The organism is Ancylobacter dichloromethanicus, assembly GCF_018390645.1.
GTDB lineage: Bacteria > Pseudomonadota > Alphaproteobacteria > Rhizobiales > Xanthobacteraceae > Ancylobacter > Ancylobacter dichloromethanicus.
In genome coordinates this window covers 1-40,381 of record NZ_JAHBGC010000006.1, presented here as the reverse complement: position 1 = coordinate 40,381, position 40,381 = coordinate 1, and the positions used below count along the sequence as shown (strand labels likewise).

42 protein-coding genes, 2 rRNA genes and 4 pseudogenes are annotated in these 40,381 nt (G+C 68.9%); 17 read left to right on the top strand and 31 right to left on the bottom strand.

Annotated elements, in window-relative coordinates:
- Positions 1-189 precede the first annotated feature (189 nt).
- From KHC23_RS04210 to KHC23_RS04190, 5 genes are all read right to left on the bottom strand, one after another.
- Positions 190-834, bottom strand: a complete 645-nt coding sequence (locus KHC23_RS04210) for an amino acid ABC transporter permease (RefSeq protein ID WP_091444734.1) — start codon at positions 832-834, stop codon at positions 190-192.
- On the bottom strand, positions 831-1,511 hold the full coding sequence (locus tag KHC23_RS04205; protein ID WP_213369851.1) for an amino acid ABC transporter permease: 681 nt from the start codon (positions 1,509-1,511) through the stop codon (positions 831-833). The genes KHC23_RS04210 and KHC23_RS04205 overlap by 4 nt, the downstream gene beginning before the upstream one ends.
- On the bottom strand, positions 1,508-2,911 hold the full coding sequence (locus KHC23_RS04200) for an MmgE/PrpD family protein (RefSeq protein WP_213369863.1): 1,404 nt from the start codon (positions 2,909-2,911) through the stop codon (positions 1,508-1,510). The genes KHC23_RS04205 and KHC23_RS04200 overlap by 4 nt, the downstream gene beginning before the upstream one ends.
- Positions 2,912-2,949: 38 nt before the next feature.
- Positions 2,950-3,732 carry a transporter substrate-binding domain-containing protein gene (locus KHC23_RS04195; protein ID WP_213369849.1) on the bottom strand — a complete coding sequence of 261 codons (783 nt, stop codon included), beginning with the start codon at positions 3,730-3,732 and terminating at the stop codon, positions 2,950-2,952.
- A gap of 95 nt (positions 3,733-3,827) precedes the next feature.
- On the bottom strand, positions 3,828-4,241 hold the full coding sequence (locus KHC23_RS04190; protein WP_213369847.1) for a RidA family protein: 414 nt from the start codon (positions 4,239-4,241) through the stop codon (positions 3,828-3,830).
- Positions 4,242-4,413: 172 nt separating this feature from the next.
- Here KHC23_RS04190 and KHC23_RS04185 point away from each other — a divergent pair, with 172 nt between their 5' ends.
- The 3 genes and pseudogenes from KHC23_RS04185 to KHC23_RS04175 all read left to right on the top strand — a co-directional run.
- Complete coding sequence (locus tag KHC23_RS04185; RefSeq protein ID WP_213369845.1) at positions 4,414-5,307, top strand: LysR family transcriptional regulator; 894 nt, start codon at positions 4,414-4,416, stop codon at positions 5,305-5,307.
- 82 nt (positions 5,308-5,389) lie between these two features.
- Positions 5,390-5,506, top strand: a pseudogene (locus KHC23_RS04180) (IS5/IS1182 family transposase); the annotation flags it as partial.
- Positions 5,507-5,508: 2 nt separating this feature from the next.
- A pseudogene (locus tag KHC23_RS04175) lies at positions 5,509-5,918 on the top strand (Rossmann-fold NAD(P)-binding domain-containing protein); the annotation flags it as partial.
- Here KHC23_RS04175 and KHC23_RS04170 read toward each other — a convergent pair.
- Positions 5,915-6,445, bottom strand: a complete 531-nt coding sequence (locus KHC23_RS04170; RefSeq protein WP_213369843.1) for a hypothetical protein — start codon at positions 6,443-6,445, stop codon at positions 5,915-5,917. The pseudogene KHC23_RS04175 and the gene KHC23_RS04170 overlap by 4 nt on opposite strands.
- 229 nt (positions 6,446-6,674) lie before the next feature.
- On the opposite strand from KHC23_RS04170, the gene KHC23_RS04165 reads away from it, so the two are divergent.
- Positions 6,675-8,366: a type I secretion system permease/ATPase gene (locus tag KHC23_RS04165; protein WP_271188686.1), complete on the top strand. Its 1,692-nt coding sequence runs from the start codon at positions 6,675-6,677 to the stop codon at positions 8,364-8,366.
- A gap of 3 nt (positions 8,367-8,369) precedes the next feature.
- Entirely contained in the window at positions 8,370-9,710 is a 1,341-nt protein-coding gene (locus KHC23_RS04160) for an HlyD family type I secretion periplasmic adaptor subunit (protein WP_246544186.1), read from the top strand.
- Positions 9,711-10,062: 352 nt separating this feature from the next.
- Here KHC23_RS04160 and KHC23_RS04155 read toward each other — a convergent pair whose 3' ends face one another.
- From KHC23_RS04155 to KHC23_RS04150, 3 genes and pseudogenes are all read right to left on the bottom strand, one after another.
- Positions 10,063-10,638 carry a sulfatase family protein gene (locus KHC23_RS04155; RefSeq protein ID WP_271188685.1) on the bottom strand — a complete coding sequence of 192 codons (576 nt, stop codon included), beginning with the start codon at positions 10,636-10,638 and terminating at the stop codon, positions 10,063-10,065.
- Positions 10,635-10,772, bottom strand: coding sequence for a sulfatase-like hydrolase/transferase (locus KHC23_RS24635; protein ID WP_271188684.1), 138 nt, complete (start codon positions 10,770-10,772; stop codon positions 10,635-10,637). The genes KHC23_RS04155 and KHC23_RS24635 overlap by 4 nt, the downstream gene beginning before the upstream one ends.
- Positions 10,773-10,929: 157 nt before the next feature.
- Positions 10,930-11,546, bottom strand: a pseudogene (locus KHC23_RS04150) (SUMF1/EgtB/PvdO family nonheme iron enzyme); the annotation flags it as partial.
- Positions 11,547-11,611: 65 nt separating this feature from the next.
- Between KHC23_RS04150 and KHC23_RS04145 the strand changes: the two are divergent.
- Positions 11,612-11,722: pseudogene (locus KHC23_RS04145) on the top strand (transposase); the annotation flags it as partial.
- A gap of 84 nt (positions 11,723-11,806) precedes the next feature.
- On the opposite strand, the gene KHC23_RS04140 reads toward KHC23_RS04145, so the two are convergent.
- Entirely contained in the window at positions 11,807-12,475 is a 669-nt protein-coding gene (locus KHC23_RS04140) for a pyridoxamine 5'-phosphate oxidase family protein (protein ID WP_213369841.1), read from the bottom strand.
- A 48-nt stretch (positions 12,476-12,523) separates the two neighbouring features.
- Complete coding sequence (locus KHC23_RS04135) at positions 12,524-13,528, bottom strand: MBL fold metallo-hydrolase (protein ID WP_213369839.1); 1,005 nt, start codon at positions 13,526-13,528, stop codon at positions 12,524-12,526.
- A gap of 136 nt (positions 13,529-13,664) precedes the next feature.
- Here KHC23_RS04135 and KHC23_RS04130 point away from each other — a divergent pair, with 136 nt between their 5' ends.
- Positions 13,665-14,561, top strand: a complete 897-nt coding sequence (locus tag KHC23_RS04130) for a LysR family transcriptional regulator (RefSeq protein ID WP_213369857.1) — start codon at positions 13,665-13,667, stop codon at positions 14,559-14,561.
- 129 nt (positions 14,562-14,690) lie between these two features.
- On the opposite strand, the gene KHC23_RS04125 is transcribed toward KHC23_RS04130, so the two are convergent.
- The 7 genes from KHC23_RS04125 to soxY all read right to left on the bottom strand — a co-directional run bounded on the left by KHC23_RS04125 (position 14,691) and on the right by soxY (position 21,234).
- On the bottom strand, positions 14,691-15,977 hold the full coding sequence (locus KHC23_RS04125) for an FCSD flavin-binding domain-containing protein (RefSeq protein WP_213369837.1): 1,287 nt from the start codon (positions 15,975-15,977) through the stop codon (positions 14,691-14,693).
- A gap of 3 nt (positions 15,978-15,980) precedes the next feature.
- Entirely contained in the window at positions 15,981-16,502 is a 522-nt protein-coding gene (locus KHC23_RS04120) for a DsrE family protein (RefSeq protein ID WP_213369835.1), read from the bottom strand.
- Between the two features lie 51 nt (positions 16,503-16,553).
- Positions 16,554-17,225, bottom strand: coding sequence for a c-type cytochrome (locus tag KHC23_RS04115; RefSeq protein WP_213369833.1), 672 nt, complete (start codon positions 17,223-17,225; stop codon positions 16,554-16,556).
- Positions 17,209-18,486: a sulfite dehydrogenase gene (soxC, locus tag KHC23_RS04110; protein ID WP_213369831.1), complete on the bottom strand. Its 1,278-nt coding sequence runs from the start codon at positions 18,484-18,486 to the stop codon at positions 17,209-17,211. The genes KHC23_RS04115 and soxC overlap by 17 nt, the downstream gene beginning before the upstream one ends.
- Before the next feature lie 73 nt (positions 18,487-18,559).
- On the bottom strand, positions 18,560-20,254 hold the full coding sequence (gene soxB, locus KHC23_RS04105) for a thiosulfohydrolase SoxB (RefSeq protein ID WP_213369829.1): 1,695 nt from the start codon (positions 20,252-20,254) through the stop codon (positions 18,560-18,562).
- 120 nt (positions 20,255-20,374) lie between these two features.
- Positions 20,375-20,704: a thiosulfate oxidation carrier complex protein SoxZ gene (gene soxZ / locus KHC23_RS04100; RefSeq protein ID WP_213369828.1), complete on the bottom strand. Its 330-nt coding sequence runs from the start codon at positions 20,702-20,704 to the stop codon at positions 20,375-20,377.
- Between the two features lie 65 nt (positions 20,705-20,769).
- On the bottom strand, positions 20,770-21,234 hold the full coding sequence (gene soxY, locus KHC23_RS04095) for a thiosulfate oxidation carrier protein SoxY (protein ID WP_213369825.1): 465 nt from the start codon (positions 21,232-21,234) through the stop codon (positions 20,770-20,772).
- A 226-nt stretch (positions 21,235-21,460) separates the two neighbouring features.
- Between soxY and soxA the strand changes: the two genes are divergently transcribed.
- Both soxA and soxX read left to right on the top strand, forming a co-directional pair.
- Positions 21,461-22,330 (top strand): sulfur oxidation c-type cytochrome SoxA, encoded by an 870-nt coding sequence (soxA, locus tag KHC23_RS04090; protein ID WP_213369823.1) that lies wholly within the window; start codon positions 21,461-21,463, stop codon positions 22,328-22,330.
- 11 nt (positions 22,331-22,341) lie between these two features.
- Positions 22,342-22,977, top strand: a complete 636-nt coding sequence (gene soxX, locus KHC23_RS04085) for a sulfur oxidation c-type cytochrome SoxX (protein WP_213369821.1) — start codon at positions 22,342-22,344, stop codon at positions 22,975-22,977.
- Between the two features lie 7 nt (positions 22,978-22,984).
- On the opposite strand, the gene KHC23_RS04080 is transcribed toward soxX, so the two are convergent.
- A complete protein-coding gene (locus tag KHC23_RS04080; RefSeq protein WP_213369819.1) occupies positions 22,985-23,542 on the bottom strand; it encodes a SoxW family protein in 558 nt (185 codons plus the stop codon).
- Positions 23,543-23,565: 23 nt separating this feature from the next.
- Entirely contained in the window at positions 23,566-24,291 is a 726-nt protein-coding gene (locus KHC23_RS04075; protein WP_213369817.1) for a cytochrome c biogenesis CcdA family protein, read from the bottom strand.
- A 147-nt stretch (positions 24,292-24,438) separates the two neighbouring features.
- Here KHC23_RS04075 and KHC23_RS04070 point away from each other — a divergent pair, with 147 nt between their 5' ends.
- From KHC23_RS04070 to KHC23_RS04060, 3 genes are all read left to right on the top strand, one after another.
- On the top strand, positions 24,439-24,798 hold the full coding sequence (locus tag KHC23_RS04070; protein WP_246544184.1) for a thioredoxin family protein: 360 nt from the start codon (positions 24,439-24,441) through the stop codon (positions 24,796-24,798).
- A gap of 53 nt (positions 24,799-24,851) precedes the next feature.
- A complete protein-coding gene (locus tag KHC23_RS04065; protein ID WP_213369855.1) occupies positions 24,852-25,217 on the top strand; it encodes an ArsR/SmtB family transcription factor in 366 nt (121 codons plus the stop codon).
- A 68-nt stretch (positions 25,218-25,285) separates the two neighbouring features.
- Entirely contained in the window at positions 25,286-26,410 is a 1,125-nt protein-coding gene (locus KHC23_RS04060) for a YeeE/YedE family protein (protein ID WP_213369814.1), read from the top strand.
- A 32-nt stretch (positions 26,411-26,442) separates the two neighbouring features.
- Here KHC23_RS04060 and KHC23_RS04055 read toward each other — a convergent pair whose 3' ends face one another.
- Together KHC23_RS04055 and KHC23_RS04050 are read right to left on the bottom strand one after the other, a co-directional pair.
- Positions 26,443-26,871, bottom strand: a complete 429-nt coding sequence (locus KHC23_RS04055; RefSeq protein WP_213369812.1) for an ArsR/SmtB family transcription factor — start codon at positions 26,869-26,871, stop codon at positions 26,443-26,445.
- Between the two features lie 18 nt (positions 26,872-26,889).
- Positions 26,890-27,543, bottom strand: a complete 654-nt coding sequence (locus KHC23_RS04050) for a peroxiredoxin (protein ID WP_213369810.1) — start codon at positions 27,541-27,543, stop codon at positions 26,890-26,892.
- Positions 27,544-27,642: 99 nt separating this feature from the next.
- On the opposite strand from KHC23_RS04050, the gene KHC23_RS04045 reads away from it, so the two are divergent.
- The 3 genes from KHC23_RS04045 to KHC23_RS04035 all read left to right on the top strand — a co-directional run bounded on the left by KHC23_RS04045 (position 27,643) and on the right by KHC23_RS04035 (position 31,140).
- Positions 27,643-28,578, top strand: a complete 936-nt coding sequence (locus KHC23_RS04045; RefSeq protein WP_213369808.1) for an MBL fold metallo-hydrolase — start codon at positions 27,643-27,645, stop codon at positions 28,576-28,578.
- Between the two features lie 82 nt (positions 28,579-28,660).
- On the top strand, positions 28,661-30,355 hold the full coding sequence (locus tag KHC23_RS04040) for a bifunctional protein tyrosine phosphatase family protein/NAD(P)/FAD-dependent oxidoreductase (RefSeq protein WP_213369807.1): 1,695 nt from the start codon (positions 28,661-28,663) through the stop codon (positions 30,353-30,355).
- Positions 30,352-31,140: a sulfite exporter TauE/SafE family protein gene (locus tag KHC23_RS04035; protein ID WP_213369805.1), complete on the top strand. Its 789-nt coding sequence runs from the start codon at positions 30,352-30,354 to the stop codon at positions 31,138-31,140. The genes KHC23_RS04040 and KHC23_RS04035 overlap by 4 nt, the downstream gene beginning before the upstream one ends.
- Before the next feature lie 5 nt (positions 31,141-31,145).
- Here the strand turns inward: KHC23_RS04035 and KHC23_RS04030 are convergent, their stop codons facing one another.
- Genes KHC23_RS04030 through dsbD form a run of 3 tightly spaced genes read right to left on the bottom strand, consistent with a single transcriptional unit; the run spans position 31,146 to position 34,342 of the window.
- On the bottom strand, positions 31,146-31,823 hold the full coding sequence (locus KHC23_RS04030; protein ID WP_213369803.1) for a L,D-transpeptidase: 678 nt from the start codon (positions 31,821-31,823) through the stop codon (positions 31,146-31,148).
- 5 nt (positions 31,824-31,828) lie between these two features.
- On the bottom strand, positions 31,829-32,449 hold the full coding sequence (locus KHC23_RS04025) for a DsbA family protein (RefSeq protein ID WP_213369801.1): 621 nt from the start codon (positions 32,447-32,449) through the stop codon (positions 31,829-31,831).
- Between the two features lie 42 nt (positions 32,450-32,491).
- Positions 32,492-34,342 (bottom strand): protein-disulfide reductase DsbD, encoded by a 1,851-nt coding sequence (gene dsbD / locus KHC23_RS04020; RefSeq protein WP_213369799.1) that lies wholly within the window; start codon positions 34,340-34,342, stop codon positions 32,492-32,494.
- Between the two features lie 116 nt (positions 34,343-34,458).
- Here dsbD and KHC23_RS04015 point away from each other — a divergent pair, with 116 nt between their 5' ends.
- A complete protein-coding gene (locus tag KHC23_RS04015; protein ID WP_213369853.1) occupies positions 34,459-35,121 on the top strand; it encodes a response regulator in 663 nt (220 codons plus the stop codon).
- Complete coding sequence (locus tag KHC23_RS04010; RefSeq protein WP_213369797.1) at positions 35,118-36,446, top strand: ATP-binding protein; 1,329 nt, start codon at positions 35,118-35,120, stop codon at positions 36,444-36,446. Before KHC23_RS04015 ends, KHC23_RS04010 begins: the two co-directional genes overlap by 4 nt.
- A 174-nt stretch (positions 36,447-36,620) precedes the next feature.
- Here the strand turns inward: KHC23_RS04010 and bioD are convergent, their stop codons facing one another.
- The 6 genes from bioD to KHC23_RS03980 all read right to left on the bottom strand — a co-directional run.
- The gene (gene bioD, locus KHC23_RS04005; RefSeq protein ID WP_213369795.1) at positions 36,621-37,280 is read right to left on the bottom strand and encodes a dethiobiotin synthase; all 660 of its coding nucleotides are present in this window, start codon (positions 37,278-37,280) and stop codon (positions 36,621-36,623) included.
- Entirely contained in the window at positions 37,277-38,377 is a 1,101-nt protein-coding gene (gene bioB / locus KHC23_RS04000; RefSeq protein ID WP_213369793.1) for a biotin synthase BioB, read from the bottom strand. The genes bioD and bioB overlap by 4 nt, the downstream gene beginning before the upstream one ends.
- Positions 38,374-38,940, bottom strand: coding sequence for a biotin transporter BioY (locus tag KHC23_RS03995; RefSeq protein ID WP_213369791.1), 567 nt, complete (start codon positions 38,938-38,940; stop codon positions 38,374-38,376). Before KHC23_RS03995 ends, bioB begins: the two co-directional genes overlap by 4 nt.
- A gap of 89 nt (positions 38,941-39,029) precedes the next feature.
- Positions 39,030-39,698: a GntR family transcriptional regulator gene (locus KHC23_RS03990; RefSeq protein WP_213369789.1), complete on the bottom strand. Its 669-nt coding sequence runs from the start codon at positions 39,696-39,698 to the stop codon at positions 39,030-39,032.
- A 207-nt stretch (positions 39,699-39,905) separates the two neighbouring features.
- Positions 39,906-40,020, bottom strand: a 5S ribosomal RNA gene (rrf, locus tag KHC23_RS03985).
- Between the two features lie 109 nt (positions 40,021-40,129).
- Positions 40,130-40,381 (bottom strand): 23S ribosomal RNA (locus KHC23_RS03980); the annotation flags it as partial.

Below are 40,381 nucleotides of genomic sequence, written 5' to 3'. Positions count from 1 at the left end.
CCTTCAGGACATGGAATTCGCCATACCATTTATGCACGCCGACGAGATCGACGGCAGGACCCGATGGCGCGGCGGCGGGGCTGGCGGGCGCGAGGGCGGCAGACGAGGCGAGGTTCGACATGTTGGAGCGTGAGCCTTTGTGGTTCGATCGGGGTTCTGTCGGCAGGCGCCCGGGCACGCCCGGCGCGGTCAGATCCGGATCCGTTTTTCCAGATGCCTGCCGCACAGCGAGATCGAGAAGCAGATCACGAAGTAGATGAACGCCACCGCGCCATAGGCCAGGAACGGCTCGAAGGTCGCGTTGGCGATGATCTGGCTCGCGCGGGTCAGCTCGACGAAGCCGACAATCGAGGCGAGCGAGGTGTTCTTGACGATCTGCACCATGAGACCGACCGTCGGCGGAACCGACAGGCGCAGCGCCTGCGGCAGGACGATCAGGAGCATCTGCTGCCAGTGCTTGAGGCCGAGGCTGGAGGAAGCCTCCCACTGCCCCTTCGGCACGGCCAGCACGCAGCCATACCAGGTCTCGGTGAGATAGGCGCTGCTATAGACCGAGAGGCAGAGGCTGGCGGCGAACAGTGGCGTGGTCTGCACGCCCATCAGCGCCAGCCCGAAATAGACCAGGAAGAGCTGCATAAGCAGCGGCGTTCCCTGAAACAGCTGAACGTAGAGGCGCACCGGGGTACCGGCCACACGTGGGAAGGCGAAACGCAGGCTCAGCAGGAGAAGGCTGACGGCAGCGCCCCCGGCAAACGCGATCAGCGACAGATAGATCGTCCACGGCACGGCGGCGAGCAGGTTGCGGAAGACGTCCCAGGTCGTGAAGTCGTTCATCGCTGCCCCACCGTGGCAAATTCCCCGTAGACGAAGCGACGCCCGACCCAGGTCAGCAGGTCCCGGAACAGGACGGCGAGCCCGAGATAGAGGAGGGTGACGACGATGTAGGCCTCGAAGTTCCGGAAGGTCCGGCTGGCGATCATGTTGGCTTCATAGGAAAGCTCGGCGACGGAGATCTGGCTGCACAGCGCCGAGGCCAGCAGGATGATCACCAGTTGGCTGGTCATGGCCGGCCAGACCCGCTGGAAGGCCGGAGGAATGATGACGAGGAAGAACGCCTGCATCGGCTTCAGCCCCAGGCTGCTGGCCGCCTCGAACTGGCCAGCCGGCGTCGCCTCGATGCCGGCGCGGATGATCTCGCAGGCATAGGCGGTGAGGTTGATCGTCAGGGCGACCAGCGCCGCCGTGACCGGATCCAGCCTCAGGCCGAGGGCCGGCAGGCCGAAGAAGATGAAGAAGATCTGGCCGAGAAACGGCGTGTTGCGGAAGAACTCGACATAGCTACGGATGAACCAGCGCAGCGCCTTCGATCCCCGCAGGCTGCCCCAGGCGCACAAGGTGCCGAGGACCACGCCGAGGAAGGAGGAGACGAGCGTCAGCATCACGGTCATGACCAGACCGTTCAGCAGGCTCGGCCAGCTGTGGAAGACATCGATGAACGATGAGAGGGTCATTCGGAAGGCATCCGCGTCAGCGACTCTGTCTGCGCCGCGTTCAGGAGATCACGGACCGGAACGTCCGCATCGAGCTCGTCAAGGGCCTGCAGCAGGCGTCGCGCCGCGGGCGTTCCGAGCGCGGGTTCCGCACAGCGCAGGAACTTCGCCCGCAGCTCCGTCGGGGCCACGGGATTGACGGCGGTGCCGAGGGCATGGGTGCGGTAGCCGGAAAAGGTCCGACCATCCCTCAGGGCGATCACGACCGACGCCCCCTCCGGCGCCGCCCTGCGACGCTCCGCGTCCCACATCGGGCCGCTCACCATGCGCACACGCGCCATCAGTGCACGCAGGGCAGGATCGGCCAGCACATCGTCGCGCAGCTGCTCCACGCCCGGCGCGCCGAAGCGCAAGCTCGCGGCGATCGCGAACTCCATGCTGAACTGCGCCTCGCGCGGCGTGGCCGGCGCGGCATGGACCAGATTGGCGACGACGACCGGGGGGACATCGCACAGGACGCTCTCCACCTCGTCGGCCGAGAGGCCCTCGCGCGCCATGATGTCGGCCACCACGTCGACCGCCGCATGCGAGGACAGGCAGATCGGAAACTTCTTGATGTCGATGCCGGGCGTCTCGAGCCGCCATGACCGGCCCAGACCGGCGAGCGCGGTGCTGTCGAAGGCGCCCTCGGTGTGGAGCGCGGCGAAACCGTTGCGCTGGGTGAAGGGTTCGTCCGGTCCGCTGGCGCCGCCGGCCGCGAGGGCGGCCGCTGTCAGCCCCGCCGCGCTGGCCGCGCCGGCCAGAAGCGCCTTGGCATCGGTGGCGAAGCAGCTTTTGCTCCCTCCCGCGCCGGCCACGGCGAGCCCAATACAGGCACGCATCTGCCGCGCGTCGATCCTCAGGAGGTGGCCGGCCGCCACGCCCGCGCCGATCGGGCCCAGCAGGCCGGTGGTCCACCATCCCTTGTCGTAAAGGTCCTGGCCGGCGGCGGCACCGACCGCGTATTCGCATTCCGCGCCGACGGTGATCGCGTCCAGCAGGTCGGCCCCGGTCGCCCCGGTTTCCTGGGCGATGGCGAAGGCGGCGGGGACGATGACGGCCGAGCCGTGAACGAAGCCGGCATAGCAATTATCGTCGAAATCGAGCGCATGGGCGGCGGTCGCGTTGCAGAAGGCGGCGCCCACGGCCGACAACCGGGCCTGCGTGCCCCAGATGTCCGACCGGCCCGCCGCGTAGTTCCGCGCCGCGAACGGGCGGGCGATGCCCGCCACCGGCGTGCCGGCGCCGGCAAGGGCGACGCCGACCGTATCGATCACGCACGTCTTCGCGACGTGGCGGATGCGACCGGGAATGTCGGCGGCGCGCGTGGCTGAGGCCCACTCCGCCAGAAGGAGCGAGGGATTCCGGGGAATGGGCCTCATCGCCAACCGCCTGCACCAGGTGCCGTTCGCAACGGTTGTTACTCGGGCAGCTCGCCGGCGGGCGCGCCGAGCCACTTCACCGACAGCCGGTCGATCTCGCCATTGGTCTTGGCCTCGCGGATGATGGCGTTGACCTTGTCCAGCAGCCTCTGCTCGCCCTTCACCACGCCGACATAGCAGGGGGCGTTCGCCAGAACGATCTTCAGTTCCAGATCGAGATCGGGGTTGCGACGCTTGATAGCGGCGGCGACGGGGGTGCCCGAGGCGAACATTTCCACCTGGCCGGACATGAACGCCGCGATGGTGCTGTTATTGTCCTCGAAGCGCTTCACCACCGCCTTCGGCGCGAGGTCCTCGAGTTCCTGGTCCTGCATCGAGCCGCGCGTGACCGAGATGGTCTTGCCGGACAGATCGGCATAGTCCTTGACCGGCGGCTCCTTCTTGCCGAAGACGGCGTCGAAGAACGGCGAATAGGCGATGCTGAAGTCGATCACCTTGGCCCGTTCCTCGGTCTTGCCGAGCGAGGAGATGGTGAGATCGGTCTTGCCCGACTGGAGATAGGCGACGCGGTTGGGCGCCGTCACCGGCACAAGCTCGACCTTCACGCCGAGCTTCTCACCGATCAGGTTGGCGACGTCGATATCCATGCCGCGCGGCTGCATGTCGGCGCCGACCGAGCCGAACGGAGGGTAGTCGGTCGGGACGGCGACGCGGATGGTCTTGCGGGCGATGATGTCGTCCAGCGCGTCGGCGACGGCCGGAACGGTGCCAAGAGTCGCCATGAGCCCGATGGCGGCGGCGAACAGAATACGTGCGGTCATTGCCTACACCCTTGTTTCTGGAAGGTTGATGTTGTCCTGGGCGTTCCGCGGGCGCACCCGCGGATGCCTCGTGGCAGGCCGGTCAGGCCGGGCGCTCAATCCGGAATGACGGCCGTCGCGTCGACTTCGACGAGATATTCGGTGCGGGCGAAGGCGGTGACGACGATGCCGGTCGACACCGGGAAGACCCCTTTCAGCCAGCGGCCGACCACGCGATACACGTCCTCGCGGTAGCGGGGATCGGAGATGTAGATCGTCAGCTTGCAGATGTGATCGAGCTGGCTGCCGCATTCCTTCAGCAGCATGTCGATGTTCTTCATGGCCTGCTCGGTCTGGCCCGCGACATCGCCGATGCACACGCATTCGGAGGTATCGAGATTCTGTCCGATCTGGCCGCGCAGGTAGACGGTCGTTCCGCGAGCAATGACCGCCTGGCAGAGATCGTTGTCGATGTTCTGTTCGGGGTAGGTCACTTTCGTATTGAACTTGCGGATTCGAGTGTGGGCCATCGTCGCCTTCCTGATTGTGCTTGTACGCGAGCTTCCTGAACAGCCTCGGAACCGAGTTCGCCAGGGAAGTTGGCGCGGGTATTCTATGAGCCCCCTGACCTTACGAACGGCGTCACATGACGAAAAGCGATTTTTTTGCGACCTATGTTTCGTTTTTTGATATGTATCGCGCATGATGAAACTGGACTTCGACGAGAGGGATCTGCGGTCGCTGCGGGTGTTCTGCGCGGTCGCGGAGGCGGGCGGGTTTGCGGCGGCCGAGAAGAAGCTCGCCATGTCAAAACCCTCGATCAGTCGCCATGTCCGGGAGGTGGAGGCGCGCCTTGGCGTCAGGCTGTGCGAACGAGGCCGGAGCGGCTTTCGCCTGACGCCGGAAGGAGAGGTCGCGCTCGACCTTGCCTCGGCCGCCTTCCAGGCGCTGGGGCGCATACGCCCCGAGATCGACGCCGTTCATGGTATCTTGTCGGGGCGGCTCGCGATCGGAATCGGCGAGCACACCCTCACTCATCCCGACTGCAAACTACCTGAAGCCCTCACTGAGATGCGGCGTCAGGCGCCGGGGGTGGAGCCGCAGATTCTGGTGATGACGTTCAATGAACTGGCGCAGTCGCTAAACGAGGGCCGCGTCGACCTCGTCATCCGCGGCAAGTACACGGACGATCGCGACTTCTTTCATGTCCCGATCTATCGCGAGATACACAGGGTCTATGTCGCCGATTTCGTCGACAAGTCGAAGATACCCAACTTGCCGCTGATCTATCGCCAGCACCCCTATGTGGAACACGCGATCCGGACCGGGCGATACCACCGTGGCCCGAATGCCGCCGGCCTCGATTCCGTCGCCGCCATGGTCGCGACCGGCTTTTACCAAGGCATGCTTCCGACCCATTACGGGGATCTCATAAAGAAAAGATTCAACCTCAATATAGAAGAGAGCAGCCCCGTCTATCAGCATGAGGGATGTGCGATCTTTTCAATCGCACGTCCCATCAGTCAGAGGATAAAGGTGTTCCTGGCTATATTGAGACGCGTACATTCCTTTCGTTCTGAGCGTTCAACCGCGTAAAGCGGCTGGCAAATTAGAGCCTGTTCGGAAAATGGAGGCGAAGGGGATTCGCCGTGCGGTCGGATCGTGATTCACACATTGGCTGTGGGCACGGGAGCAGCGCAGCCGGATGGCCAGGATCGCCCGCAAGACGAAGCGTTATCCCTCTGATCTGACTGATCTGACGGACGAGGAATGGGAGCGGATGGCGCCACTGATGATGGCATCTACCCGATGCCGATCGACTCTGGGGGCGTCGCCATGGTGGCCACCCGCGACATTGCAGAGGTTGCTGCGCTTGAACTCATCCGTCTCGACGCAGCGCCGGGCAGGCTGCCGATCGAGACCATTGACCTCTTGGGTCCGACACGCTGACCGGCACGGGTGTCGCCGCCATCTGGACCGACGTTCTCGGCCGTCCGGTCGTCTACGGCGGTGACGACCGGAGCGGCTTCGAGGCGAATATGACCAACTTCATGCCGAAGTGGCAGGCGTACGAGATGCGCCTGATGGCCGAGCGCCACGTCAGCGACGGCATGATACCGGGCGAGGGCGACCGTGAGCGCCTGACCAACATGCTCGGCCGACCGCTGCACGCCTACCGCGACCTCGCGGCGACATTCGCCGTCTAGGCGATGAAATCGTCGGCCACCGGCCGCGGTGCGGCCACGACGTCCTCGATGCGGTCGCCGGTCGGGTCCGCATGCGCGGCCTCGAACGCCGAGAGGGTGGCGCTGTCGCCTTCCGGCGGCGCGCCGGCGGGGGCGTCGAAGGTGAGGAAATCCTCGCCCTCGCCGCGCGCGTCGTCGCCGATACCGGAGAAATCCAGCAGGCCGGACGATTCTTCCCCGCCGGCGGCGCCGGGGTGGAGCACGAAGTCATCCGCGCCGCCGCTCTCCGGCGACGAGGCCATGGCCGGCTTTGGCTCAGGCGGCTTGGTGAAGCTGAAGCCGATCTCTTCGGTCGGCCGGTCGCCGCCGTCGGTGCCATTGCCGGTGTCCTGCACACCGCTCGACTTGTCGTCGATCCTGCTGAAGTCGATGCTGATATTCTCGGAGGGCCGGTCGTCGCCGCCGCTTCCCATGCTGGCGCCGTCGGAGGGAGCGGCCCCGGAGGTGGCGTCCTGGCCGGCACGATCGAGGCTGGATGTAGGGCTCATCGGAGAACTCCCTTGATGAGAACGGGTCAGAGGTAGCATATAGTGGGGTGGTTGCGGGAGAGGGCGGCGGTGCGGCGGAAGTGTCATCACGCCAAGGTGTTTCGTCCGCGCACTGCGTTCTGTTCACTCTCCGCGAGCCGCCGCCCCATGAATGCGCGTCCAAGCCATGCACCGGCCATCGCCCCGACGCGGTGGACCCGGACGCGAGAGCCGCGCCAGGGAATCGATCGTGAGTGACGTGTCCGCCCGCGGCGGGACCCCGGTGGCGCAGGCGCTGCGCGAGGTGCGCGGCGCCTTCCTGGGCGTCGGGGTGCTGAGCGGGGTGAGCAATTTGCTCATGCTCACCGGCCCGCTGTTCATGATCCTCATCTATGACCGGGTGCTGACCAGCGGCAGCGTGCCGACGCTGGTGGCGCTGGGCGTGCTGGTGATGGGGCTTTATGCCTGTCTCGGCCTCATGGAGATCCTGCGCAGCCGGGTGCTCGCCAGGATCGGCGAGCGGATCGACGAGAGGCTCGGGTCCGCCAGCTTCCGGCTGGCGCTGGACCTGCCTCTGGCTGCGCCGCCGGGCGCGGCGGCCCGGCCGGTGGGCGATCTCGACCAGATCCGCGGCTTTCTCGCCGGGCCGGGACCGGTGGCGCTGTGCGACCTGCCCTGGCTGCCGGTCTATCTCGCCCTGGTCTTCGCCTTTCACCCCTGGCTGGGCTGGCTGGCGGTGGCCGGCTCGCTGCTGCTGATGGCCAGCACGCTTGCCAGCGAGTGGGCGATGCGCGCGCCGGTGCGCGAGAGCGCCGGCCTCGCCATCCGCCGCCAGGACCGGCTGGAGGCGGGGCGGCGCAATGCAGAGGTGCTGCGCGTCATGGGCATGACCCCGGCCTATGCCGCAGGCTGGAACCGGATCAATGACGAGCATGCGCGGCTACGCCTGCGCCTGGCCGACATTGCCGGGCTGCATGGCGGCCTCACCCGGGCGCTGCGGCTGGCGCTGCAATCGGCGGTGCTCGGTCTCGGCGCCTATCTGGTGATCCGCCAGCAGCTTTCGCCGGGCGTGATGATCGCGGCCTCCATCGTCACCGCCCGGGCGCTGGCCCCGGTCGAGCAGGCGATCGCCAATTGGCGCGGCTTCATTGCCGCGCGGCAGGCCCGCGCCCGGCTGGAGACCCAGCTCGCGCGGCCCCCCGATGCCGAGAAGCTGGCCCTGCCGGCGCCTGTGGCGAGCCTCGCGGTGGAGCACATCGCCGTCGCCCCGCCCGGGGCGGGGCAGCCGGTGGTGCGGGAGGCGAGCTTCCGGCTGGAGGCGGGGCAGGGCCTTGGCATCGCCGGGCCCAGCGGCTCGGGAAAGTCGAGCCTCGCCCGGGCGCTGGTGGGAAGCTGGCCCTGCCTGCGCGGCACCATCCGGCTCGACGGCGCCGAGCTGAAGCAGTGGCGGCCGGAGGCCCTCGGCCGCCATATCGGCTATCTCCCGCAGGATGTGGAGCTGTTCGACGGCACGGTGGCGGAGAACATCGCCCGCTTAGAGCCCGGGGCGCCGGCGGAGGAGGTGCTGGCGGCGGCCCGCAATGCCCATTGCCACGAGATGATCCTGCATTTTCCCGAGGGCTACGACACGCGGATCGGGCTTGACGGCATGGCGCTCTCGGCCGGGCAGCGCCAGCGTATCGGGCTGGCCCGCGCGCTCTACCGCAAGCCCTTCCTGATCGTGCTCGACGAGCCCAATGCCAATCTCGACAGGGACGGCGAGGCGGCGCTCGCCGCCGCGATCGTGTCGGCGCGCGAGGCCGGGGCCATCGTCATCGCCATCGCCCACCGCACGCAACTGCTCGGCACGCTCGACCAGTTGCTTATCCTCAGGGATGGCCGGGTCGCCGATCTCGGGCCGCGGGCCGAGGTCCTCGCGCGGCTGAAGATGCCGGTGGAGTAGCCTATGTCCGCCTTCACGTCCCCCGAAACACCGGCGCTGGCCGCCGTCTCGCCCGCCGCCCGCGCGATCCGGCGCGACCTGGCGCTGGGCTTCGGCCTCATCGCCCTGCTCATCGGCGGCCTCGGCGGCTGGGCGGCGACGACGGAACTCGCCGGTGCGGTGATCGGCAACGGCACGCTGGAAGTGGATGGCCAGGTGAAGCGGGTGCAGACGCGCGACGGCGGCGTGGTCGGCGCCATCACCGTGCGCGACGGCGACCGGGTGGCCGCAGGGGAGGTGCTGGTCCGTCTCGATGACACGCTGACGCGAGCCAACCTCGCCATCGTCGAAGACCAGATCCGGCATCTGGTCGCCCGGCGCATGCGGCTCATCGGCGAGCGCGATGGCGCGGCGAGCCTCGCCGTTCCCGAGGAATTGCAGCCCGCCGATGATCTCTCCGGCCGTGCCGCTGCCCTCGTCGCCGCCGAGCAGTCGCTGTTCAATGCCCGCCGGGACCTCGGCGCCGGGCAGAAGCGCCAGCTCGACGCGCGCATCGCCCAGATCCGCCGCGAGGTCGAGGGGCTGGCCGAGCGCCGCAATGCCAAGACCGAGGAACTCGCCTGGAACGCGCGCGAGCTGGAGAGCGTCACCACGCTGCACGGCAAGGAGCTTGCCACCCTCGGCCAGGTGGCGGAACTGAGCCGGCTACGTGCCCAGCTCGCCGGCGAACATGGCCAGTTCGTCGCCGAGATCGCCCGCGCCGAGGCCCGCATCGCCGAGACTGAACTTGCGATCATCGAGATCGACCAGCAGCGGCAGGCCGAGGCGATGGCCAGCCTGCGCGAGATCGACTTCCGGCTGGCCCAGCTTGCCGAGCAGCGGATCGCCGCCTTCGAGCGGTTGCAGGGAATGGAGGTGCAGGCCCCGCAGGCCGGCGTCGTCCACGACCTCGCCGTGCACACGCTCGGCGGTGTCGTCGCGCCAGGCGAAACGCTGATGCAGATCGTGCCGAGTTCCGAGGCGCTGGTGGCCGAGATGCGGCTGCGCCCGCGCGACATCGACCAGGTCCACACTGGCGAGCCGGCGGTGCTGCGGCTCACCGCCTTCAACCAGCGCACCACGCCCGAACTGGCCGGCACGGTGGCGCAGGTCTCCGCCGACGTGCTGGCCGACGCGACCAGCGGCGAAAGCTGGTACACGGCACGGATCGCCCTCGACCCGGCCTCGGTGGCGAAGCTCGGCGGGCTCCAACTGGTGCCCGGCATGCCGGTGGAAGTGTTCATCCACACCGAGCCGCGGCTGGCGATTTCCTATTTCCTCAAACCGCTGCAGGACCAGCTGATGCGCGCCTTCCGCGAGGAATGAGGTCGCAAGGCCGGACGGGCGACATGCCGGCGGTGAGCCGACCACGGCATGCAGGCCGACGGCGCCGGAGCGGGTCTTGCCGATCTGCAGGAGGTGGCGGACCGGCTGCCGCCGGAGCGGGCGACGCTTCGTTGCATGCGCGGGTCGGTGATCTTCCGCATCTCCAAGCGGCTGGGGCATGCGCCCTTGCGTGATGGCGGAGGGCCACATCGCCGCCGGCCGTCTGGTCGCTCTGGCGCCGGCGCAGCGGGCCGTGCCGCTCTACGCGGCCGCGACCCGCCTCTTTGGGAATCCCAGATGATTCAATCAGCTCGAAGTCCACTCTAAAGGGCGATTTACCGCGCAGGTGGGTTCAATCTGACCGGCTCGCGTACCAGGGGGCCGCACCCGTTCCCCGCGCCGTCGGGCCGGGGGTGGTGGGCGGCGCCGACAGGGTCAGCCGATGGGCGGTGGCCGGTTGCAGCGGTTCCGCCATCGCGCGGGCGAGGTCGAGCACACGCGCGGTGAGCGCGGCCACCTTGTCCGGGTAAGCCTCGGCGATATCGGTGGTCTCGGTCGGGTCGCTGGAGAGGTCGAACAGTTCGACCTTCGGCGGCAGGTCCACCTTCCACACGAGCTTCCAGTCGCCTTCGCGCACCGCGCCCTGGCTCGGCTCGACATTGTAGACCACTTCGTCGCGGCCCGCCTGACCGGCCGCGAGGGTCGGCCACATGTCGATGCCGTCCAGTCGCTTGGTAAGGCCGAGGCCGGCGCCGGCGAGACCGGCCAGCGTCGGGAGCATGTCCACCACATGCATCACCCCGGGCGTCGCGCCGGGCGCGATACGGCCCGGCCAGTTGGCCAATGCCACGACACGGGTGCCGCCCTCATAGAGCGTGCCCTTGCCGTCGCGCAGCGGCACGTTGCTCGCCGGCAGCTCCCCGCTCACGTCCCCTTCGCCGACGAACTTCTGTTGCGCGTGCCGCCATTGTCGCTGTGGAACACGATCAGCGTGTTCTCGCGCAGGCCCCGCGCTTCCAGCGCCGCAACCACCTTGCCGATCTGCTCGTCCGCCGCCGGCACCCTGCGCCCACACGCCTGTGGCGAACAGCGGCGGGCCGGAGACGGCGGCGAGCAGGCTGGCGCTGCCGGCGAGCACCTCGCGCCGGCTCGGTTCGGCGGGGCGTTCCGGCATGGCGGGAGTTTCGGGATCGGTCACGGCGGTTCGCCCAGGGCTGGATTATGAGGCGGCGACACGGCGGATGCAGCGGAAGCCGATATGCACCGAGGCCGTATCGATCGTCTGGGGGTGGCGGGCGGCGGGGCGGTAGCGCCGGCAATGGCTGGGCGCGCACAGATGCGAGGCGCCCTTGAGCACCTTGCGCGGGGCCGCCCCCGCCGGGCGCCAGCGGGTCGAGGCTCTCCTCCACCGGGCGCCGCGCGGGTTGCGCGGCAGGCAGCAGGGCCTGGGGGAAGGGATTGTGGCGGCGTGGCGGGGGGGGCGTACCAGTCCTCGGTCCATTCCCAGACATTGCCGATCATGTCGAACAGGCCGTAGCCGTTGGCGGGATAGGCGGCGACCGGCGAGGTGCCGGCATAGCCGTCCTCGGCCCGGTTCTCGTGCGGGAACGCGCTCTGCCAGGTATTGGCGCGGTGAAGGCCGGCCGGCGCCAGCTCCTCGCCCCAGGCGAAATCCATGCCGTCGAGCCCGCCACGCGCAGCGAACTCCCATTCCGCCTCGCTCGGCAGTCCCTTGCCGCACCAGCGCGCACAGGCGAGCGCGTCGGCGTGGCAGACATTCACGACAGGATGATCCTCGCGGCCGGAAAGGTCACTGCCGGGCCCTTCGGGATGGCGCCGGCTCGTCGAAAGATACAGGCGTACCGTGAGGGACGGCGCGCTGCCCCGCCGCCTATCACGACTTCGTCGTCGAGATCGTCCGCCGCACCGACAAAGAGCCCTATTTCAAGGTGTTGCCAAGACGGTGGGTCGTCGAGCGAACCTTTGGCTGGATGACCCGTTGGAGGCGCATCGTCCATCCGTGAAAATTCTCAAACGGACTCTCAATGAGGTTTGCAACGCACTGGATCGCATCCATTTTAGCACGCGTCTTGGCCTCAGGCCGGGCTTTCCGGATCGTCCCCTCGACGTTGGGCGTCGGCCTGCAACTGGTTGCGCAGCCGTTCATTCTCGCGCCGTAGGGCAGCGATCTCCTCGCGCACGGGGGCGAGCACAACGTCCAACTCGGCCTGCGTGAAGCGCGGTGTGATGTGCTGGGGGCAGTTCCAGTCGAACGCCTCCACCGTGATCAGGACGAGACGCTCGACCCGGCCGGGATAGCCGGGCACGGCGAGTCGCTCCGCCAGCGCCGGATCGTCCGCGGCATCGATGATGCGCATGCGGCCGAATATCTTCAGGCGCTGCCGGTGCGCATAGTCCATCAGGAACAGCGAGACGCGGTCATTCGCCTGGACATTGCCGGTGGTGATATACTGCCGGTTGCCGCGAAAATCCGCGAAGCCCAGCCTCGTATCGTCAATGGCGGCGAGGAAACCGGCCGGCCCGCCGCGGTATTGCACATAGGGCCAGCCAGTTTCGGACACGCTGGCGAGATAGAAGCCGTCGCGTGCGGCGATGAAGTCCAGTTCCGGCGGGCCCAGGCGCTGGCTCTGCCCGGTGTCTTCAACTCTACCGCGCGCCCGCGCCCACTGCGCCGCGCTGCCATAATGCGCCTGAGCGGCGGCAACGGACGGCGTGGTGGCCATGTCGAGATATTTGTAGCTCATGCCGGCTCCACCTTCGCGGCCGCCCGGCGGCAGCCGGCACGACCGATTTCAACCTTGATAGGCCCAGTCGGCCACCTGCCAGCGCATATGCCCGCGATCGTCGACGATACGGCCGAGCCCCGGGAACGGCATGTGCGTCGCGGCGATCAACGCACCTTCCGAGGCGGCGCGGGGAAAGAAGCGCTCCCGCATCGCCCGCGCCGCCGCCTGGTCCTGCTCGAACACGAAGAACACATCGGTCGCCCCGGGATGCACGACCGGAAAGAGCATGTCGGAGACCATGATGAGGCTCTGGCCGCCATCCTCGATCCGCACGCCGATATGGCCCGGCGTGTGGCCGGTGAGGTCGACGATGGAAATGCCGGGCACGATCTCGCGCTCACCGTCGATCGCCTGGAGCCTGGGGTAGAGGCGCACCACCTCGCCGGCCATGCGGAAGCTGGTCTGCAGATAGTCGGGGGCGCCGGCGCGCTTTGCCGGATCGGTCCAGTGCTTCACGTCGCGCCGGTCGATAAAGAGTTCCGCCTTCGGGTAGTTGTTCCGGCCGTCAGCGATCAGCCCGCCCATGTGGTCCTGATGCATATGCGTGACGATGACCGCATCGATCTGGTCGCGCTGGAGGCCGAGCGCATTGAATGCCTGCGGCAGCGCGCCGGTCTGCCCGATCGAGCCGGCCGGGCCCGCGTCGATGAGAATGCGGCGCCCGCCATCCTCGACCAGATACTGGTTGAACACGATACGCACGCCACTCGGACGGGCGGTGAACTGCGCGGTCGCCGCCTGCTCGACTTCGGCCGCGCTGCGCCCCGGAAAGAAGGTGTAGGGCATGTCGGCATAGCCGTCGGTCAACGCTGTCACCGTGAAGCGGCCGATGCGGATCTGCGCGAGCGGCGTCACGCTCACCGGCACGGCGGACGCGGCGGCCGCCGTTTCCTGCGTCGCGGCGAGTGCCGAGGCGGGCCCGCCGCCGATGAGACCGCTCCCGAGGAGGCTCCCCCCGATGAGCCCCAGGGGAAGGCCGCTGGCAAAGGCACGACGCGAAAGTTGGGGCATGGCGCCCTCCCTTGGTCATCACACACAGCGGCGGGCCGGCCGGCCAACCCCGATGGGAAGGAAGGCTAGGGCATCCCGAATTGAGAGGGTATCCTGCGATTTTGGAAGCCAGCCTCTTGAATTATGGAAACGTGGGATGGACCGGTTCGAGGCGATGTCGGTGCTGCTGGCCGTTGTCGAGGCAGGCAGCCTTTCGGCCGGGGCGCGGCGGCTGGACGCGCCGCTGGCCACGGTCAGCCGCAAGGTCGGCGAACTCGAAAAGCACCTCGGCGTACGCCTGATGCTGCGCACCCGCCGCGGCCTCGCCCTGACCGAGGAGGGACGCGCCTTCGTCGCCGCGTCACGGCGCATCCTCGAGGAACTGGAAGCGGCCGAGCGGCAGGCCGCCGGCGATTATGGCGCGCTGCGCGGCGGGCTGCACGTGACCGCGCCGATCGCCTTCGGCGAGCGCCATGTGCTGCCGATCGCACTTGAATTCCTGAAAGAGCATCCGGAGATCAACCTGCGCCTGACGCTCGCCGACCGGCAGGTCAGCCTGGCCGACGGCCATATCGACGTGGCCCTGCGGATCGGACATCTGGCAGACAGCGCGCTGATCGCGACGCGCGTCGGCACGGTGCGCCGGGTGATCTGCGCAAGCCCGGCCTATCTCGCCCGCCGGGGCATACCGCTGCAGCCGGACGATCTCGCCAGGCATGACGGCATCAGTTTCCAGGGTTTTGCAACGGCGCCGGAGTGGCGCTACCGGCGGGACAGCGCGGCCTTCGCCGTGGAACCCCGCCCCAAATTCGCGGTCAATACCACTGAGGCCGCCATTCAGGCCGCACTGGCGGGCGTCGGCATCATTCGCGTGCTGTCCTACCAGGTCTCCGACCCGTTGCGCTGCGGCCAATTGCGAGAACTGCTGGCGGAGTTCGCCCCGGAGCCGCTGCCGGTGAACCTCATCCATGCGCCGGCCTGTCCGCTGGCACGGAAAGTGCGGAATTTTCTCGACTGGACCGCACCCCGCCTGCGCGCACGGATGGCCGATTGACGGCCGCTGTCGAGATGCCGGCCATGGCTCCCCGGCGCATTCGGCCTGACGGCAACATGGCAAGATCCCGCCCCGCCGCGGGACGCGGAGCGAAAGGGTGCCAAGAATGCTGCCCGCCGCGACGCGCCTTCAAGGCCCTCCGGCCGGGCCGACAAGGCGCGCCATGGTGGCCTGGAACCACAGCTCCGCCTCCCGCGCGTTCTGCCGGCGCCGCGCCGGCGGCTCCGACAGGGCGGAGACGGCGCTTTCCACCTCGCTCATGGCGCCATCGACGACGGCATAGCCGCCTTCGGTGGTGACGCTGTCGCCGGGGGACAGCAGGCTCCAGCAGCGGCTGGCATAGGCGGTGGCGGCGGGCGGGACGCCGAGCAGGCGCGCGCGCAGGCCGGCCGCCACCGCGACGGACTGGCTGACGGCGGCGGAAGCCGATTTCGGCATCGGCCCAGCCTGCGCCGCATCGCCGAGCACGTAGAGGTCGGGGGCGAGGGTCGAGTTCATGTCGGCGGGACGGACCGGGCAGAAGCCGGAGCGGTCGGTCAGCCCGGAATGCCGCGCGAGGGCACCGGCGGTCTGGCCGGGAATCACATTGACCAGCGCGCAGTCGCGGTAGACGCCGAACCCCGCCCGCACCGTCAGCGTGGCGGGATCGACCTCCTCGATGCCTTCATGGATCGAGGGCGGCAGCCATTCGATCATGCCGGGATGATGCTGCTCCCAGCCATCGAGGAAGAGCGCCATCTTGGCGAAGCGCTCCTTGCAGTCGAGGATGACGATCCGGCAATTGCCGCGCCCTGTGGTGAGCAGGCGATGCGCCATCATCGAAGCCCGCTCATAGGGTGCCGGCGGGCAGCGCGAGGGATCGGGCGGCGGCAGGATGACGATGGTGCCACCGTCCGGCACCGCGGCGAGTTGCCGGTCGAGCAGGTCGAACTGGGCGCGGCCGATCCAGCCATGCGGCATGCGCTCGCTCGCGGCACGGCCCCAGCCGGGCACGCTCGCGTAGTCGAGGCCGATGCCGGGGGCGAGCGCGGCGGCGTCAAAAGGCAGGACCGTGCCGTCCTCCAGCCGGATCGTCCGGCTCTCCGGGTCGATCCGCTCGGCACGGCCCTGCAGGAGACGCATGCCGGTTCGGTGAACAAGCGCCTCGAAGCTGAACCAGATCGATTGGGGCGTCGCCAGCCCGCCCAGCACCAGATTGGAGCGGCAGAGGGCGAAATAGCCGGGCTCCGGGTCGACCAGCACGATGTCGAGCGCGCCGCCCGGGCCGGCCGACAGTTCCTGCGCCAGCGCCGCGCCGCCGAAGCCGGCACCGACGATCGCCACCCGCGGCCGCGCCCCCCGCGCCACCGCCGGCAGCGCGAGCCCGCCAAGCGCCAGGCCCCCCAGCAGGGCGCGACGGCTGAGCGCCGCCGCCATCGCTCAGCCGACCTTCATATAGGCGAAGCCCTTGCCCTGGAGCGCCGCGCAGGTGGCGACCCCCGAGGGCACGAAGGAGATGAAGTCAGCCTGCCTCGCCCGGGACAGGTCGAGCTGGTTCCGCTTGAAGGTGATCTCGCAGAGATAGACCTTCAGCCCGGTCTTGGAGATCGCCTCGGCGCGGGCGAACAGTTCCGGCGGCAGCGTCTCGCCGGCCCACATGGTGCCGTCGAGATTGTCGAGGAAGAACTTGATGCCGCCGGCATGCACCACCAGCACGATCTCCAGCGCGAACGGGTCCGCCCCGTAGACCGAATAATGGTTGCCGATATTGTTCAGCGTCTGGGCGAAGCGGTCGGGATCGCCATAGTCGCAATGATAGAGGCAGGCGACCTCGGCATCCTTCTTGATGTCATCGAGCGACACCTGTGCGGGAGCGGCCGCGGCCCTGTCGACGGTCAGCGCGGCCCCCCCGGCGGCGAGACCGGCCATCACGGACCGGCGGCTGAGTTCAGGCATGGGCATGGCGTCCTCCTCCTCTTCTGTCTGCCGCGGCGGATAATGACCAGCGCGACCTCATTCGACCGCACCGGCGGGCTTGTCGCCTTGCTTGCCGGCATCGGGCGTGACGTCGAGCACCCGCGCATGGCTGGTGATCTCGACCTTCGGCTTGCAGTCCTTCATGCAGGGATTGGCGTTCCAGAACGCCTTTTCCGTGGTCTCGCGGTCGTCGTCGTAGAAGTTGGCCTGGTTCGGCAGCGCGACCTTGGGGAAATTCTCCTTCGACAGGACATAGTCGTCCGGCACGACGTCGTTGAGGTAGAGCAGATAGGCAACGATGGCATAGACCTCGTCCGGCTGCAGCGTCTGCGCCGCGCCGAACGGCATGGCCCGGTGCACATAGTCGAAAATGGTCGAGGTGTCGGGCCAGAACGAGCCGATGGTCTTTTCCGGCCGTTCGGATTTCAGCGTCCCCTGCCCGCCCGCCAGCACCGGCCACCGACCGACGCCCTCGCCGAACTCGCCATGGCACATGGCGCACTGGTTCTGGAACAGCTCCTCGCCCTGTGCCACCGAGCCCTTGCCCTCCGGCAGGCCGAGGCCGTCCGGGCGCACATCGATGTCCCAGGCCTTGATCTCCTCCGGCAGCGCCGGCCGGCCGAGCTTCACCGCATCGGCGGCGGCGGTGCCGGCGAGCGCGAGGAGGAGCGCGCCCGCAATGGCGCCGACCCTAGCTGACCTCGACATTCTCCGCCTCCCCGTTGCTGCGCACCAGCCAGGTCTGGATGCCGTTATTGTGGTAGATCGAGTTCTCGCCGCGCACGGCGCGCAGCTCCGCCTTGGTGGGCTGCACATAGCCGGTGTCGTCCATGGCGCGCGACTGCAGCAGCATTTCCTCGCCGTTCCAGTCGACATCGAGATAGAAGCGGGTCATCGCGCGCGGCAGCGCCGGCCCCTCGATGCGGGCGGTGGTCCAGTTCCTGCCGCCGTCGAGGGTGACGTCGACGCGGGTGATGGTGCCGCGCCCGGACCAGGCGATGCCGGAAACGACGTTGGGCCCCTTGGCGCGCAGCGGCGCCTGCGGGCTGGGGCTGGTGACCACCGACTTGGCATCCATGATGAAGGTGAAGCGGCGCGAGCGGCCGTCGGCCAGCAGGTCGGTATATTTCGACGTTTCCTCGCGCTGGCCCCAGGGCTGGTCGCCGACCTCGATGCGGCGCAGCCACTTGATCCACATATTGCCTTCCCAACCGGGCACGACGAGGCGCAGCGGGTAGCCCTGCTCGGGGCGCAGCGCCTCGCCATTCATCGCCCAGGCGACGAGGCAGTCGTCCATCGCCTTCTCCAGCGGGATCGAGCGCGTCATGGCCGAGGCGTCGGCGCCCTCGGCGAGCACCCACTTGCCCTGCGGCTTCACCCCGGCGGCTTCGAGGAAGGCGCGCAGCGGCACGCCGGTATAGACCACATTGTGGATCATGCCGTGGGTGTACTGGCAGCCATTGAGCTGGGCGCCGCGCCATTCCATGCCGCTATTGGCGGCGCATTCGAGGAAATAGACCCGGTTGGTGCGCCCCGGCATGCGCTTGATGTCCTCCATGGTGAACACCAGCGGCTTGTCCACCATTCCATGGATCATGAAACGGTGGCGGGCCGGGTCGATCTCCGCCTCGCCGCCATGGTGGCGCACGAAGCACAGGCCGTTCGGCGTGATGATGCCGTCCAGCGCATAGAGCGGGGTGAAGCTCACAGAGCTTTCGCTGCTGGCGGTGAGCCAGGTCACCTCGCGCCGGACCACGTCCTTCTCGAACGGCGAGGGAATGCCATAGGGGTGATTGTTCACCCCGGCGCCGAGCGCCTGCGTCCATTCGGGAATATTGACGATATCGGGATCGGGCGTCGCCTCCGCGGCGGCGGGCCGTACGCCGGCGGCCGCTCCCGCGCCGGCAAGCCCGGCGAGGGAGAGAAAGCGGCGGCGGTCCACCCGCGTCTCCGGCTTGGTCTGGGTCATCGCATTCTCCCGGACGGATATTCAAATTCGAATTTATGAATGAGTTGGACGTGCATCGTTCTTCACCGCGACCTCAGGCGCCGGAGACCTTGACCGAGCCGGTCGGCGCGATGTCCACGGTCCTGGCGGCGGCGACGTAACGCTCGACCAGTTCCCAGATCGGCGAGCCTTCCACGCCCTGGTTCACGCTGGCCCAGCCGGCGACCGCATAGGTCTTGCCGGGGTCGAGCGGCTGGCCGGTCTTCAGAGAGGTCAGGTCGGTGATGCGCTTGCCCATCGGCTGGCCGATGTCGATGGCATAGCCGACGCCGCCGACCCGCACCATGTCGCCGCCGCCCTGGAAATAGGGATCGGGGTTGAAGATGTTGTCGGCCACGTCCTCCAGCACGTCCTTCAGCTGCTTGCCGGTCATCATGTTGCGGTAGCAGGCGGGATAGGTGATGGCGGTGGCGTTGGCGATCGCCTCGAAGGTGATCGGGTCCCCCGGAAGCAGCGTGCCGCCCCAGCGGAAACCGGGCGAGAGGGCGATCTCGGCGTCGCGCTCGGCGAGCATGGCCTGGCAGATCATGTCGTCGAAGGTGCCGTTGAAATTGCCCCGCCGGTAGAGAAGGCTCCCCGCCTGCCCGACCACGCGGCCGAGATCGGCGGCATAGGGCGCGCGCACCTCCTTCACCAGCGCCGCCATCTCCGGATCGGGGGCGATGGCGTCGGAGAACACCGGCAGCAACCCGTAGCGGAAGCCGGCGACCTTGCCGTCCTTCACGTCGAGATCGAGCCGGGAGATGAACTTGCCGTGCGAGCCGGTGGCGATGAGCAGCGTCGTGCCGACCATCACCGGCGCCGGCAGCGCGTCGTGGGTGTGGGCGGTGAGGATGACGTCGATTCCCTTCACCCGGCCCGCCAGCTTGCGGTCGACATCGAAGCCGTTATGCGAGAGCAGCACCACCACATCGGCGCCGGCGGCGCGGGCCTCGTCGACCTGCTTCTGCACATCCTCCTCGCGCAGGCCGAATTCCCAGTCGGGAATCATCCAGCGCGGATTGGAGATCGGCGTGCGCGGAAAGGCCTGGCCGATGACCGCGACCCTGGCACCGCCGCGCTCGAACATCTTGCGCGCCGCGAAGACCGGCTCCTGCCACTCCATGCTGCGCACGTTCTGGGCGAGGAAGGCGAAGGGCGCCTTGTCGACGATGTCCTGCACCCGCTCGGCGCCGTAGGTGAATTCCCAATGGCCGACCATGGCGTCGAGGCCGAGCGCATCGAACACGCGCACCATGTCTTCGCCCTTGGTCTGCAGCGAACTCCAGCTTCCCTGCAGCCCGTCGCCGCCATCGAGCAGCAGCACATTGCCCTCCCCGCGCGCGGCGCGAATGGCCTTCACCAGCGTGGCGATGCGGTCGGCGCCGCCCATGCGCCCATAGCTGCCGGCCAGCGCGTCGAAATCGAGGCTGGTGAGGGCGTAGGCGTCCGGCCCGCCGGCGGCGAGCTTGAAATAGGACAGGAAAGCCTGATCGACGAGATGCGGCGGCAGGCCGCGCGCTTCGCCCACCCCGATATTGACCGAGGGCTCGCGGAAATAGATCGGTTCGAGCTGCGCGTGCAGGTCGGTGGTGTGCAGGATCGTCAACGTGCCCACGGGATCGAAGCGCAGGATATCGTCCTGCGTCATCGTTCCCGCCCGGGCCGCCTGGGCGAAGGCACCGCGGGCACCGGCTGCAAGCATGCCGGCGGCCGTCGCGGCGATCACGAAATCGCGGCGTGAGATCATCTGGCAAGTCTTCCCTGCTGGCGAGCGTCTTCCCTGCTGGCGAATCTTTGCCGCTGGCGAGAGGCTTCGCTGCTGGCAGGCCATCCCGATGGGAGGCCGGCCCATGACGCGACGGGCGGATCAGGCGACGGTCAGCTTGGCGCTCGCCGTCTGCTCGGAACCGTCATCGTCCTTCCAGGTGAAGGTGAACTCGCCCGATTCCGACGCCTTGTAGAAGAACGCCTGATAGGGATTGGCCGAGACGGCGGTAAACCAGTCCGCCTCAAAGAAGGTCTTGCCGTTGAAGCGCGCGGTGAATTTGTTGATGATGGCGCGCGGAATGGGCTTGCCGGACGAATCCTTGCGCTGCCCGCTCTCCATCTCGTGCGAAATGAGGGTCTTGATCTCGATGATCTCGCCGGCCTTGGCCTCGGAAGGCACCTTGATGCGCGGCTTGGACTTGATGGCCATGTTGGCGTTTCCCTGTCGTTTCCCCTGATGCGTGGCGCGCGGCCCCCAAGGGCCGGTCGCGCCGCTCAGCCGCCGCAGCCGCCGATGGTGACCTTCACCTGCGCCTTGGCCGTGTAGAGCGTGCCGTTCGACATCTCCGCCACGGCGACGACGTTCTGCGTCTGGGCGAGGCGCATGCGCACCGAAGCCGCCGCCTTGCCGGATTGCGGGGTGAACTTGTAGGTCACGACCTGGGGCAGCGGGTTGCCGTCGGCGAAGACGTGCACCGCCTTGACGTAGTCGCCATCGGTCATCGGGCTTTCGACGTCGACATTGAGCGGCACGACGAGGCCGTTCTCGGCGATCTCCGGCAGATCGAGCTTGATCTTGCCCGGGGCCATCGGCGTGTCGCCATAGAGCTTCTTGAGCTCGGCCGCGACCGCTTCCTCGGTCGCCATGACGAGCCGCGGGGCGAGCGTCGCCGCCAGCATGGCGGCCAGTCCGAGCCCCATGGTTTCCCGTCGCGACGGAGTCCAACTGCGAAGTTGCATCAGGCGTCCTCCTGCTGGCGTCGAGCGCCAGCGCTTTGTTTTTGCTTTGATTTAGTCGTCAGCGAGCCAATTTGGCCGGTAACGAACATACATATTGTGATATTAAATTTTTTGAATGTAAAGTGGCCTATCGAGCGATTGCCAATGCCTATCATCGCTCGCCACGGAGACCGCTTCAACATCCTCGCGAGAAGGGTGCGGCGCGGCTCAACAGCTGGGGAAGCACATGTCCAAGGAACCGATACGACCCAAGGAGTGCCTGCAGCCGACGCAGCGATTCATCGCTGGCTGCCTCGCCCTCGTCCTCCTCGCGCTGCCTTTCATCCTCGCCACCGCGCACGCCGCCGAGGACGAGAGCGAGAAGGAGATCGAACGCTACCGCCAGATGATCGAGGACCCGATGGCCAATCCGGGCTACCTCAATGTCGACCGCGGCGAAGTGCTATGGAGCGAGCCGCGCGGAACCAAAAACGTCTCGCTGGAGAGCTGCGATCTCGGCGAGGGACCGGGCAAGCTGGAGGGCGCCTATGCCCATCTGCCGCGCTACTTCGCCGATTCGGGCAAGGTGATGGACCTCGAACAGCGCCTGCTCTGGTGCATGGAGACGATCCAGGGCTTCGACACCAAGCCGATCGTCGCCAAGCCGTTCTCGGGCCCGGGGCGGACCTCCGACATGGAGGATCTGGTCGCCTTCATCGCCAACAAGTCGGACGGCATGAAGCTCCATGTCGCGCTGGCGACGCCGCAGGAACAGGAGATGTACGCGATCGGCGAGGCGCTGTTCTTCCGCCGCTCCTCGATCAACGATTTCTCCTGCTCCACCTGCCATGGCGACGCGGGAAAGCGCATCCGCCTGCAGGCGCTGCCGCAACTCGACGTGCCGGGCAAGGATGCCCAGCTCACCATGGGCACCTGGCCGACCTACCGGGTTTCGCAGAGCGCGCTGCGCACCATGCAGCACCGCATGTGGGACTGCTACCGGCAGATGCGCATGCCGCCGCCCGACTACGGCTCGGACGTGGTGACCGCGCTTACCCTCTACCTGACCAAGCAGGCCGAGGGCGGTGAGCTCAAAGTGCCGTCGATCAAGCGCTGAGGGAGGCGAAGATGAGAGTTCACACATTGCTGTCGCGCGCGGCGCTGGCCGGCGCCGTCCTCCTCCTGCCGCTCGCCGCCACCGCCCAGGAGGCGGCCAAGACGCCCGCCGTCGATGCGGCGCGGGTCGACGCGGTGGTCAAGGCGGGCTTCACCAAGCTGCCGGAGGGCTGGGAAACGCGCCTCCAGCAGGACGAGACGCAGCGCATCTGCTCGCTGACCCGCAACAACCCCTCGCCCGAACAGGCCGCGACGATCATGAAGCTGGAGGAGGTGCGCATCACCTTCCCCCAGGGATCGGTGCTCGGAAACTGGAAGGAGGGCGCCAAGGTCGCCCAGAACGGGCGCGGCGGGCAGTTCAGCGATGCGCCCGGCACGGTCAGCGGCGGCAATTGCTATGCCTGCCACCAGCTCGACCCCAAGGAAGTCAGCTATGGCACGCTCGGCCCCAGCCTCGTCGGCTATGGACGCGAGCGCAATTTCGCCCCCGAGGATGCCAAGGCGGCCTTCGCCAAGGTCTATGACGCGCAGGCCTCGATCGCCTGTTCCAGCATGCCGCGCTTCGGCACCAACGGCGTGCTGACCGAGCAGCAGATCAAGGACGTCGTCGCCTATCTGTTCGACCCGGAATCGCCGGTCAACAAATAGGCCGGCGTTACGGCGCCTTCTGCGCCGCCAGCCACGCCTCGAAGCCGGTGCTGTCGTAGGCGCCGGCTTCGACATAACGGAACATGCCGAGAAATTCGGGCTTGGGCAGCAGGCCCGGCAGGCGGGCGACCTCCACCACCTTGCCCTCGCGCAGGCCGAAGAACTGGAAGGTCGGCGTCGCCCGCACCGCGTAGTGCCCTGCCAGCGCCTTCTCCGACAGCGCCGCGCCATCGAAGCCGGTGACCTCGCGCGCGCCGAAAATGTCGAGATGCACGACGCTGAAATGGTCGCGCACATAAGTCTCGATCGCCGGATCGGCGAAATATTCGGTGTGCAGCCGCTTGCAGAGCGGGCAGCCGCGCTGGCTCCATTGAAGCGCGAAGCCCTTTCCGTCCGCCTTCGCCGCCGCGAAATCCTCCGGCAGATCGAGGAAGCTCTCGACATACCAGTCCTGCACATAGAGCCCGTCATCGCCGAGCCGGGTGGCCGCGCCGGCGGGTGTGGGCGCCAGCAGGAGCGCACCCGCCCCAAGGGTGAGCGAACGGCGGGTCAGGCAACGTTCCATGATCGGCTCCATCGTGGGCGCGCTCATCCGATCGCGCCGAGTGTGGGGAAGGCATCGAGCAGCCAGGCGGACAGTTGCGGCATCCAGCCGCCGATGAAGACCACGCCGGTGGCGACCAGCAGCACGCCGGACGCCTTCTCCACCAGGCCGAGCCGCGAGCGCATCGCCGCCGACCAGCGCAGGAAGCCGGTGGAGAACGCCGCAGCAGCGATGAAAGGCAGGCCGATCCCGGCGGCATAGGCCGACAGCAGCAGCACGCCCTTGGCGAGCGAATCCTCGGTGCCGGCGATGATCAGGATCATCGACAGGATCGGTCCGACGCAGGGTGTCCAGCCGAAACCGAAGGCGAGCCCGACCAGATAGGCGCCGACGAGCCCGGCCGGGGCGCGCGCCACATCCGGCGCCACCCGCCGATACAGCAGCGGAAGGCGCAGCAGGCCGAGGAAATGCAGGCCGAACAGAATCAGCATCGCCCCCGCCACCAGCGTCAGCAGCGGCGCGTGCAGGGCGAGCCATTGGCCAAGTTGCGAGGCGGTGGCGCCGAGCAGGATGAAGACGCTGGAAAAGCCGGCGACAAAGGCGACCGAGAGCGAGACCAGCCGCGCCCGCGTCGCCCCCTCGCCCTGCAGGCCACGGCCCGCACCGCCGAGAAAGCCGAGATAGGCCGGCACCAGCGGCAGCACGCAGGGCGAGGCGAACGACAGAAGGCCGGCCCCGAAGGCCCCGGGCAGCGTAATATCCAGCGACACGGCGTTTCCCCACGGACGATCCCGCTCTGCGACGGATTGACCATCGTATTCATATTCGAATGCGTTTATATAACGAATGCGATGTGACGTCATCCGGCAGGGGCCATGCAGGTACGGGTTCACGGGAAGATGAGCGGATGGCGCGGCTTGGCGGTTGTCGCTGGTGCCGCGGCCGTCCTGGCGGCGATGGCCGGCGCCGCGCCGGCGTGCGCCGCCGAGCTGCTGGTGTTCGAACAGGCGGGCTGCGTCTGGTGCCAGCGCTTCGAGCGCGAGATCGCCCCGCTCTATTCCCGGACGGAGGAAGGGCGCCTCGCGCCGCTGCGGCGGGTCGCGCTGGGCGACGAGGATGCGGCGTTCGCCACGCTAGCCGCGCCGGTGCGCTACGCCCCGACCTTCGTGCTGGTCGAGGACGGGCAGGAAGTGGGGCGCATTCCCGGCTATGCCGGCGAAGCGGCCTTCTGGGGGCTGCTGGCGGAGATGACGAAGAAATTGTCCCGGATACCGTGACGCTGTTGCTGGTGGAGCGAGTCCGATAAGCTGGAGTTGAAGGCGGCGTGATGATGACCGGAATCGTTTCGAAACGCATTGAGGACGAGCTGCGCAACGGCCCCGAGGTCTCGCCCGAGCTCGACCGGCTCATGCGCAATGCGCGGGAGGCGAGCGACTTCCTCAAGGCGGTCTCGCATGAAAACCGCCTGTTGCTGCTCTGCTTGCTGGCGGAGCGCGAACGCTCCGTCACCGAGCTTGAGAACATCCTTTCGCTGCGCCAGCCGACCGTGTCGCAGCAGCTCGCCCGGCTGCGGCTGGACGACCTCGTCTCCACCCGCCGCGAGGGAAAGACGGTCTATTACAGCCTCGCCGACGAAGATGTGCGGCGGCTGATCGGGGTGATCTACGACATTTTCTGCGGGACCAAGGAAGACTGAGCCGCAACAGCGCCGGCCGGACGGGCAACAATGCCCGCGGGAGCCATGGTACGGGAGGACCGGGCGCAATGGACGACCTCAATGCCTGGTGGGCCGCCCTGGCCGGCCTCGCCATCGGCGCCGCCGTGGGCTTCACCACGCGGCGCGCGCGGCTGTGCAGCTTCGGCGCGGTCGAGGATGCGCTGGTGGGTTCCGACACCCGCCGCCTGCGGGTGTTCGGCCTGGCGCTCGGCGTCGCCGTCGCCGGCACGCAGTTGCTGGTGCTGACCGGCCTGCTCGATCCGCAGGCGACCCCCTACGTGCCCGGTGCCCTGCCCTGGATCGGCATCGCGCTGGGCGGGGTGATGTTCGGCCTCGGCATGGCGCTGGTCGGCACCTGCGCGTTCGGGAGCTGCGTCCGACTCGGCTCGGGCGACCTGCGCAGCCTGGTCGTGCTGCTCGTCTTCGGCGCCACCGCCTACGCCATGCTGCGCGGCACGCTGGCGACCTACCGGATCGGCTTCGGCGAGGCCTGGGCGCTGACGATGACGGATTCCGGCCGGGCGGACCTGCCCGGGCTGCTGGACCCGCTGCTCGGCCTGCCGGGCCGCGCGCTCCTGGCCGCCGGCATCGCCGCCGTCCTCATCGCGCTGGCGGTGACCGACGCGCGCCTGCGCAAGGCGCGGCGCCTGCTCGCGGCCGGGTTCGTGCTCGGCGCCGGGGTCATCGGCGGGTGGCTGGCAACCCAGTATCTGGTCGACGAATTCATGCAGGCGGCACGGCCGCAGAGCCTGACCTTCGTCGCGCCGGTGGCGATCACCCTGAACGGGCTGCTGCTCGACGGCGCGGCGCTGCTGAATTTCGGCACCGGTTCGATCGCCGGCGTCATTCTGGGCGCCTTCGCCGCCGCGCGGTCGGGCGACGAGTTCCGCTGGGAGGCGTTCGACGACGCGCGCGAAATGAAGCGGCACCTGCTGGGCGCGGTGCTGATGGGCGTCGGCGGCGTGCTGTGCGGCGGCTGCACCATCGGGCAGGGGATCACCGCCGGCTCGCTGCTCGCCCTGTCCTTCCCGCTCGCGGTCGGCGGCATGATGCTCGGCGCCCGGCTCGGCATCGCCTTCCTGGTCGAGGGACGGGCGCTGTTCTTCCTGCCGGCCAGCCGGACCCAGCCCATACGATCGCGTGTGGCCGGCGGTCGGCGCCCGCGCTCCTGAGGCCGCGGGTCGGTGGCCCGACCGAGCGCGGCCTACGCCGACGGGCCGGCGGGCCGCACGATGCGGGCGAACAGGGCGGCGCTGCGGTTGCGCGCGCTTCGCGGCGGCGCCACAGAAACCGGCTGAGGCGGGGCGGGTAGCGGCACATCGGCGGCCGGCACATCGGCGGCCGGTACTTCGCCGAACTGCGCCTCGATGCTGCGCACGCACTGCTCCACGCCGGCATCGGCAAGCCGATAGAAAACCTGCTTGGCGGCCCGCCGGGTGGCGACCAGCCCGGCCCGCCGCAATTCGCCGAGCTGCTGGCTGAGCGCCGGCTGGCCGATGCCGGTGGCGCCGTCGATCTCGCCCACGGTCATCTCGCCGGAACGGAGATGGGAGAGGATCATCAGCCGCTGCGGCTGCCCGTAGCTCCGCAGCTTCTCAACCGCCTTGTCGGCTTCCTCGCGGGTCAGCGCCATGGTTTCAGCGCCATTGCGTCACCCGCGCTCCACGGTGCGGCAGAACCAGGCCGGGTCCTCGTCCGACAACAGCGTCTCGTCGGTAAGCGGGCGGAGCACCGGGTCGCCGGGCTCCCAGCCCTCCGGTGTCACGGCGTCGCCCAGTTCGACGCGCCTCAGCGCGGCGGCGAGGCGCAGCATCTCCGCCGCCGAGCGGCCGACCGACATCGGGTACCACTGAATGGCGCGGACGATGCCGTCCGGGTCGATGAAATAGCTCGCCCGCACGGTCGAGGAATCCTGCGCCGTCTCGTCCAGCATGCCATAGGCGCGGCTGATGACGAGCGAGGTGTCCTCCACCACCGGAAACGGCACCTCAACGTCGAAAGCGCCGCGGATCGCCCGCAGCCAGCCCAAATGGGAAAACAGGCTGTCCACCGACAGCCCCATCAGCGCGACGTCGATCGCCTCGAAGCGCGGCGCCAGCCGGGCCAGCGCGATGAACTCGCTGGTGCAGACCGGGGTGAAGTCCGCCGGGTGCGAGAACAGCACCAGCCAGCGCCCCCGGTAGTCGCTGAGCTGGACCTGCCCTTGCGTCGAGCGGGCGCTGAACACCGGCGCGGCATCGCCGATCCGCAGCGGGCGCGGTGCGGTGGCGGCGAATCGGCTCTCGGACGGAAGTTCCCCTGTCATGCCCCCTGATTGCCCTCAGCGCGAAAGTGACGCAATACGGATTTACAATTACATAGATTATGTAAATATGAAACTTATGAAGTCTCCGGAGGAACGCCAATGACCGACCCGATCCCCGATCCGCATCTCGAACAGGCCGCCGCCCAGATCCGCGCCGCCCGCGCGAGCGACAACCGCCTCGCGGTGGAAGCCTTCTTCGACGAGCCGACCAACACCGCGAGCTACGTCATCCACGACCCCGCCACCCGGCGGGCCGCCATCGTCGACAGCGTGCTGGATTTCGACGCGGCGTCGGGACGCACCTCCACCGCCTCGGCCGACGCGATCATCGCCTTCGTGAAGAAGGAGGGCCTGACGGTCGACTGGCTGCTGGAAAGCCACGCCCATGCCGACCACCTCTCCGCCGCGCCCTACATCCAGCGCGAATTGGGCGGCAAACTCGCCATCGGACGGGAGATCGTCACCGTCCAGAACGTGTTCGGGAAGATCTTCAATTTCGGCACCGAATTCGCCCGCGACGGCTCCGAATTCGACCGTCTGTTCGAGGATGGCGATACGTTCAGCGTCGGCTCCATTCCGGCCATGGTGCTGCACGTGCCCGGCCACACGCCGGCCGACATGGCCTATGTGATCGGCGACGTCGTGTTCACCGGCGATACGCTGTTCATGCCGGATTTCGGCACCGCCCGCGCCGATTTCCCCGGCGGCGATGCGCGCCAGCTCTACCACTCGATCCGCCGCCTGCTGTCGCTGCCGGACGAGACCCGGCTGTTCCTCTGCCACGACTACAAGGCGCCGGGCCGCGACACCTATGCCTGGGAAACCACGGTCGGCGCCGAGCGCGCCGGCAACGTCCATGCCCGCGACGGCGTGGACGAGGACGCCTTCGTCGACATGCGCACCCGGCGCGACGCCACGCTCTCCATGCCCAAGCTGATCCTGCCCTCGGTGCAGGTGAACATGCGCGCCGGCAACCTTCCCGAACCGGAAGAGAATGGCCGGCGCTACCTGAAGCTGCCGCTCGACACGCTCTGAGACCGCTCGCAACCGGCGCGCCAACGCCAACGCCAGCGATCAGTCGACCAATCAACACATCCAACGAAGATCGAGAAACGCCATGACGTCGAAACAGATCGTGCCGGAATTTCACGTGTCCGGCCCATTGGACGACGCATCCCTCGCGCAGGCCGCGGCTTCCGGCTTCCGCGCGATCATCTGCGCCCGTCCCGATGGCGAGGAGCCGGGACAACTGCCGGCCAGCGAAATAGCCACCCTGGCCGAGGCGCTGGGCATGGCCTTCGTCCATATTCCGGTGACCCCCGGCACCTATGCCGATGCCGACGTGGCCACCATGCGCACCATGCTCGACCGCCTTCCCGGACCCGTGCTCGGCTATTGCCGCAGCGGTACGCGGGCGGCGACGCTGTGGGCGCTGGCCGAAGCGGACCGGCGCGGCCCGGACGACATCCTGGCGCTGACCTCCGCCGCCGGCTGCGACCTCTCGGGCCAGCGCGCGCGCCTCGCCGCGCGTGCCGCGGCCTCCCGCATCGGCGGCGCCGGCACGGCGAAGATCTACGACGTGGTCATCGTCGGCGGCGGGGCGGCGGGTATCGCCACCGCGTCGAGCCTGCTGAAACGCCGGCCCTCGCTGGACATCGCCATCGTCGAGCCGGCGGAATGCCATTACTACCAGCCCGGCTGGACCATGGTCGGCGCCGGCGTGTTCCAGCCGGAAACCACCCGGGTGCCGATGGGCGCGGTGATGCCCGACGCCGTCACCTGGATAAGACAGGCCGCCGCCGGCTTCCTGCCGGAGGCGAAGGAGGTGGCGCTGGCGGACGGCTCTTGCCTGCGCTACCGGGTACTGGTCGCCGCGCCTGGGCTGCGGCTGGCGTGGGAGGCCATTCCCGGCCTTCCCGAGGCGCTCGGCCACAACGGCGTCACCTCCAATTACCGCTTCGACCTCGCCCCCTACACCTTCCGCCTCGCCAGCACGGTGAAGTCCGGCCGCGCCCTGTTCACGCAGCCGGCCATGCCGATCAAATGCGCCGGCGCGCCGCAGAAGGCGATGTACCTCTCCTGCGACATCTGGCGGGGGGCCGGCGTCCTGCCGCGCATGCAGGTGGAGTTCCACAATGCGGGGGGCGTGCTGTTCGGCGTGCCGGCCTATGTGCCGGCGCTGATGGACTATGTGAAGCGCTACGGCATCGACCTCAATTTCGGCTCCACCCTCGTCGCCGTCGATGGCGGGGCGCAGGTCGCCACCTTCGAGCGCAAGGGGGCCGATGGCGCCACTGAGCGGGTGGAGCGCGCCTTCGACATGCTGCACGCCGTGCCGCCGCAGAAGCCGCTCGATGCCGTCGCCGCCAGCCCGCTGGCGGGTGCCGGCGGCTGGATCGAGGTCGACCCGGCGACGCTGCGCCATGCGCGCCACCCCGACGTCTTCGCCCTCGGCGATGCCGCCAGCACGCCGAACGCCAAGACCGCCGCCGCCGCCCGCAAGCAGGCGCCGGTGGTGGCGGTCAACGTGCTGGCGGCGCTGGAGGGCAAGGCCCCCGCCGCGCAGTATGACGGCTATGGCTCCTGCCCGCTCACCGTCGAGCGCGGCAAGATCGTGCTGGCCGAGTTCGGCTATGGCGGCGCGCTGCTGCCCACCTTCCCGCGCTGGCTGCTCGACGGCACCCGCCCGACCCGCCTCGCCTGGTTCCTCAAGGACCGCATGCTGCCGCCGATCTACTGGCACGCCATGCTGAAGGGGCGGGAATGGCTGTGCGAGCCGCAGCCGATCGTGCCGGACCGCGAGGCCGCGTGATGCTCGATCCGCTGCAATACGGGCTCGGCGCCGGCGCCGGCGTGCTCGTCGGCTTCACGCTCGGGCTGGTCGGCGGCGGCGGCTCGATCCTCGCCGTGCCGCTGATGGTCTATCTCGTCGGCGTGCGCAACCCGCACATCGCCATCGGCACCAGCGCCTTCGCCGTCGCCATCAACGCGGCGGCCGGCCTGTTGAGCCATGCCCGGGCCGGGACGGTGAAATGGCGCTGCGGCGGCATGTACGCCGCCGCCGGTATCGTCGGCGCCTTTGCCGGGTCGAGCCTCGGCAAGCTGGTCGCCGGCGAGAAGCTGCTGCTGCTGTTCGCCCTGCTGATGCTCGTGGTCGGCGTGCTGATGCTGCGCGGGCGCGGCAATCCGGGCGAACCCGGTGCCGAGTGCAATCGCCAGAAGGCACCGAAAGTGCTCGGCTTCGGCCTCGGCACCGGCGCCTTTTCCGGCTTTTTCGGCATTGGCGGCGGCTTCCTCATCGTGCCCGGGCTGATCGGCTCCACCGGCATGCCGATCCTCAACGCCGTCGGCACCTCGCTGGTGGCGGTCACCGCCTTCGGCCTCACCACCGCGTTCAACTATGCGCTGTCCGGTCTGGTGAACTGGCCGCTGGCCTTCACCTTCATCGCCGGCGGCGCGCTCGGCAGCGTCGCCGGCATGAGGCTCGCCCGGCGCCTCGCCGGCCGCACCGGGCGCCTTACCACGGTGTTCGCGACACTGATCTTCGTGGTGGCGAGCTACATGCTGTTCAAGAGCGCCTCGGCGCTTCTGGCCTGAACCACTCAGCTGGCCGGGAGCACCACCACCTTCGCCCCGTCCGGGATGCGGCCATAGAGGTCGATCACGTCCTGGTTCATCATGCGGATGCAGCCGGAGGAAACCGCCTCGCCGATCGACCACGGCTCGTTGGTGCCGTGGATGCGGTAGAGCGTGTCCTTGCCGCCCTTGAACAGATAGAGCGCGCGAGCGCCCAGCGGATTGGCCTCGCCCCCTTCCATGCCGCCGGCCCATTTCGTGTACTTGTCCGGCTCGCGGGCGATCATGTCCCGTGTCGGCGTCCAGCGCGGCCAGGCGCGCTTGTAGGCGACCTCGGCGGTGCCGCTGAACTCCATGCCCGCCCGCCCCACGCCGACGCCGTAGCGCAGCGCCTTGCCGTTCTCCTGCACGAGGTAGAGAAAGCGGTTTCCGGGGTCGACCACCAGCGTGCCCGGCGGCTGGCCGGTGGGGTCGTCGACCAGCGTGCGCCGGTTGCGCGCCTTCATCTCGTCGACCGGCACGCCGGGGATGCGATATCCGCCGTCCTCCAGCGCGCCATAGCGCGGCGCGAAGGGGGAAACCACCGGAGCGGGCGCGGGCGGTGGCCGGCGCGTGGCGCAGGCGCCGAGCGCGAGCGGAAGAAGGCACAGCAGGCCCCGGCGCGACAAGCCGCGTGGCGCCCGGCGATCACTCTCGAAGCTCATGCGCATTACTGGGCCGCCTGGCGGCGGCGCGCCTCGGTGAAGGCCTCCTTGAAGCCGGCATAATCGAGCGTCGAGGTGCGGAACGGGCCGATCAGATAGGCCGGCGTCCCCTGCAGGCCGAGCGATTCCGCCTGGGCGAGATTGCGGCGCAGCAGCGCGGTGATGTCGCCGGCATGTGCCTTGAGGTCGGCATCGAGACGGGCAAGGTCGATGCCCGACCCCTGCACCGCCTTCAGCATCTGCTCCTTGCTGACGCCGCGCCCGGGGATCGCCATCAGCGCGCGATGCACCTTGTCGTACCCGCCCTGATATTTGGCCGCGAGGGCGATCTGCGCGCCATAGACCGAGGCCTCGGTAAGGATCGGCCAGTCCTTGTAGACGAGGCGGATCCTGCCATCCTCCCGCACCGCGCGCTCCAGGTCTGGCGCGGATTTCTTGCAGAACGGGCAGTTGTAATCGAGGAAGGCGACGACGGTGACATCGCCCTTCGGGTTGCCGGCGGTCGGCGCGGCGGGATCGCGCAGGATCGCGTCGACATCGACGCCCTGCGCGCGAAGGGCCGAGGCCGGAAGGGCCGTGCCGGCGGCGAGGAGGCCGGCGAGCATGAGGAAATGGCGGCGCTGCATGAGGGCTCCTGAGCGTTAAAAGGCAATGGGGAGGCTGCGGGTTCAGGCGCCGGCGGCATCGAGCCGGCGGGCGATTTCCTCGGCGGTGACCGGGCCGACGAGGCGCGAGCCGGCGATCTCGCGCCCCTGCGCGTCGACGAGGAACAGCGCCGGCGGGCCGACCACCCGGAACCGCGCCATCAGGGCGCGGGTGGCGGCGTCGTAGTCGGTGACGTCGGCGGTGACCTGCGCCAGCCGCGCGAGCCGCGCCCGCAATTCGGGCGCCGCCATCACCGCCGCGTTCGACTTGCACACGGTGCACCAGTCGGCGGTGAAGTCGACGAGGATCGGGCGCCCCGGCGCGCCGCCACCGACATCGGCGATGGCCTGGTCGAAGGCGGCGGTGGAGGTGACCGTCACGGCGGTGTCCGCCGCCGGCTGGCCGGGGACGGGGGCGGCGGCGAAGGCCAGCGGGCGGAGCGGGTCCTGCGCCCCGCCGGCGGCGCCGACGATCAGCGCCGCGCCATAGAGCGCCGCCGCCGTGCCGCCGCCGCGGGCGAGACGCGCGGCCGGGCCGCTCGCCGCGGTAAGCCGGTCAAACCCGCCGAAGAACGCCGCCGCCGCCATGAGAAGCACGCCGAGCATTGCCAGCGTCGCCGGCGGCGGCAGCAACCGCCCGGCGAGCAGGATGGCGACGGCGAGGAAGATAACGCCGAACATCTGTTTCGCCCGCTCCAGCCAGACGCCGCTCCTCGGCAGCAGCGAGGGGCCGAACAGCCCGACCAGCATCAGCGGCAGGCCCATGCCGAGCCCGAGCATGAACAACGCCGCGGCACCGGTGGCGGCGTCGCCGGTCGCGGCCGCGTACAGCATGGCGCCGGCCAGCGGCGGCGTCACGCAGGGGCCGACGATCAGCGCCGAGCCGAAGCCCAGCGCCGCCGCGCCCCCGATCGAGCCACCGCCGCCACGTCCCGCGAGCCGGGCGGAGAGCCCCGCCGGCAGGGCGAGATCGAACAGGCCGAACATGGAGAGTGCCAGCGCGGCGAAGAGCGCGGCGGTCACGCCGAGCGCCAGCGGGGTCTGCAGCGCCGCCTGAAGATTGGCGCCCGACCACCCGGCCACCGCCCCCACCAGCCCATAGGCGCCGGCCATGGCGAGCACATAGGTGCCGGTGAGAACGAGGCTGCGCCGCGCCGTCAATGCCGCGCCCGAACGGGTGAGCATGCCGGCGAGGATCGGGATCATCGGGAACACGCAGGGCGTCAGCGCCAGCAGCAGCCCGAAGCCGAGAAAGGCCAGCAGGGTCCAGCCGAGGCCGCCCTGAAACAGCGCTTCGATGCCCCCGTCGTCCGGCGCGGCGGCGGAGGATGCGGGCGCGGCCGGCGCAACCGCCGCAGAGGCCGGGCCGCCGGCGCCAGGCGCGGCCTCGCCCATCTCCAGGGCGGCCTTGCTGATGCCGAGCGTCGCGAGGTCGACGAGGCGCGCCTGCGGCGGGAAGCAGATCCCCTTCTCCGAGCACCCCTGATAGGAGACCCTGAGCCGGCCGGTGCTGGCGAGGCTGCCGGCGCTGGCCTCGACATCCCTATGGAAAATCTGGACGACGCCGAAATTGGGATCGTCCTTGGCCTCGCCCTCCGGCCGCTCCAAAGGCACGGCCGCGCCGTCGAGCGTGGCCTGCAGGCTGTCGCGGTAGAGATAATTGCCGGGCTCGACCCTCCAGCGCAGCAGCAGCGTTCCGGAGGGCGAGCGCTCGGCGTCAAGGCTGAAAGGCTCGGTGCGCGCCGAGGCCGCGACCAGCGGGGTGAAGCCGGGAGCTTCGCCGGCGCCGGCGCCGGGCGGCAAAAGGCACGTCAGCACAAGAACCGCCGCCGGGATCACCGCCGCCCGAATTGCCGCCCAAACTCGCCCTGCCATCGGATTCGCCGCTCCTTCATCGTCGCGACGCAGCGCTCTTATCCTCAGCTTAAGCCAGCCTTAAGCTGGCGGCCGAAGATGGCGGGCGATGACGGAGCAGGGATGAACACGGCGTGATGCGCATACTTCTGGTCGAGGACGACCCGGTGCTGGCGGACGGCATTCGCGCCGGCCTCGCCCTGGCCGGGTTGACGGTGGACGCCGTGACCAACTGCGCCGACGCGCAGGCGGCGCTTGCCGGCGCGCGCTTCGACGCTCTCGTGCTCGACCTCATGCTGCCGGACGGCTCCGGCCTCGACGTGCTGGCGGCGCTGCGCGCCCGCCGCGACGCGACGCCGGTTCTGCTGCTGACCGCCCTCGACGAGACGACCGACCGGGTGCGCGGGCTGGATGGTGGCGCCGACGACTATCTCGGCAAGCCGTTCGATCTCGACGAACTGGCCGCCCGGCTGCGCGCCCTCGCCCGGCGCGGCGGCGGCCGGGCCAGCCCGCTTCTCACCCATGGCGGCCTCACCCTCGACCCCGCCACGCTCTCGGTCAGCCTCGCCGGCCATGCCGTGCCGGTGTCGCGGCGGGAGTTCGCCGTGCTGGCCATGCTGATGGAGCGGCCGGGCGTCATCCGCTCGAGGGGCGAGCTGGAAGAGCGGCTCTATGGCTGGCAGGAGGAGATCGAGAGCAATACGGTCGAGGTCTATGTCCACAATCTGCGCGCCAAGCTGGGCCGCGACGCCATCGAGACGGTGCGCGGGCTGGGCTATCGGCTGCGGGGGGCGGCATGAGTTCGCTGCGGCGCCGGCTCTTCCTCATCCTCATGGCCGCCACCGGGCTCATCTGGCTGTGTGCCGTGGCGTGGATCAGCATTGGCAGCCGTAGCGAACTGGAGCATGTGCTCGACACCCGCCTGCAAGAGGCGGCGCGCATGGTGCACTCGCTGGTGATGGCGGGAGAGCATGCGCCGGGAGGCGCGGCACCGGCCCTCGCCGACACGCTGCCATCCACCCCCCTGGGCTATGAGCGGCAATTGTCCTGCCAGATATGGTCGTTCGACGGCCGGCTCCTCGCCCGGTCCTCCGGCGCGCCCGATGCCGCGCTGGCCGACGAGAGCGAGGGCTTTTCCGATCACGAGGTCGATGGCGAGACCTGGCGGGTCTACACCATCGTCGACCCGGAAAAGGATGTCCGGGTGGTGGTGGGCGACCGGATCGGGCTGCGCGACAGGCTGGTGCGCGACCTCGTCGCCGGGCTCGCGGCGCCGGCGCTGCTGGCGATGCCGCTGCTGGGGCTGCTGATCTGGTGGAGCCTCGGGCGCGGGCTGCAGCCGCTCAACCGGGCGGCCAAGGAAATCGCCGCACGCGAGGGCGAGGACATGCGGCCGGTCCCCCCCGATGGGACGCCATCCGAGATCCAGCCGCTGATCGGCGCCCTGAACGGGCTGTTCGCCAAGGTGGAAGCGGCACGCGCGCATGAGCGCGACGTCACCGCCTTCGCCGCCCATGAGCTGCGCACGCCGCTGGCGGGGCTCAAGACCCAGGCGCAGGTCGCCCTCGCCACCCCCGACGCCGCGACCCGCGAAAACGCGCTGCGGCAGATTATCGTCTCGGTGGACCGCACCGCCCGCCTGGTGCGGCAACTCCTGGCGCTCGCGCGTCTCGATGCGGGGGCGGCCGGCGCGGCGCGGGAAACGTCGATCGGCGCGCTATTGCGCGAGATCGTCGCCGCCGTGCCGCGCCCGCCCGGCATCCGGGTCACGGTCGACCCCGCGCTGGACGCTATCGTACGCCCGCTGGACTCCGATACGCTGGCGCTCGTGCTGCGCAATCTGCACGAGAACGCCGTGCAGCACATGGTGGCCGGCAGCATCCGCTGGTCAGTGGAGGACGGCGCCCGCCTCGTCATCGAGGACGAGGGGCCGGGAATCCCCGGGGATGAACTCGACCTCGTGCGCCAGCGCTTCTACCGCGGGCGGACAATGGCCGGCCCGGGCTCCGGGCTCGGCCTCGCCATCGCGGAAACCGCGGCCGCCCGCCTCGGCGCCCGGCTCGACCTCGCCAATCGCGCCGACCGGACGGGCTTGCGGGCCGTCGTCGATCTCCGCCACCGGTAGAAGGGCGAAATGCGTGTTCTCCGGCCTCGCCCTTCAGGAGGAACTGGACAAGCGCGCCCCCGCCTGGTGCGGAATCCCGGCCGTCAGTCCGCGCAATGGCGGCACTGTGGAATGGTCGCGGCCGGGAGCGGCTGATGTCTGTTGCGATTATTTTTCAACAGAGGGCCGGCGCGATCAGGTTGCATCATCTGACAGACACCGGCCCCGCCCCGCAAAGGCCTGCCCAGCAAAGGCCCGCCGGAACGCCCGCTGCAGGCCTTCCCGCCCGAGCGGCACGATCCAGGGCAGCCGGCCCAGCACCGGAACCCGCCCGATAGCGGCGATGGCGCTTTCCGCTTCCGGCGCGGCATCGCCGATGAAGGCGACCCCGAGCAGCGGTATCGCCCGCCGCCGCAGGGCTTCCACCGACAGCAGCGTGTGGTTGATGGTGCCGAGGCTTGTGCGGGCGCACAGCACCAGCGGCAATTGCCATCTGGCGAACATGTCGATGAAGGTCAGTTCCGGCGTCAACGGCACCATCACCCCGCCCGCCCCCTCGATCACCAGCGGGCCGGAGAGCGGGGGAATTGCGAGGCGGGCCGGGTCGATCACGAAGCCCTCCAGGGCCGCCGCCAGGTGCGGCGAGGCCGGCGCGCGCAGCCGATAGGCCTCCGGAACGATGCGCCCGGCGGGAATCTCGCCGAGCCGGCGGACCGTCCCGCTGTCGGTCTCGCCCTCCAGCCCCGCCTGCACCGGCTTCCAATAGGAAGCGCCGAGGAAGGCCGTGAGCGCGGCGGCGAACACCGTCTTGCCGATGCCGGTATCGGTGCCGGTGACGACGATCACCCGGCTCATAGGGGGGCGGCCGCTTGCTCAACGGCAGCGCCACAACCCCGATCGGCCGGCGGCCTTTGTTGGCACGCCGCGGCGCCATTGCCCGGCGCAGGCGCGCCTTGGCCCGGCGCGGCCGCGCGCATACCAAGCCTGGCCAGCAGCGCCGCATCGGCGCCGCGATCCGGATTGCCGGCGGTCAGCAGCACCTCGCCGGTGAAAATGGAGTTCGCGCCCGCCAGGAAGCACAGCGCCTGCGTCTCATCGCTCATCGCCTGCCGGCCGGCCGACAGACGCACGACGCTGGCCGGCATGAGGAGACGCGCCAGGGCGACCAGGCGCACAAAGGCGATGGCGTCGGCCGGCGCGGCCCTGTCCGCCACCGGCGTCCCCTCGATTTCATGCCACATATTCAGCGGCACGCTTTCGGGAGGCGGGTCCAGTGTGGCCAGCAGCACCAGCATCGAGATCCGGTCGTCCACCGTCTCGCCCATGCCGACAATGCCGCCGCAACACAGCCTGATGCCGCCTGCGCGCGCATGCGCCAGCGTCTCCAGCCGGTCGTCGAGCGTGCGCGTGGTGACGATCCTGGGATAGAAGCCGCGCGAACTATCTATATTGTGGTTGTAGTAGTCGAGGCCGGCCCGCGCGAGCCGCCCGGCCTGTGCCGGCGTCACCATGCCGAGCGTGACGCAGGTCTCCAGGCCCAGCGCCTTGACCCCCTCGACCATGGCGCAGACCGCATCCATGTCGCGGTCCTTCGGCCCCCGCCAGGCCGCCCCCATGCAGAACCGCGTGGCGCCACCGGCCCTGGCGCGACGCGCCGCCGCGAGCACGCGCTCCACCTCCATCAGCTTGGTCGCCGTCACGCCCGTCTGCCAATGGACGCTCTGCGAACAGTAGCCGCAATCTTCCGGGCAGCCCCCGGTCTTGATCGAGAGCAGTGTCGCCGTCTCGATCTCGGCCGGGTCGAAATGCCGCCGGTGGATCGCCTGGGCACGGAACAGCAGTTCCGGAAACGGCAGGTCGTAGAGGCCGCGCGCGGCGGCCTCGGTCCATGGTGGCGGCGGACCTTCGCCCGCAGCGTGCGCCACGCCCTCGCGCCGGGTCGCGCCGGTCATTGGCCGATCCTGCCGAGCAGCCGGGCCGGCACCAGCGCCGCCCCCAGCGCGACCATGGCGATGTTGATCAGGTCGCCGAGGATGAAGGGGGTGAAGCCGAGCGGGATGACCTGGCCGAGCGGCACATAGAGCCCAAGCCAGGGCAAGCCGATCGCATAGGTCACGGCGAGGCCGGCCAGCATGGCGAAGCTGCGCCCGACATGCCCGCGCCCCTGCGCCAGCGCGCCGGTCAGCCCGCTCGCCGCGAGATAGCCGAGGAGATAGCCGCCGGTCGGCCCGGCCATATAGGCGATCCCGATGCCGCGCTCCGGCGTGCCGGAGAACACCGGCAGGCCGATGGCGCCGGCGGCGAGATAGACGAGGAAGGTCGCCGTGGCGAGGCGGGGACCGGTGGCGACGGCGATGGCCATCACCGCCAGCGTGTGCAGCGTCATCGGCACCGGCCAGGACGGCACGCGCAGCTTGGCGCAGAGCGTGATGAGGGCGACGCCGAGCAGGATGGCCGCACTCGCCTTGGCCACCTGCCGCAGACCGGGTCGGGTGAGAATGAGGGTGGAAGACATAGCCGACTCCATTATTATAGATAATATGTCCGTATATCTATAATGAATTCACAGGAGTCGCGGTGGTGCAAGTCTCATTATCGATAATGTTAACCGACGATCGCGAAAACATCGCGCTTGCGTCCGCTCGCGGCAACGACCGGGCGGTGCCCGATCCACTGCACATGCCGCGCCAGGGTCGAACAGGCCGTCTCGACCTCGCCTTTGCGCAGGGCGGCGAGAATGGCGCGATGGTCGTGATCGGTGCGCGCTTCCCAGTCCGAGCGCCAGGCCGAGAAGAGGAAGCGGGCGCTGGCCGCGTGCAGGTCGTCGATGGCCGCCAGCAGGCGCGGCATGCCGCAGGGCGCGACGATCAGCCGGTGGAACCGCCGGTTCGCCTCTTCCCAGGAGCGGACATCGCGCGAATTGTCGCCGGCCTTCGTGGCTTCCTCCGCCGCCTCGAGAATGGCCGCGGTCAGGTGCGGCGCGGCATGGCGCAGCGCCAGCACTTCCAGCGCCGCCCGCATCTCGGCGACTTCCCTGACCTCCGCAAGGTCGAACGCCGCCACCCGCACGCCGCGCCGCGGCTCGCTCACCGCCAGCCCCTGCGCCTCCAGCCGCCGGAACGCCTCGCGCACCGGCACATGGCTCGCCCCGAATTCCGCGGCGATGTGGTCCTGGCGAAGCCGCGATCCCGGCTCGACCGCGCCGGCGATGATCCGGTCCGCCAGGACCCGGCTGATACGCGCCGCCAATGTCTCGTCTGATTTCGCTGCCATGTTTTATAGATAATTTGTCCCGTCGGCTTTGTCGACCGGACAGGAGGCAGTCGACGTCGCCAGAGGGGTACGACCCAAAGGGCCACCGGCCTTCCCTGCCCCATCCCCCTTCGTGGCACGGCGTTGACGCAGGAAAGCCCGTCGGTGATTTCTCACGGACGGGCTTTTTGCTGAGGATGTGACGAAGCTTTGTGCTGTGCTTTGCAGGCCTGGCAGCGACCTACTCTCCCAGGTCTTGAGACATAGTACCATCGGCGCTGAGGAGTTTAACGGCCGAGTTCGGGATGGGATCGGGTTGAGGCTCCTCGCAATGGCCACCAGGCCGGCGAAGCACAGCATTTTGCGAAGCAAGGATCCGTTATGGATCGGGCCTGGTCGGCCCTGGTCTTTGGATTGCTTTGATCCCTGATGGATGACCATCGAGGATGAGAACGATCAAGCCAATCGAACGATTAGTACCGGTAAGCTCAATATGTTGCCACACTTACACACCCGGCCTATCAACGTGGTCGTCTTCCACGGTTCTCAAGGGAATACTCGTTTTGGGGTGGGTTTCCCGCTTAGATGCTTTCAGCGGTTATCCCGACCGTACATAGCTACGCTGCACTGCGGCTGGCGCCACAACAGATCCACCAGAGGTACGTTCATCCCGGTCCTCTCGTACTAGGGACAAATCCTCTCAA

What these genes read in the sequence shown, in the direction of transcription:
- KHC23_RS04210 (WP_091444734.1), bottom strand. Translation starts at nt 834, where the DNA reads ATGAACGACTTCACGACCTGGGACGTCTTCCGCAACCTGCTCGCCGCC.
- KHC23_RS04205 (WP_213369851.1), bottom strand. Translation starts at nt 1,511, where the DNA reads ATGACCCTCTCATCGTTCATCGATGTCTTCCACAGCTGGCCGAGCCTG.
- KHC23_RS04200 (WP_213369863.1), bottom strand. Translation starts at nt 2,911, where the DNA reads ATGAGGCCCATTCCCCGGAATCCCTCGCTCCTTCTGGCGGAGTGGGCC.
- KHC23_RS04195 (WP_213369849.1), bottom strand. Translation starts at nt 3,732, where the DNA reads ATGACCGCACGTATTCTGTTCGCCGCCGCCATCGGGCTCATGGCGACT.
- KHC23_RS04190 (WP_213369847.1), bottom strand. Translation starts at nt 4,241, where the DNA reads ATGGCCCACACTCGAATCCGCAAGTTCAATACGAAAGTGACCTACCCC.
- KHC23_RS04185 (WP_213369845.1), top strand. Translation starts at nt 4,414, where the DNA reads ATGATGAAACTGGACTTCGACGAGAGGGATCTGCGGTCGCTGCGGGTG.
- KHC23_RS04170 (WP_213369843.1), bottom strand. Translation starts at nt 6,445, where the DNA reads ATGAGCCCTACATCCAGCCTCGATCGTGCCGGCCAGGACGCCACCTCC.
- KHC23_RS04160 (WP_246544186.1), top strand. Translation starts at nt 8,370, where the DNA reads ATGTCCGCCTTCACGTCCCCCGAAACACCGGCGCTGGCCGCCGTCTCG.
- KHC23_RS04140 (WP_213369841.1), bottom strand. Translation starts at nt 12,475, where the DNA reads ATGAGCTACAAATATCTCGACATGGCCACCACGCCGTCCGTTGCCGCC.
- KHC23_RS04135 (WP_213369839.1), bottom strand. Translation starts at nt 13,528, where the DNA reads ATGCCCCAACTTTCGCGTCGTGCCTTTGCCAGCGGCCTTCCCCTGGGG.
- KHC23_RS04130 (WP_213369857.1), top strand. Translation starts at nt 13,665, where the DNA reads ATGGACCGGTTCGAGGCGATGTCGGTGCTGCTGGCCGTTGTCGAGGCA.
- KHC23_RS04125 (WP_213369837.1), bottom strand. Translation starts at nt 15,977, where the DNA reads ATGGCGGCGGCGCTCAGCCGTCGCGCCCTGCTGGGGGGCCTGGCGCTT.
- KHC23_RS04120 (WP_213369835.1), bottom strand. Translation starts at nt 16,502, where the DNA reads ATGCCCATGCCTGAACTCAGCCGCCGGTCCGTGATGGCCGGTCTCGCC.
- KHC23_RS04115 (WP_213369833.1), bottom strand. Translation starts at nt 17,225, where the DNA reads ATGTCGAGGTCAGCTAGGGTCGGCGCCATTGCGGGCGCGCTCCTCCTC.
- soxC (WP_213369831.1), bottom strand. Translation starts at nt 18,486, where the DNA reads ATGACCCAGACCAAGCCGGAGACGCGGGTGGACCGCCGCCGCTTTCTC.
- soxB (WP_213369829.1), bottom strand. Translation starts at nt 20,254, where the DNA reads ATGATCTCACGCCGCGATTTCGTGATCGCCGCGACGGCCGCCGGCATG.
- soxZ (WP_213369828.1), bottom strand. Translation starts at nt 20,704, where the DNA reads ATGGCCATCAAGTCCAAGCCGCGCATCAAGGTGCCTTCCGAGGCCAAG.
- soxY (WP_213369825.1), bottom strand. Translation starts at nt 21,234, where the DNA reads ATGCAACTTCGCAGTTGGACTCCGTCGCGACGGGAAACCATGGGGCTC.
- soxA (WP_213369823.1), top strand. Translation starts at nt 21,461, where the DNA reads ATGTCCAAGGAACCGATACGACCCAAGGAGTGCCTGCAGCCGACGCAG.
- soxX (WP_213369821.1), top strand. Translation starts at nt 22,342, where the DNA reads ATGAGAGTTCACACATTGCTGTCGCGCGCGGCGCTGGCCGGCGCCGTC.
- KHC23_RS04080 (WP_213369819.1), bottom strand. Translation starts at nt 23,542, where the DNA reads ATGGAACGTTGCCTGACCCGCCGTTCGCTCACCCTTGGGGCGGGTGCG.
- KHC23_RS04065 (WP_213369855.1), top strand. Translation starts at nt 24,852, where the DNA reads ATGACCGGAATCGTTTCGAAACGCATTGAGGACGAGCTGCGCAACGGC.
- KHC23_RS04060 (WP_213369814.1), top strand. Translation starts at nt 25,286, where the DNA reads ATGGACGACCTCAATGCCTGGTGGGCCGCCCTGGCCGGCCTCGCCATC.
- KHC23_RS04055 (WP_213369812.1), bottom strand. Translation starts at nt 26,871, where the DNA reads ATGGCGCTGACCCGCGAGGAAGCCGACAAGGCGGTTGAGAAGCTGCGG.
- KHC23_RS04050 (WP_213369810.1), bottom strand. Translation starts at nt 27,543, where the DNA reads ATGACAGGGGAACTTCCGTCCGAGAGCCGATTCGCCGCCACCGCACCG.
- KHC23_RS04045 (WP_213369808.1), top strand. Translation starts at nt 27,643, where the DNA reads ATGACCGACCCGATCCCCGATCCGCATCTCGAACAGGCCGCCGCCCAG.
- KHC23_RS04040 (WP_213369807.1), top strand. Translation starts at nt 28,661, where the DNA reads ATGACGTCGAAACAGATCGTGCCGGAATTTCACGTGTCCGGCCCATTG.
- KHC23_RS04030 (WP_213369803.1), bottom strand. Translation starts at nt 31,823, where the DNA reads ATGAGCTTCGAGAGTGATCGCCGGGCGCCACGCGGCTTGTCGCGCCGG.
- KHC23_RS04025 (WP_213369801.1), bottom strand. Translation starts at nt 32,449, where the DNA reads ATGCAGCGCCGCCATTTCCTCATGCTCGCCGGCCTCCTCGCCGCCGGC.
- dsbD (WP_213369799.1), bottom strand. Translation starts at nt 34,342, where the DNA reads ATGGCAGGGCGAGTTTGGGCGGCAATTCGGGCGGCGGTGATCCCGGCG.
- KHC23_RS04015 (WP_213369853.1), top strand. Translation starts at nt 34,459, where the DNA reads ATGCGCATACTTCTGGTCGAGGACGACCCGGTGCTGGCGGACGGCATT.
- KHC23_RS04010 (WP_213369797.1), top strand. Translation starts at nt 35,118, where the DNA reads ATGAGTTCGCTGCGGCGCCGGCTCTTCCTCATCCTCATGGCCGCCACC.
- bioD (WP_213369795.1), bottom strand. Translation starts at nt 37,280, where the DNA reads ATGAGCCGGGTGATCGTCGTCACCGGCACCGATACCGGCATCGGCAAG.
- bioB (WP_213369793.1), bottom strand. Translation starts at nt 38,377, where the DNA reads ATGACCGGCGCGACCCGGCGCGAGGGCGTGGCGCACGCTGCGGGCGAA.
- KHC23_RS03995 (WP_213369791.1), bottom strand. Translation starts at nt 38,940, where the DNA reads ATGTCTTCCACCCTCATTCTCACCCGACCCGGTCTGCGGCAGGTGGCC.
- KHC23_RS03990 (WP_213369789.1), bottom strand. Translation starts at nt 39,698, where the DNA reads ATGGCAGCGAAATCAGACGAGACATTGGCGGCGCGTATCAGCCGGGTC.